This window comes from Aquamicrobium defluvii, from assembly GCF_004363725.1.
GTDB classification, from domain to species: Bacteria; Pseudomonadota; Alphaproteobacteria; order Rhizobiales; family Rhizobiaceae; genus Mesorhizobium; species Mesorhizobium defluvii.
Map to the genome: position 1 here is coordinate 1 of NZ_SNZF01000030.1, position 47,350 is coordinate 47,350.

44 protein-coding genes are annotated in these 47,350 nt (G+C 62.5%); 9 read left to right on the plus strand and 35 right to left on the minus strand.

The window, feature by feature from the left end; genetic code table 11:
- Positions 1-228 precede the first annotated feature (228 nt).
- The 6 genes from DES43_RS18140 to cofG all read right to left on the minus strand — a co-directional run bounded on the left by DES43_RS18140 (position 229) and on the right by cofG (position 6,712).
- A complete protein-coding gene (locus DES43_RS18140; RefSeq protein ID WP_035032124.1) occupies positions 229-1,236 on the minus strand; it encodes a TIGR03842 family LLM class F420-dependent oxidoreductase in 1,008 nt (335 codons plus the stop codon).
- 78 nt (positions 1,237-1,314) lie between these two features.
- Positions 1,315-1,992 carry an NADPH-dependent F420 reductase gene (gene npdG / locus DES43_RS18145; protein WP_035032127.1) on the minus strand — a complete coding sequence of 226 codons (678 nt, stop codon included), beginning with the start codon at positions 1,990-1,992 and terminating at the stop codon, positions 1,315-1,317.
- The gene (gene cofE, locus DES43_RS22765; protein WP_198027570.1) at positions 1,989-3,359 is read right to left on the minus strand and encodes a coenzyme F420-0:L-glutamate ligase; all 1,371 of its coding nucleotides are present in this window, start codon (positions 3,357-3,359) and stop codon (positions 1,989-1,991) included. Before cofE ends, npdG begins: the two co-directional genes overlap by 4 nt.
- Complete coding sequence (cofD, locus tag DES43_RS18155) at positions 3,356-4,315, minus strand: 2-phospho-L-lactate transferase (RefSeq protein WP_035032131.1); 960 nt, start codon at positions 4,313-4,315, stop codon at positions 3,356-3,358. The genes cofE and cofD overlap by 4 nt, the downstream gene beginning before the upstream one ends.
- A 3-nt stretch (positions 4,316-4,318) precedes the next feature.
- Complete coding sequence (gene cofH / locus DES43_RS18160) at positions 4,319-5,590, minus strand: 5-amino-6-(D-ribitylamino)uracil--L-tyrosine 4-hydroxyphenyl transferase CofH (RefSeq protein ID WP_051520802.1); 1,272 nt, start codon at positions 5,588-5,590, stop codon at positions 4,319-4,321.
- A 3-nt stretch (positions 5,591-5,593) separates the two neighbouring features.
- Positions 5,594-6,712, minus strand: coding sequence for a 7,8-didemethyl-8-hydroxy-5-deazariboflavin synthase CofG (gene cofG, locus DES43_RS18165; protein ID WP_035032134.1), 1,119 nt, complete (start codon positions 6,710-6,712; stop codon positions 5,594-5,596).
- A 384-nt stretch (positions 6,713-7,096) separates the two neighbouring features.
- On the opposite strand from cofG, the gene DES43_RS22485 reads away from it, so the two are divergent.
- From DES43_RS22485 to hydA, 3 genes are all read left to right on the plus strand, one after another.
- Positions 7,097-7,246: a hypothetical protein gene (locus tag DES43_RS22485; RefSeq protein ID WP_156953535.1), complete on the plus strand. Its 150-nt coding sequence runs from the start codon at positions 7,097-7,099 to the stop codon at positions 7,244-7,246.
- A 78-nt stretch (positions 7,247-7,324) separates the two neighbouring features.
- Positions 7,325-8,755 carry an NCS1 family nucleobase:cation symporter-1 gene (locus DES43_RS18170; RefSeq protein ID WP_035032137.1) on the plus strand — a complete coding sequence of 477 codons (1,431 nt, stop codon included), beginning with the start codon at positions 7,325-7,327 and terminating at the stop codon, positions 8,753-8,755.
- A 131-nt stretch (positions 8,756-8,886) separates the two neighbouring features.
- Positions 8,887-10,341, plus strand: a complete 1,455-nt coding sequence (gene hydA / locus DES43_RS18175) for a dihydropyrimidinase (protein WP_035032140.1) — start codon at positions 8,887-8,889, stop codon at positions 10,339-10,341.
- A gap of 63 nt (positions 10,342-10,404) precedes the next feature.
- Here hydA and DES43_RS18180 read toward each other — a convergent pair whose 3' ends face one another.
- Complete coding sequence (locus DES43_RS18180) at positions 10,405-11,037, minus strand: TetR family transcriptional regulator C-terminal domain-containing protein (RefSeq protein WP_035032142.1); 633 nt, start codon at positions 11,035-11,037, stop codon at positions 10,405-10,407.
- Between the two features lie 52 nt (positions 11,038-11,089).
- Between DES43_RS18180 and DES43_RS18185 the strand changes: the two genes are divergently transcribed.
- Positions 11,090-11,473 carry a hypothetical protein gene (locus tag DES43_RS18185; protein WP_133675902.1) on the plus strand — a complete coding sequence of 128 codons (384 nt, stop codon included), beginning with the start codon at positions 11,090-11,092 and terminating at the stop codon, positions 11,471-11,473.
- A gap of 33 nt (positions 11,474-11,506) precedes the next feature.
- Here the strand turns inward: DES43_RS18185 and DES43_RS18190 are convergent, their stop codons facing one another.
- The 20 genes from DES43_RS18190 to DES43_RS18285 all read right to left on the minus strand — a co-directional run bounded on the left by DES43_RS18190 (position 11,507) and on the right by DES43_RS18285 (position 31,385).
- The gene (locus DES43_RS18190) at positions 11,507-12,484 is read right to left on the minus strand and encodes a sigma-54 interaction domain-containing protein (RefSeq protein ID WP_035032145.1); all 978 of its coding nucleotides are present in this window, start codon (positions 12,482-12,484) and stop codon (positions 11,507-11,509) included.
- A gap of 13 nt (positions 12,485-12,497) precedes the next feature.
- Positions 12,498-13,532, minus strand: a complete 1,035-nt coding sequence (locus tag DES43_RS18195; RefSeq protein WP_035032149.1) for a C45 family autoproteolytic acyltransferase/hydrolase — start codon at positions 13,530-13,532, stop codon at positions 12,498-12,500.
- Positions 13,529-14,521 (minus strand): ABC transporter ATP-binding protein, encoded by a 993-nt coding sequence (locus DES43_RS18200; protein ID WP_035032153.1) that lies wholly within the window; start codon positions 14,519-14,521, stop codon positions 13,529-13,531. The genes DES43_RS18195 and DES43_RS18200 overlap by 4 nt, the downstream gene beginning before the upstream one ends.
- Positions 14,518-15,615: an ABC transporter ATP-binding protein gene (locus tag DES43_RS18205; RefSeq protein WP_342585405.1), complete on the minus strand. Its 1,098-nt coding sequence runs from the start codon at positions 15,613-15,615 to the stop codon at positions 14,518-14,520. Before DES43_RS18205 ends, DES43_RS18200 begins: the two co-directional genes overlap by 4 nt.
- Positions 15,510-16,367, minus strand: a complete 858-nt coding sequence (locus DES43_RS18210) for an ABC transporter permease (protein ID WP_245514599.1) — start codon at positions 16,365-16,367, stop codon at positions 15,510-15,512. The genes DES43_RS18205 and DES43_RS18210 overlap by 106 nt, the downstream gene beginning before the upstream one ends.
- Positions 16,368-16,402: 35 nt before the next feature.
- Complete coding sequence (locus tag DES43_RS18215) at positions 16,403-17,410, minus strand: ABC transporter permease (protein ID WP_035032158.1); 1,008 nt, start codon at positions 17,408-17,410, stop codon at positions 16,403-16,405.
- A gap of 98 nt (positions 17,411-17,508) precedes the next feature.
- A complete protein-coding gene (locus tag DES43_RS18220) occupies positions 17,509-19,044 on the minus strand; it encodes an ABC transporter substrate-binding protein (protein WP_035032161.1) in 1,536 nt (511 codons plus the stop codon).
- Positions 19,045-19,263: 219 nt separating this feature from the next.
- Positions 19,264-20,547 (minus strand): RNA polymerase factor sigma-54, encoded by a 1,284-nt coding sequence (locus DES43_RS18225; RefSeq protein WP_051520804.1) that lies wholly within the window; start codon positions 20,545-20,547, stop codon positions 19,264-19,266.
- Positions 20,548-20,679: 132 nt separating this feature from the next.
- Entirely contained in the window at positions 20,680-21,021 is a 342-nt protein-coding gene (locus tag DES43_RS18230; RefSeq protein ID WP_035032164.1) for a DUF4387 domain-containing protein, read from the minus strand.
- Between the two features lie 9 nt (positions 21,022-21,030).
- The gene (locus tag DES43_RS18235) at positions 21,031-22,389 is read right to left on the minus strand and encodes an acyclic terpene utilization AtuA family protein (RefSeq protein WP_035032166.1); all 1,359 of its coding nucleotides are present in this window, start codon (positions 22,387-22,389) and stop codon (positions 21,031-21,033) included.
- A gap of 269 nt (positions 22,390-22,658) precedes the next feature.
- Complete coding sequence (locus DES43_RS18240; RefSeq protein ID WP_035032168.1) at positions 22,659-23,450, minus strand: HpcH/HpaI aldolase/citrate lyase family protein; 792 nt, start codon at positions 23,448-23,450, stop codon at positions 22,659-22,661.
- Complete coding sequence (locus tag DES43_RS18245; RefSeq protein ID WP_035032170.1) at positions 23,444-24,286, minus strand: HTD2 family dehydratase; 843 nt, start codon at positions 24,284-24,286, stop codon at positions 23,444-23,446. The genes DES43_RS18240 and DES43_RS18245 overlap by 7 nt, the downstream gene beginning before the upstream one ends.
- 20 nt (positions 24,287-24,306) lie before the next feature.
- Positions 24,307-25,470 (minus strand): acyl-CoA dehydrogenase family protein, encoded by a 1,164-nt coding sequence (locus tag DES43_RS18250; protein WP_035032172.1) that lies wholly within the window; start codon positions 25,468-25,470, stop codon positions 24,307-24,309.
- 33 nt (positions 25,471-25,503) lie between these two features.
- Positions 25,504-26,142, minus strand: coding sequence for a glutathione S-transferase N-terminal domain-containing protein (locus tag DES43_RS18255; RefSeq protein ID WP_035032176.1), 639 nt, complete (start codon positions 26,140-26,142; stop codon positions 25,504-25,506).
- Between the two features lie 12 nt (positions 26,143-26,154).
- Positions 26,155-27,405: an acetyl-CoA hydrolase/transferase family protein gene (locus tag DES43_RS18260; RefSeq protein ID WP_245264790.1), complete on the minus strand. Its 1,251-nt coding sequence runs from the start codon at positions 27,403-27,405 to the stop codon at positions 26,155-26,157.
- Complete coding sequence (locus DES43_RS18265) at positions 27,402-28,604, minus strand: acetyl-CoA C-acetyltransferase (RefSeq protein WP_035032190.1); 1,203 nt, start codon at positions 28,602-28,604, stop codon at positions 27,402-27,404. Before DES43_RS18265 ends, DES43_RS18260 begins: the two co-directional genes overlap by 4 nt.
- A complete protein-coding gene (locus DES43_RS18270) occupies positions 28,601-29,515 on the minus strand; it encodes an MBL fold metallo-hydrolase (protein WP_035032193.1) in 915 nt (304 codons plus the stop codon). The genes DES43_RS18265 and DES43_RS18270 overlap by 4 nt, the downstream gene beginning before the upstream one ends.
- 10 nt (positions 29,516-29,525) lie before the next feature.
- Positions 29,526-30,008, minus strand: a complete 483-nt coding sequence (locus DES43_RS18275) for a nuclear transport factor 2 family protein (RefSeq protein WP_051520805.1) — start codon at positions 30,006-30,008, stop codon at positions 29,526-29,528.
- 20 nt (positions 30,009-30,028) lie between these two features.
- Positions 30,029-30,688: a 3-oxoacid CoA-transferase subunit B gene (locus tag DES43_RS18280; protein ID WP_035032196.1), complete on the minus strand. Its 660-nt coding sequence runs from the start codon at positions 30,686-30,688 to the stop codon at positions 30,029-30,031.
- Positions 30,689-30,707: 19 nt separating this feature from the next.
- Positions 30,708-31,385 carry a 3-oxoacid CoA-transferase subunit A gene (locus DES43_RS18285; protein WP_198027573.1) on the minus strand — a complete coding sequence of 226 codons (678 nt, stop codon included), beginning with the start codon at positions 31,383-31,385 and terminating at the stop codon, positions 30,708-30,710.
- 210 nt (positions 31,386-31,595) lie between these two features.
- On the opposite strand from DES43_RS18285, the gene DES43_RS18290 reads away from it, so the two are divergent.
- From DES43_RS18290 to DES43_RS18310, 5 genes are all read left to right on the plus strand, one after another.
- Entirely contained in the window at positions 31,596-32,411 is an 816-nt protein-coding gene (locus DES43_RS18290; protein WP_035032199.1) for an IclR family transcriptional regulator domain-containing protein, read from the plus strand.
- A 233-nt stretch (positions 32,412-32,644) separates the two neighbouring features.
- The gene (locus DES43_RS18295; RefSeq protein ID WP_035032202.1) at positions 32,645-33,802 is read left to right on the plus strand and encodes an ABC transporter substrate-binding protein; all 1,158 of its coding nucleotides are present in this window, start codon (positions 32,645-32,647) and stop codon (positions 33,800-33,802) included.
- Positions 33,803-33,862: 60 nt separating this feature from the next.
- On the plus strand, positions 33,863-34,729 hold the full coding sequence (locus DES43_RS18300; RefSeq protein WP_035032204.1) for a branched-chain amino acid ABC transporter permease: 867 nt from the start codon (positions 33,863-33,865) through the stop codon (positions 34,727-34,729).
- A gap of 11 nt (positions 34,730-34,740) precedes the next feature.
- Positions 34,741-36,444, plus strand: a complete 1,704-nt coding sequence (locus DES43_RS18305; RefSeq protein WP_133675906.1) for a branched-chain amino acid ABC transporter ATP-binding protein/permease — start codon at positions 34,741-34,743, stop codon at positions 36,442-36,444.
- Positions 36,441-37,151, plus strand: coding sequence for an ABC transporter ATP-binding protein (locus tag DES43_RS18310; RefSeq protein ID WP_051520806.1), 711 nt, complete (start codon positions 36,441-36,443; stop codon positions 37,149-37,151). The genes DES43_RS18305 and DES43_RS18310 overlap by 4 nt, the downstream gene beginning before the upstream one ends.
- A gap of 295 nt (positions 37,152-37,446) precedes the next feature.
- Here the strand turns inward: DES43_RS18310 and DES43_RS18315 are convergent, their stop codons facing one another.
- From DES43_RS18315 to DES43_RS18350, 8 genes are all read right to left on the minus strand, one after another.
- On the minus strand, positions 37,447-38,382 hold the full coding sequence (locus DES43_RS18315; RefSeq protein WP_035032209.1) for an FAD:protein FMN transferase: 936 nt from the start codon (positions 38,380-38,382) through the stop codon (positions 37,447-37,449).
- Between the two features lie 3 nt (positions 38,383-38,385).
- Entirely contained in the window at positions 38,386-38,967 is a 582-nt protein-coding gene (locus DES43_RS18320; RefSeq protein WP_035032212.1) for a nitrous oxide reductase accessory protein NosL, read from the minus strand.
- The gene (locus DES43_RS18325; protein ID WP_035032215.1) at positions 38,964-39,785 is read right to left on the minus strand and encodes an ABC transporter permease; all 822 of its coding nucleotides are present in this window, start codon (positions 39,783-39,785) and stop codon (positions 38,964-38,966) included. Before DES43_RS18325 ends, DES43_RS18320 begins: the two co-directional genes overlap by 4 nt.
- Positions 39,782-40,681, minus strand: coding sequence for an ABC transporter ATP-binding protein (locus DES43_RS18330; RefSeq protein WP_035032218.1), 900 nt, complete (start codon positions 40,679-40,681; stop codon positions 39,782-39,784). Before DES43_RS18330 ends, DES43_RS18325 begins: the two co-directional genes overlap by 4 nt.
- Positions 40,647-41,975, minus strand: coding sequence for a nitrous oxide reductase family maturation protein NosD (locus DES43_RS18335; RefSeq protein ID WP_084496634.1), 1,329 nt, complete (start codon positions 41,973-41,975; stop codon positions 40,647-40,649). Before DES43_RS18335 ends, DES43_RS18330 begins: the two co-directional genes overlap by 35 nt.
- A 2-nt stretch (positions 41,976-41,977) precedes the next feature.
- The gene (gene nosZ, locus DES43_RS18340) at positions 41,978-43,936 is read right to left on the minus strand and encodes a TAT-dependent nitrous-oxide reductase (protein WP_035032221.1); all 1,959 of its coding nucleotides are present in this window, start codon (positions 43,934-43,936) and stop codon (positions 41,978-41,980) included.
- A gap of 16 nt (positions 43,937-43,952) precedes the next feature.
- A complete protein-coding gene (locus DES43_RS18345) occupies positions 43,953-46,157 on the minus strand; it encodes a 4Fe-4S binding protein (protein WP_425352134.1) in 2,205 nt (734 codons plus the stop codon).
- Positions 46,158-46,541: 384 nt separating this feature from the next.
- Entirely contained in the window at positions 46,542-46,982 is a 441-nt protein-coding gene (locus tag DES43_RS18350; RefSeq protein ID WP_035032224.1) for a pseudoazurin, read from the minus strand.
- Positions 46,983-47,350: the final 368 nt, after the last annotated feature.

The window sequence follows — 47,350 nt, forward strand, 5'->3', positions numbered from 1 at the left end:
GTTGTTGCCTCCCGCAACGCCGGGTCCAACACGCGCCATCTCCATCAGCGAACCCCACAAACGGTCCGGATCAATGCGAAGATTCTCGCCGGAGGTGGACATGACATGTTCCTTTCGATGCATTTCGTAAACAGGCGCCTGTGGACTTGTCGCCGGGCTTCTGGTCGGGACGATGCAGGCGACCGGTTTCGGTCGCCTGCACCGGATCACGGCTCGTTTCCGGCCGGATCAGTTTTTGGCAAAAGCGGGAATGACCTCGCGGCCGTAGCGCGCGATGATCTCTTCTTCCTCGCCGCTGTCCAGATAGATGTTGAACTGCGTCACGCCGGCAGCCTCCAGCTCCTTGATCTTGGCAATGTGCTGCTCCGGCTCGCCGAGCACGCAGAAGCTCTCGACAATGTCAGGCGTGATGAAGTCCAGATACGGATTGTCGCTCTGGCCGTGCTTGGAATAATCGTAGCCGCGGCGCTTCTCGATGTAGCTGGTCAGGCTTTTCGGCACGATACCGGAATCGGAGCCGTACTTCTCCACGATATCAGCAACGTGGTTGCCGACCATGGCCGGGAACCATTTGGTCGCCTCGATGGCTTTGTCCATCGGTCCGAAATAGGCGGGAGCGGCAGCCATCGAGCGGAATCTGGACATGTCGCGCCCGGCCGCGTTGCCGGCTTCGATGCACTGGTCGGTGAACCACTTGCACAGGCTGGGCTCGGCGATCTGCAACACCACGCCGTCAGCGGCTTCACCGGCCGCCTTGAGCGCCAGCGGGCCATATGCGCCGATCCAGGCAGGCATTTCGTGACCCACCGCCCAGGGGAGTTTCACCGGTTCCGGACATTCCGGATAGGTGACCTCCTCGCCGCGCACCATGGCTTTCATCTTCTGCACGAACTCGGTGACGCGCGACAGCGGCGCAGGCTTCTTGCCCATCACCCGGCGCGAGGAGTCGCCGCGCCCGACCGCGATTTCGAAACGGCCGTTGCTCTGCTTGTTGAGCGAGGCGAACAGCGAGCCGGCCACCGACCAGTCGCGTACATCCGGGTTGGTCACCAGCGGACCGAAATGCATGTCGCGCGTGTGCTCCATGCACATGGCGATGGCCGGATAGCACTCGCGCCACAGGATGTGCGAGTCGTAGAACCAGCAATGGCTGAAGCCGGCATATTCGGCCGCACGAACCAGATAGCGGGCACGGTCCGGTTCGACGAAGCCCTTGAACGTAATTCCGAATTCCATTCTTTCCTCCATTTTATAACGACGCGGACTTGACCGGGCGCCGCGCTGCAAACCCCTTGGTGTTGGGTGGCGCGCCCGTCAGTGTCCGGGCGCCCAGATGCGGATGCCCGCATGGGAGAAGGGGACCTTCTTCGAGATGTTGAGGCGGATCAGCAAAGGCGTGATGGCCTCGACGCAGCGCGCGCTTTTGGCGGGACCGGCATCGTATGTCTGCACGCCGATGCTCTCGATCAGCGCCTGCACTTCCTCCTTGGCGGCGAGATCGTCGCCGCAGACGAAAACGTCACAGTTGATCGGCGTCGGCAGATCGTTCAGCGAGTGCGCGGAAACGTTGTGCAGAGCGCCTACCACCTTCACACCATCGCCCAGCAGCGTCTGGGCTGCCTCGGTCGCCGAGCCTTCCGGGGGCGGGCCATAGCCGCGCGGATTGCCCTGCTCCAGCGGCACCACGACATCGACGAGGATCTTGCCGTCTAGGGCTGCGCGCACTTCCTCGAGCGTGGCGTCATGCGCGGCGAAGGGCACGGCCAGCATCACCATGCGTGCGGCAGACTGCGCGGCGTTCACATTGTCCGCTCCGGTAATGGGCGTGAACTTTTCCCCTGCTTCGGTCAGTTTCGCGTTGAGTTCTTCGGCGATGGCGCGCGCGCGTTCGGCATCGCGCGAACCCAGCGCCACGGCCACGCCGCTGCGCGCAAACCTGAGCGCCAGACCCTGCCCCTGCGGGCCGGTTCCTCCGAGAATTGCAATGGTCATAGAAAAAGCTCCTGTGAAAGCGGTCGAAGAAAGTCGCCGGCGCTGGCCAAGGGCGTGTCGCTCCACGGCAGTCCGCGCACGATCACCACGGGAAGACCGGCATCCTTCTGCATGAGCAGGCCGGAGGCGGCTGCGAGTTCGTCGGCGAAGGCCGGCAGGGTCGCCTTGAGGCCACGCCCGTAGGCGTCGGCGCGCACGGTCCAGTCGACGACTGCGGGCACGCCGGCCACCCCGATGGCGACATTGACCAAACCGTGACGCCATGGCCTGCCGAACGTATCGGTGATGACGACGCCGACCGGCCCGCCATAGCGCTCTTCCAGCCCCGCCCTGATGCGGGCGGCGCTGGCATCGGGATCCTCGGGGAGAAGCAGCAGCATGTCGTCCCTGCCCTCGCCCAGATTGGACTGGTCGATGCCGGCATTGGCGCAGATCCACCCCTGACGGTGGCGGGTGATCAGAAGCCCGTCCGGCTCCTGCCGCCTGGTGCGGATGATGTCGGAGGATTCCGACAGGATCGCCTCGACCTTGCGTGCGTCCTTGCCGATCTCTGCCGCGATCTCGATGGCGCGCTGCGAAGGCACGAAGGCGTCGAGCGGAAACATGCGCGCTTCGCTCTTGGAGACGATCTTCTGCGCAACGATCACGATGTCGCGCGGCATCAGCTCGCCGCCCATGTCCGACAGCGCCTGCGCGATCGCCGCTGACAGGTCGTCGCCAGCCCCGATCTCCGGAATGCCGGCCACGGCGAACAGGCTCACCCCCTGCCTGCGAAAGCTGCCTGAGGTGGAGGCCGAGAGGAGATCGCGCGGCGTGTCGATGTCGCGGCACAGATTTGGAAGGGTGAGCCGCGTGCAGTCCCTGCCCGCACCCCTTGCCGCTGTTTCGTGGGCATCCGCCGAGCGCGGTCCGAAGCTGAACGGGATCGCATCGGGCGGCGAGAGCAGGATGGCATTGGTGCCGCCATCATGGGATTCGGCAATGACGACCGCCGCGTCATTTCCGGCCTCGATGAGGCTGGCAATCTCCGCTGCCTCAAGCGTCGGAATATCGGCATGGATGACGAGAAGCCTTTCGGCACCGATGGAGCCGGCCCATTCGGCGGCACGCGCCGCTGCCCCGTTGATACCGGCCTTTCCATTCTGGCCGAGCGCAGTTGCATCATGAGCGTGCGCGATCTCGGCCACGCGCTCCGACGGCGTGATCACTGCCAGCGGATTGTCGCCATAGAAGCGGCAAAAGAAGCCCAGCGTGTTTTCGAATAGCAGCAGCGCCAGCGTTTCACGCGCATCGTTGCCAAGCGTGGGTTTGAGACGCGTCTTCGCCTCGGCCGGGTCCTTCATCAGTATGGCGATGGCGACCGTCATGCCCGCGTTCCGAGCGTTGGAGCGAAACCGACAAGCTCCCGGGCGAGCCGTTCCGCGCCAGGCGGATCGCGCATCAATATGTCTGTGGCATGGACCTTGATTCCCCCGGCCTCGATCGCAACGATGTCGTTGAAGTCGCCGCTGTCGACCAGAAAACCGTCGATCAGGCCCTTGTAACGGGCGGCAACGCCGGCAGCGCCGCCGGGCTGGCCGAGATCGGCAAGCAGCTTGTCGAGCGGGCCTTTCACCGCCTTGCCGCCGATCAGCGGCGATACGCCTATGCGGGGCGCATGGCTTGCAGCGACCGCCTCGCGCAGCGCCTTCACCGACAGGAGCGGCTCCAGCGACAGCAGCGGATTGGACGGGGCGAAGACAATGAGGTCCGCATCGCTGATGGCGGCAAGGGCCTGCGGGCTGGCGGAAGCCTCTTCCGCGCCGGCGTAGCGGATTTCGCGCACGGCCGGCTGGCAGCGCTCGCCGACGAACCAGTTCTGGAAATCGAGCAGGCCCTTCTCCGTCATCAGCCTGGTGCGAACGGGATCGTCCGTCGCCGGCAGGATCCGGGCCGTGATGCCGAAACGGCTGGCGCATTCTTCCGTCACCTCGCTCAGCGACGCACCCTGCGACATGCGCCAGTTGCGCCAGATGTGCAGGCCGAAATCCGCGTCTCCGAGCTTCATCCATACCGGCGCGCCAAGATCGCGCAGGACATTGAGGCCGTTCACCGTATCGTTGGCGACGCCCCACCCCTGCCCCCGGTCGATACGGTCGGAGAGCGTATAGAGAATGGTGTCGATGTCCGGACAGACCAGCAGGCCATAGAAGGTGTCGTCGTCGCCGACATTGACGATCACGGTGAGCGCCCGGTCCGGCAAGGCGCGCATCAACCCTTCCGCCATGCGTGCGCCACCGACGCCACCGGCCAGCAGGACCACTTTTTTAAGCGCAGGCTCCATGTGCTAGCTCCTCGCCGCCTGCTGAAGCTCGGTCTGCGTGAGGAACGCGACCGGACTTGCGCCGCAGGCACGCTCGACCAATGGCTCGATCTCGGGAGGATCGTGATCGGTGAAATCTTCCAGCGTCTGGTAGAGCGTGTTGCGCTGCACGGGAATGCGGCCGGCGGCGCGGATGATGCGCACCATCTCCAGCGGCGTGATTTCCTGCCCGTGCTTTGCGCCGGCCGCTCGCGAGATGCTCTCGTTCATGAGCGTGCCGCCAAGATCGTTGACGCCGCAGGCCAGCATGGTCTGCGCCATTTCCGGCCCGAGCTTCACCCACGATGCCTGGATGTTGTCGATGTAGCCCTGAAGCATGATGCGCGCCACGGCGTGCATCTTCAGGTTCTCGGTCATGGACGGGCCCGGCCGCACGCCCGGCACATTGCGGTAAAGGCGGGTGTTTTCGTGGATGAACCCAAGCGGAACCAGCTCGGTGAACCCGCCGGTATCCTTCTGGATCGAGCGCAGGCGGTCGATATGGGCGGCCCAGTGCGACGGCCCGTCGATATGGCCGTACATGATGGTCGAGGTGGTCGGGATTTTCTGCCGGTGCGCGGCGCGGATGATCTTTTCCCACTCGTCGGCGGAGAGCTTGTTGCGGGTAAGCTGCAGGCGGATTTCGGTGTCGAGAATCTCGGCTGCGGTGCCCGGCATGGACCCCAGCCCCTCGTCGCGCAGCATGGCGAGGAAATCGTCGAGCGGCATGCGGCTCTTGCGCACCCCGTACCAGATCTCGAACGGCGAGAAGGCATGGACGTGCATCTTCGGCACGCGCTTTTTCACCGCACGCAGCAACTGCACATAGTAGTCGCCCGGAATGTCGGGATGCAGGCCGCCCTGGATGCAGACTTCAGTGCCGCCCCGGTTCCAGGCTTCCTCGGCGCGCGTCGCCACCTGTTCGGGCGTCAGCAACTCGGCGCTGCCGGCCTCCTTGCGCACGCCGAAATTGCAGAACTGGCAGGCCATGTAGCAGACATTGGTGAAGTTGATGTTGCGCACGGTAACGAAGGTCACCCTGTCGCCCACCCGCTCGCGACGCACCGTATCGGCTGCCTTCAGCACGGCGGAAAGGTCCGCACCCTCGGTATTGAACAGGACTTCACCTGCCTCGCGGGAGATTTCGCCGCCTGCCAGTGCCCGTTCCAGAATGGCGCGGACCGTTGAAGAGGCCCGCGTCAGAACTTCATCGGGGCGATTTTCCAACTGCTTCATGACTTCGAGGTCGATGCTCATGGCTCAGCTCGTGAATTGTTCGCGCGCCAGACCGTCGGCGCGGGCAAGACGGGACAGCGGACCGACCAGCGCTTCCCGGCACCCGGCCAGATAGCGGGGATAGACGGTCAGCCTTTCGGCTAGGCGATAGCCCTTGGCGGCGGTGCGGCGCGAAAGCTCGCCCAGCGCCGGCCATGCCCGCTCGGGATTGATGTGGTCCTTCGTCAGGGGCGAGATGCCACCCCAGTCGTTGATGCCGGATTCGATGTAGTCCTCGAATTCCCCGTCGAGATTGGGCGGGGCCTGGAGGCTGATCGACGGATCGAGCACGATGCGGGCCGCAGCCAGCGTCTTCAGCATTTCGTGGCGGGATGGTTCCATCCATTCTGCCATGGCCGTGCCGGGCTTGGCGCGGAAGTTCTGGACGATCACCTCCTGCACATTGCCGTGACGCAGATGGATGTCGTTGATGGCGATGAGGCTGTCGATGCGCTCGGCCCATGTCTCGCCGATGCCGATCAGGATACCGGTTGTGAAGGGAACGCCAAGACGTCCTGCCGCTTCGATGGTGCGCAGGCGCAATACCGGCGCCTTGTCTGGGCAGGCATGATGCGGCATGCCGGGTTTCGACAGGCGCTTGCTGACATTTTCCAGCATCATGCCCATCGAGGCCGAGACCCCGCCGAGCCGCTCCACCTCGGCCTCTGTCAGCGTGCCCGCATTGACATGCGGGATCAGCGAAGTGTGCTCCAGAACCAGACGGCAGGCATCGACGAGGTAGTCGACGGTGGTGGCGTAGCCGAGCTCCTTCAGAATGGCCACGGCCTCAGGGTAGCGACGCTCGGGGCGCTCGCCCAGCGAAAACAGCGCTTCCTTGCAGCCGAGGCGTTCGCCGCGGCGGGCAATGTCGAGCACCTCGTCAGGCGTCAGGTAGTTCGCCGCCGGGTCGCCCGGATGCTTGACGAAGACACAGTAGCCGCAGGTGTTGCGGCACATGTTGGTGAGGGGGATGAACACCTTGCGGGAGTAGGTGATCTCCCGTCCCCAGTGCCGGTCGCGGATCTCGCAAGCCCGCTGGCGCAACAGCGCAAGCCCGGCACCGCTTACGCGATCCGCCGCGTAGACGTCGTCGACCGTCATCATGGCGCCGGCCGTCAGAAGGTCGCGGAAAGAAAATCGTGCAGAAAAATGCCCTGTTCGAAGGCAGCGCGGACATCGGTCCCGCCCCTCCTCCCTGGCAAGCCTGCACCTGCGGCGAGTGCCTGCTTCATGGGTTCCTCCTCCCATTTTTTATCGTCTGATCAAAATTTGACTGTATGATAAAAAAATGTCAAGTGGGTGATTGCGAAACGTCAGCCGGGACATGCCGGGCCAAGGCAACCTTTTGAAGTTTCGTCATTTTTTTGATGCCATGGTTGAGTCCGTCGCAAATCTCGACTTCGGCATCAGGCATTGGAGACCCGCTCAACCGGACATCAGAATCCGGCCCGGAATCCCCGATGGCAGACATATGGGAGAATATTCGACATGACGTGTCGGCGTGCAGTTCCCGATGTGACCGGCAAGGCGCTCACCGCGCAGTCATCTGCATTTCTCATCGACCGCGCCCCATACCCCACGACACACGGACTGACCCGTCTCGGCATCGCAAGGGAGCCTGTCGTCACCGATAGCTGAACATCGGAGCGCCCTGCGCGGCGTTGGAGGTGCCGGGGCAGGACGCGACATCAACACAACCATTCTGGGAGGAGCTTAATGCATAAGCATGCAAATGAATCGTCTCGACTCTTCAACGTCGAGCTGTCGCCGGAAACGGCGACCGGCACATGGAAGACATGGAACCTGTTCGCCTGGTGGATGTCGGGCTGGCACAGCCTTGGAGGCTACACCATGGCGGTCGGCCTCTTCGCACTGGGCCTGAGCGGATTTCAGATGATCGCCGCATTCACGGCTGGCATCATCATCCTATACTTCACCAACAACATGAGCGGCGTGGCCGGACAGCGCGTCAAGGTGCCGTTCCCGGTCTTCGCGCGCGCCAGCTTCGGCGTCTACGGCGCCAATATTCCCGCAATCCTGCGCGCCATCGTGGCCGTGGCATGGTACGGCATCCAGACCTATCTCGCCTCGGCCGCAATGATGCTGCTGGTCATCAAGGTCTTCCCCTCGACCGAATCCTTGACGCAGGATTCGATTCTTGGTCTGTCGAGCCTGGGCTGGATCTGCTTCCTTATCCTTTCGTTCGCACAGCTCATCGTCCTGTCGCGCGGCATGGAAGCGGTGCGCCGCCTCTCCGACTTCGCGGGTCCCGCCATCTGGATCGCGATGATTGCGCTCGCCATATGGGTGCTCGCCCGTGCCGGCTGGTCGGTCGATTTCAGCTATCGCACCGTGGAGCATAACAGCGGCTTTTTCGGCATGGCTTCCGCCATGTTCATCGTGGTCGCCTATCTCGCCGGCCCGACCCTGAACTTCGCCGACTTCACCCGCAACGCACCCGACGAAGCCTCGGTGCGACGCGGCAATGCCTGGGGCCTGCTGCTGAACGCCACAGCCTTCGGCGCCATCTCCATCGTCATCGCGCTGGCTTCGGTGAAGGTCTATGGCGAGGCGATCCACGATCCGATCGCGCTCATGAAGGACATCGACAGCATCGCCATACTGCTGGTCGCCATCATCGCCATCGGCACCGCCACGGCCGGCATCAACATCATCATGAACTTCGTCGCGCCGGTCTACGACATCATCAATGTGTGGCCGCGTCACTTCACCTTCCGCAAGGCGGGCGTCGTCGTGGCCATCCTCTCGGTGATCGTGACGCCGTGGAACCTGTTCTCCAGCCCGGTCATCGTCAATCACTTCATCGGCAGCGTCGGCGCCCTGATGGGACCGCTCTACGGCATCGTGATGGCGGACTACTACATCATCAAGCGCCAGCAGATCGATTCCGACGCCCTGTTCGACGACACGCCTGGCGGCAAGTACTACTACAATGGCGGCTACAACACGAACGCCATCATTGCGCTCGTCATCTCAGGCGTCATAGCCATCGGCATGTCGGTCATCCCGGCCATCAGCGAATGGACGCCGTTCTCCTGGCCTGTCGGCGTCGCGCTGTCGGCGATCATCTATTGCCAGCTTAGCACCGGCAAGAGCCGCGCGCTCGGTACCGTGACCACGGACTGACAGGCAGCGCCGGGCGGCTCCCCCAATCCGGGCCGCCCTGCGCGACACACCGGCCAGACGCTCTCATGTCCCGTTGGACCCGGCTCAAATACCGTGCTCCGTCACACGCATCGAAATGAAAGGTTCAAGCAATGTCGAAGGTAATCAGGGGCGGCACTGTCGTCGCCGCCGATCGCAGCTACGAGGCAGATGTGCTGATCGAAGGCGAGACCATCGCCGCAATCGGACCGGACCTGCGGGGCGATCAGGTGATCGATGCCGAAGGCGCACTGATCATTCCAGGCGGTATCGATCCGCACACCCACTTCGAGATGCCGTTCATGGGCACCACCACGGCCGAGACCTGGGAAAGCGGAACTTACGCTGCCGTCTCCGGCGGAACGACCATGGTGGTGGATTTCGTCATCCCCGGCGAAGACGGGCTGCTTGTCGCGCTCGACCAGTGGGAGGAGCGCGCGGCGCGTCAGGCTTGCAGCGACTATTCCTTCCACGTCTCGATCACCGGCTGGTCGAAGACGATCTTCGACGAGATGGAAACCGTCGTCGGGCGCGGCGTGAACACGTTCAAGCACTTCATGGCCTACAAGGGCGCGCTCATGGTCAACGACGACGAGATGTTCGCCTCGTTCCAGCGCTGCGCGGCGCTCGGCGCAATCCCCTTCGTCCATGCCGAGAACGGCGACCTTGTTGCAGCCATGCAGCAAAAGCTGATGAGCTCCGGCCTCAGCGGCCCCGAAGCGCATGCCTATTCGCGGCCGCCGGATGTCGAGGGCGAGGCGGTCAACCGCGCCATAACCATCGCCGACGCTGCCGGCGTTCCGGTCTACATCGTGCATGTTTCCTGCGAGCAGGCGCATGAAGCCATCCGCCGCGCCCAGCACAAGGGCATCCGCGTCTATGGCGAACCGCTGATCCAGCACCTGACGCTGGATGAATGCGAATATGCCAACCCGGACTGGGCCCATGCGGCGCAGCGCGTCATGTCCCCGCCCTTCCGCGACGCCCGCCATCAGGCGTCGCTGTGGGCGGGCCTCCAGTCGGGCTCGCTGCATACCGTCGCCACCGACCACGCCGCCTTCACCATGGAACAGAAGCGCCTTGGCCTCAACGACTTCACCAGGATTCCCAACGGCACGGGCGGGGTCGAAGATCGCCTGTCCGTGCTGTGGACCAGAGGCGTCGAAACAGGCCGGCTGACGCCGAACGAGTTCGTGGCCGTAACTTCCACGAACATCGCGAAAATCCTCAACATCTATCCACGCAAGGGCGCCATCGTACCCGGCGCCGACGCCGACCTCGTGGTGTGGGACCCGAAAGCGGGCAAGACAATCTCGGCCGCGACCCAGAAGTCGATCATCGACTACAATGTCTTCGAGGGCATGCAGGTATCCGGACTGCCGCGTTACACGCTTTCGCGCGGCGAGATCGTCTGGGGCGATGGCGTGGCCACGCCGCGGCCCGGTCGCGGCAAGTTCGTCAGGCGCGAGCCGTTCCAGGCCGTCAACAGGGCTCTGTCGACATGGAAGGAACTGACCGCACCGCGCGCCGTCAACCGCTCGCCCGAGCATATGCCGATCGGCGTCTGAACTGCACGGAACGGCGAAACCGGCCGCGCAGGGAGCCACCTGCGCGGCCGGCTAATTTCTGGTCTACCGCGGAGCCAGCCCGTTGAGATAGAGCTGCTCGAGAAAACGCGCCGCATCCTCGAAGCGTCCGTCTCCATCGCGCTCTGGCCCAAGCACGGCCCGCACCTGCACGTCGAAATCCGCATAGTGCTGGGTGGTCGCCCACAGCGAGAAGATCAGATGATAGGGGTCGGTGCGCACGATATGGCCGGCTCTCATCCAGCTTTCGATCACCTGCACCTTTTCATCGACAAGCGGCTTCAGCACATCCTGCAACATGCCCAGCGTATGCGGCGCACCCTGCAGGATCTCGTTCGTGAACAGGCGGCCTTCACGGGGAAAGTCGCGCGACATCTCGATCTTGCGCCTTATATAGGCCCGCAACTCCGCCAGCGGATCGCCGGCGGGGTCGAGATCGCGCAACGGTTGCAGCCAGTCGTCCAGCAGCCGCTGGATCAGCTCCTGATGGATGGCTTCCTTGCTGCGGAAATAGTAAAGAAGATTTGGCTTCGACATGTCCGCCGCCTCGGCGATCTGGTCGATGGTCGCCCCGCGAAAGCCATGCGTCGAAAAGACGTCGAGCGCCGCTTCAAGTATCCTGGCGCGCCTCTTGGCCTGTATGCGCGTTCGCGGATGAGACGTCTTCGCCGCGCTCAAGCCCCGCCTTCTCCCGGATTCTCATCGCTCACGCGCAAGTCGGATCCTTCATATGCCGCGCGTGCCGTCTTCGGCATCAGGCGGACAGTTCCCCTTGCATTGGTTAAGCCAGCCCGGCGGGGCGTTGTCAACTTGGCTTGTCGTGCGACCGCCCATGCAGCAATGCTCCTGTATCGTGGATATTGGGCAAGGCAGAAAACTGGTGAAAGTCCAGACGCCTCCGAAACGTCGAACGAAGGTCAGTTCGATTCTTGATAACCCGTTCGGGAATCTCCGCAACGTCAACGATCTGGAGAATATCTCAAGCCCGGCCAGGCTGCATGTCGGATGCGCAATGGGAGGCGGATTGCGACACGCTGCGACCGACGCGCATATTCTTCTCAAGCATATGCATCTCCGCTGCCGTCATCTTCCGGCTCTGGTCAACGAGTTCTGAACCTCGGACCAGGGAGGAGGCGACAGGCCAGCTCTACCGGGGAAAGCCCAGCTTCGACATCTGGTGGCGCAAGGCATGGCGTGACAGGCGCAGCAGTGAAGCACAGTTTTGAAGGTTGCCGCCGGTTTGCAGCAACGCCGCTTCGATCAGTCGCTTCTGGTATGCGGCTGTCAGATCGTGGAACCCGCCGTCGATCTGGAAAGCCGAAACAGCCTCGCCCTGGTATTTATCGCCTCTGACTTTGCGATGAATCCGGTCCGGCAGGTGTTCCGGCAGGATTTCCTCATCGTCTTCCAGAATGAGAATACGCTCGATCAGATTTTCCAGCTCGCGCACATTGCCGGGCCAGTCATAAGCCAGGAATATGTTGCGCACCGCCGGCGACATGCCGGTGACCTTGCGACCATGGATGCGGCTGAACTTGTCGATGAAATGCTGGGCAAGGCTCAATATGTCCGGCCCTCTTTCACGCAATGCGGGGATGTTCAGCGCCACGACCTGCAGCCGGTAATACAGGTCTTCGCGAAAGGTGCCGTTGTTGACTTCCGTCAACAGGATTTTGTTTGTCGTCGCGATGAAGCGCACATCAACGGTGGTCGGCTTGACCGCGCCGACCCGGCGAAAACTCTGCGTATCCAGAAGCGTCAGCAGCTTGGTCTGGAGCGTCAGATCCATCTCGCGAATTTCGTCCAGAAAGACGGTACCGCGATTGGCCGCTTCGATCAGTCCAACCTTGCGCTCGACAGCGCCGGTAAAAGCCCCCTTCTCATGGCCGAAAAGCTCCGATTCCAGCAGGCTGGCGGGAATGGCCGCGCAGTTGATGTCCATGAACTGCTCTGCGGCTCGCGCGGAGTGGCGATGGATCATGCGGGCAACCAGCCCCTTGCCCGTTCCGGTCTCGCCATAGATCAGCACCGTGCGCACCGCACTTGCCGCGACACGCTCTATCAGCCGGCGCAAATTGCCGAGGCCCGGATGATTGCCGATCAGATCCTCGCTGTAGACTGCCAAGCTCCGGTCATCCTCACAATTGCAGCTTCTGCCAGGGCGTGCAGCAGGGCGAACCGTCTGTCCACTCCAGCGTCAGTTCCCTTACCGAATAGACGGCGCAAGACAAGGTCACCGATGATCTGTGCTGGCACAAGCCCTCCTCGCCCGGGCCACCATGCGAAGACATCGTTGCACGCGCGCTCTTTATGTCCGGAGCGAGGGCGCCGTTATGCGTCATGCGCACAAGCTGATTGATGCGCCCGCGGCTGTTGAGGAGAGCTTCAGGCTTGGAAAAGCTGATGGATTGCTCCGCGGTTTCAGGCCGCAGATAGTGGTTGCTGCGCGCATGTGACAGACGTCCGGTTTCGATGACCGGCCCGGTCGACGCAAGCTCGATCGCCGCCGCCGCACCGGTTTTGTCAATGATTTCGAGCGTGCCCCCGCCACAATGGGGATGGTTGCGGATTTCAGCCAGCGTCTGCGCCAGATCGCTGCAACTGTCCAACAGATGTCCCATCAGCAGATAACGCAGCCAGCCGACACGATGATGGCGAACCGGCACATGGGTATCTGCCAGAGCCAGCCCTGCCCGGTTCATCCCGCTTGAATAGGCGGATGGCGCGATCAGACTGCCCAGCACCACCATCCCGCCGGTAGCGCCGTCGGCATGAATTTGCGCAATCTGAACCAGTTCCACAGGTCCGCCCAGATCCCGGTTCTTGATAACATAGGGACCATCGGCCGGGCTGTTGGCGGCAAGAGCGCTGCAACCGTCGTCGAGCGTGGCGTTGTTCTGCAAATCGGTCAGCGTGCCTGCATGCAGATGCAGCCAGATATCGTCCAGATCAAGCGCGAACCCGTCGGCAATTCCGTCCAGTTCCAGCATCTGAAGTGGCGCAATTGTCCGGTGAAACTCCATCTGGCTGCGCAGAAACGCCGTGGTATGGGCGTTTTCCAGGCCCAGCCCTCTGAGACGGGCAATGCGGGCAAGGAAGGATTCCCGCGCAAAAGCGGCACGGGGATGGCGGGACTGCAGCCGTCCCCTTTCAAAAAACCGATCCGGTGTCATAGCGTCAAAGCCTTATCAGAATGGTGGCAACGCACGGCGTGACCCTCCCCCAGATCCTGGCGTTCGGGAAGATGCGTCCTGCAAATATCGGTGGCCAAGGGGCAACGTGTGTGGAAAGCGCACCCCGAAGGCGGATTGAGGGGCGACGGCAGATCGCCCGAAAGCCTGATGCGCTTTTGACGCGCGGATCGGGCGACATGCGGCACCGCCGACATCAGAATGCGGGTGTAGGGATGCGCCGCGCAGCCGAGGATGCGTTCGGCGGGGCCCTCCTCCACAATCCTGCCGAGGTACATTACCGCGATCCGGTCGGCGAGATATCCGACGACCGAAATATCGTGGGAAATGAACAGATAAGTCAGCCCGAGATCCCGTTTCAGCTCTGTGAGCAGGGAAATGATCTGCGCCTGAATGGACACATCGAGCGCCGAAACAGGCTCATCGCAGACGATGAAATCCGGCCGTGCGATCAACGCGCGCGCAATGCCGATGCGCTGGCGCTGGCCACCGGAAAACTGATGCGGATACCGATCGAGCTGATTGCGCTTCAGGCCGGAACGCTCTGCAATTTCCTCCACCGCCTGCCGGGCGGCGTCATGGGAAGAAGCCAGCCCCTGCAGCACCAGCGGCAGGCCGATGATCTGCGCGACGGTCTTGCGCGGGTTCAGGCTGGCATAGGGGTCCTGAAAGATGATCTGCATGCGCGCGCGCATCTTCTTCAGCGCAGCGGGCGCAAGGGAAGTCACATCGACCCCGTCGAAATGAACCTTGCCGGACGTGGGTTCATGCAGGCGCAGCACCGCGCGGCCAAGCGTGGACTTGCCACAGCCGGATTCCCCGATGAGCCCGAGAACCTCACCGCGCTCAATCTTCATATCGACGCCATTGACGGCATGGACACCACCGAACCGTCGACGGCTCAGCCTTGCCAGCAGCCCCTGCGGCAGACTGAAAGTCTTGGTCAGGTTTTCAACCGTCAACAGGCTCATGCCAGCTCTCCATCACGGATGCAGCGTGTTTTGCGACCGGGAGCGATTTCCCGCATCATGACCGGCCGGGAGCAGGCGGGCACCGCATAGGCGCAACGCGAGCGGAACCGGCATTCATTGGTCACGTCACGCAGGTCCGGAACATTGCCCGGAATCGGGTTCAGGGACTGTCCGCGCAGTTCAGGCCGCGGGATCGAAGCCAGCAGCGCGCGTGTATAAGGATGGCGGCATTGTTCGATGATTTCAGAGGTCTCGCCTTCTTCCACCACCTGCCCGGCATACATCACCATCACCCGGTCGCAGTGCTCGGCAACAATGCCCAGATCGTGGGTGATGAACACGACGCTCATGCCAAGTTCACGCCGCAGGTCACTTATGAGGTCCAGAACCTGCGCCTGAATCGTTACGTCCAGCGCCGTCGTCGGCTCATCCGCGATCAGCAGTTTCGGCCGGCAAGCCAGCGCAATGGCAATCATGATGCGCTGCCGCATCCCCCCGGAGAACTCATGGGGATATTGCTGCAGGCGCGCCTCTGGCGAGGGAATGCCGACAAGGCGCAGCATCTCGACCGAGCGGTCCCTGATCGCCCGTTTGCGGGCGGGCCCAAACACCGGAAGGTCGTCCAGATGGGCTTCCATCATCTCGGCCAGTTGCTCGTCGATCCGCAAGGAAGGGTTCAGGGCTGTCAGCGCGTCCTGCATGGTCATTGCAATTTCACGGCCACGGACGAGACGCAGCTCCTCCGCCGACATTGCCCGCAGATCCCGGCCCATGAACCGGATTTCACCTTCCTCAATCCGGCCGTTGGCGCGAACCAGCCCCATTACCGAAGCGAAGGTAACGCTTTTACCGGAGCCGCTTTCGCCGACAACGCCCAGACATTCGCCTTCGTTCAGAGTGAGGCTCACACCGTCGACGGCGGTGACCGGCCCCGCACGCGTGCTGAACGTCGTCTTCAGGGCGTTTACCTCAAGAAGCACCCGCTTTTTCATTCGGCAAACCTCGGATCGAAAGCGTCGCGCAGCCCCTGGCTTGCCACATTGATCGCAAGCACCAGCGCCAGGATGGCGAGACCGGGGAAGGTCGACACCCACCAGGCCTCCATGATAAATTCACGCCCGCCCGCAACCATTTCACCCCAGCTTGCCGTGGGCGGCTGCACACCGAGGCCAAGGAATGACAGCGAAGCTTCCATGATGATCACATTGGCCATGCGCACGGTGGAGATCACGGTGACAGCAGACAGGATGTTGGGAAGAATTTCGCGCAACATGATGTGGCCGGACGAAGCGCCGACAGCACGCGCCGCCTCGACATATTCCTGCTCGCGCGCGGCCAGCGTCTCGCCCCGTACCACGCGACAGGGAATGACCCATTCCTTGTAGACAAGCGCCAGAACGATGTTGACCAGTCCCGGCCCCATCATCGCCATCAGGCCGATGGCGAAGATAAGATAGGGGAACCCGAGCAGAATATCGACGATGCGGGAGATGACGACATCGACCCAGCCGCGCAGATAGCCTGCGGCGAGGCCGGCAAGTATGCCGATGACCGTCGCGAACAGAACAACCGCAGCGCCAATGAAGATGGAAATGCGCGAACCATAGATCAGCCGAGAGAGAATATCGCGTCCGAGCGCGTCGCAACCCAGAATATAGGCCCAGTCGCCGCCTTCCTTCCACACCGGCGGCTGCAACCGCCGGAACAGATCCGTATCATTGGGGTCGTGCGGTGCGATGATCGGTGCGATGATCGCCATCGCCACGAACAGCACCACAACGGCACTCGCAAACAGTGCCGATTTATTGGCGCAGAAGACCCGGAGGTTCTGGCGCCAGATCGGCAACCCTGGGGCCCCTGCCGTCGAAGAAGCAATCACGGTCATAGCTTCACCCGCGGATTGAGCAGCGTGTAGAGAATGTCCGCGATGAAGTTCAGAAGCACATAGGTAACCGCGTAAAGCAGCACCGCGGCCTGAACGAGCGGATAGTTCCGCACGAAAATACTTTCGACCACCAGCCGGCCAAGACCGGGCCAGCCAAAGATCGTCTCCACGATCATGTTTCCGCCTAGCAACGAACCGGTCTCGATGGCCGCGACCGAGACTGTCGGAATCAGCGCATTCTTGAGCGCATGGCGGAAGAAGATGCGACGTGGCTTCAAGCCCTTTGCATTTGCGAATGTCACATAATCCTGCTGCAGCACCTCCAGCATTGAGGTGCGCGTAACCCGCATAAGTATCGCAGCCATCGGCAGCCCAAGGGTCACGGCCGGCAAGGCGATGTAGCGCAGGGTTTCCCCGAAGGCCGCGAAGTTCCGGTGCAGCAGCGTGTCGATCAGCATGAAGCCGGTAATGGGGTCCACTTCATGAGAGAACCCGATGCGGCCCGCGACCGGGAAAAGCTGCAGGTTCACCGCAAAGATCATGATCAGCAGAATTCCCAGCCAGAAACCCGGCATGGAAACACCAACCAGCGAAAACAGCGTCGCAATGCGATCGAATATCGTGTTTTTCCTGATCGCCGCCAGAACGCCCAGAGGTATCGACGTGACCAGCGCGACGATCAGCGCCACGAGGCTGAGCTCGATTGTGGCCGGCAGCCGTTCCCCAATGACTTCCGCAACGGGGCGGCGGTGATAGAAACTCGTCCCGAAATTTCCGGTCACGGCATCGGCAAGGAAGCTAGCGAAGCGCTGCAGAAGCGGCTGGTTGAGGCCCAGATCGCGGCGCAGCGTTTCAATCTGTTCCGGTGTAGCGGCGTGCTCTCCGATGATGAGAGCGACGGGATCTCCGGGGGTCATCGCCAGCATCATGAAGGCAATGAAGCTGACCCCGAGGAGCACAGGCGCCAGTTGAAGCAGGCGCTGGAAAAACTTGGCAGGATTCATCCTGGGCTTTCGGCTGCAAATCGAACGGATCGGAAGGGTGAATGGCAGATCCGGTCGCCCCGCTCCGCGTCAGGAACGGCACGACCGGGCCATGCTGTCTACTTCAGGCAGACATCATGCAGCAGGATGCGGCTGTCGGCGGAAGGATGGAAACCCTCCACGCGCTTCGACACGCCGTAGATGTCACGCGGAACCCACAGATAGACATAGGGTTGGTCTGCAACGATCGTCATTTCCGCCCGATGATACATCTCGGCACGCTTGCCGGCGTCCATTTCGATGGCTGCCGCGGCCAGCAGCTTGTCCAGCTCCGGATTGGAGTATCCAGCCGAATTGCCGCGGTCGTTGGTCGCATGCGTCGGGGCGAAGATGTCGAACGGATCGAGCGAGCCGTTGCCCCAGCTCGAAAGCCACATGTCGCCGGACTTGGGGCCACCAGCCGTGCGCCACTTCTGGGTCAGCATGGTTGTTTCGCTGATCGCCACGGATGTGCGGAACCCCGCGCGGGTGAGCATCGAGGCTATAGCTTCCGCCATGTCGCGATAGGCGCCTTCGGCATCCAGGGTGATATCGATGCCGTCCGGATAGCCGGCTTCCGCCAGCAACGCCCTGGCCTTTTCGACATCGTACCCGACCTGCGGCAGTTCACTGGCGCCGAACGCGTCGGGCGAGAGGATGCCTTCGATGCGTGCAGCCGAACCGCCGAGGATCTTGTCGATCAGAAGGTCCTTGTTGACGGCATGCGCCGCAGCCTGGCGCACCCTTATGTCGTCGAAGATTTCGCCCTGCATGTTCATGGCAAGGAAGAAGCTGCGCGTGCCGTTCACCTCCACCACATCGGCCACGCCGGAGGCCTGGATCTGACGGATCGAGGAATTGGGAAGCTCGTTGATGATATGAACGTCACCGGAAAGCAGGGCCGCAACGCGGGACGCGGTTTCGGGGATAGTGCGGAAAATGGCGCGGTCCACGCAAGCGCGCCCCACCGGCGGCACTTCAGGGGAACCGCCGAAATAGTCATCGAAACGATTCAGGATCAGCGCCTCGCCCCGGCGCCATTCGCCCAGACTGAACGGCCCGGATCCCATTGCCTGCGTTGCCATGCCCGCAGTGCCGTTCTTCTCTACAAATGCCTTGGAGACGATTTGCTGATTGGGCAACATCGCCGGCAGGATTGGCCAGGGTTCCGAAAGATTGAAACGAACCGTATTGGCATCGACCAGTTCCACGCCCGTCACCGGGCCCAACAATCCTTGTCGGGGCGATGTCTGACCATCACCCATCGCGCCTTCCTTCAAAATCCGCTCGAAGGTGAAGCGTACGTCCTCTGCCGTCAGATCGCTGCCGTCGTGAAACCTGATTCCCTTGCGTATCCTGAAGTCGTAAATGGTAGGAGAAACCTGCTCATAGCTTTCCGCGATTTCGGGCACCAGCTTCATGCTGGCATCGCGCGTGAGAAGGCCTTCATAGACATTGCGCAAAAGCGTTTCGGTTTCGCGGTTCCGGTGATTGGCCGGATCAAGCGTTTCGCCTTCCTTCGAAAAGCCGATAATAAGGTCCTGTGCAAATGTCGGCGAAATTGCGCTCCCAAGCGCGATCATCGATGCCAGCATCAGATGTTTAAAGGTTCCCATGGGCCACTCCCTCCGCAGCGTTTCCTGAATTTGAATTTTTTTCGGCTGTTATTGGTCTCTGCCCAGATTGATAAGCCGGTTCCATGCCACATCCGAAAATGCCGCCCGAGAGCGCCAAACTGCGTTGAAGCGGCCGTTTTTGGGAGCGATCAAAGCTGTGCGTGCGTGAAATTTTCCCGCATGCATGGTAAAACTTCACGCATACAGTGATACATGCTTTCAGCCGTTTTGTCTCACGGAGACGCTCTCGATACCCAGCGCCGCACGATATTTGGCAACGGTGCGCCGGGCCAGCACAATGCCATCCTGGCGCAGCCGGGCAGCGAGGTCGCGATCACTGAGCGGATTTTCCGAATCCTCGTGAGAAATAAGGTTCTTGAGGCGAGCCATTACAGCTTGCGGAGCGTGGCCGGCCTCCGGGGTGCCCGAAACCCCCTGAAGCGGCGGGCCGAAAAGGGCATCGAAGCTGTACATTGCCATGGGTGTCTGGATCAGGCGATGGCGCAACGCACGCCCCACTGTCGTCTCGTGCAAATCCAGTTCCTGCGCCAGCGCACGGCGCGTCATCGGCCTGAGTGCAACAAGCCCGCCTTCCAGAAGCGCCGACTGGTTGGCGCAGAACCATTCGGCAATCCGCAGAAGCGTGCTTTCACGGAACGCAACAACACCCCGCAGGGCAGACATCTCGGCTTCGGCCGATTTGTCGATGCTGCGCCATTCGCAACGCAAACGGGGATTGAGCGCCGCGCGCCACGCGCCATTCACCTTGCGCAGAATCACATCGGGCTCCGGCAGCGGCGCCTCATCGCCAAAGCGCAGGCCGGGCTTCGGGTCGAAACCGCGTATCTGCCTGAACCGCCGCATCACCTCTTCCGCGGAAGTTCCTGCAATGGCGGCTATGCGATCCACCCTTCCTGAGGCAAGCAACGGCAGATTCTCCAGAACGGCTTCCATGACCGGGTCCAGCAATTCCTGGTCGCGCGCCTGCAAGATCAGACATTCACTGAGATTGCGCGCGAACAGCCCGGCCGGCTCCATTTCCTGCAAGCGCGCCAGCACGCGGTCGTAATGGTCATTCGTCTTCCATGGCAGAAGCGCGCGCAAAGTTGCATCGTCGGTTTCAAGCCATCCGGTCGGGGCCAGATGACCTGCCAGATCCAGCGCAAGCGACCTGTCGTCACGAGAAGAAAACAACAGGCCGATCTGCTCGAAGACATGGCCCTGCAAGCCATTGTTGCGGGCGACGGCCATTTCGCCGGCCAGCCCGTTACCTGCCGGCACCTCGCCCGGCCGCAGGGCTTTGCGGGCGGGAAACAGCCGCTCGATGCAATAGGCTTGCGACGGTCTCATCTCGACATCCGGGCGCGCGTCGAAAATCTGCATCAGGTGCGCTTCGAGGGCGAAGGCATCCAGCGTGACCAGTTCGATCTGGCCGCGCATTGCCGGCGTCATCGCCAGCCTGCGTTTCTGAACCTGCGCGAGGCCTGACTGAAGTGATGCCATATCGTCAAATCCACAGCTCATTTCATCGAAGCAGGTTAGGCCGTCCTGTCAACACGGAAACCGGCATGGCAAAGGCCCGCACCCCTTACCGGGACATGCGGGCCAGCGCGTCATGCGGGCTGATATGTCAGGTCAGGCCGTAAGGTCGACCTCGACATCGAGGAACGGCGCATATTGCTGCGAGCCGAAGATATCGGGATCGCCTGCACATCCTGAGGGACGCGGCCTGAGGATCGTGAACTTGATCGCATAGGCCGGATCATACTCGACGAAATCCGTTATGCGGCCCTCATCGATGCTCAGGATATCCGCCACAGTCTTGCGTGTGAGCACCTGCGCGCGCTTAACCAGTTCGTAAGTTTCACTCTCGCGGAAGATGATGTCAAAAGTGATCTTGTCCGTGCCGGCATTTTTGGACCGGATCGTCTTGGCAAGCTCGGTCAGCTTTTTGACGGTATTGCTCTTGGTATTCATCTTGATGCCTCAGCCGATGATCGCGGAATGCGTCGGGAAAAGTTCCAGCGGGTCATCAACCGCCATGGTGTGGTTGAGTGTCCACCGATAGGCAGGCGTTGCCTGCAAAACCTCGTCGAGCGGGAAGGAAACGCCACCGGCAGAGCCTTTGACCTCGGGCAGACGGGCGTAGAACAGCTGGCGCGTTCCAGCCACAGTCACCTCTTCCGCCATCTCCCTGGTAGGGGCGACGCCCTGCACCATGATCGCAAGTTCATGCGCCGGCTTGTCCCGGTTGGGTTCCATGGGTCCCATCACGCCGTCCCGGCCATAGACCGTGTAGTGCAGTTCCCAGCCATCCTTGCCGAAACGCGCTTCAGTCTGGCCGCGCGCCCATTCAATCACCTTGTCGATGTTGGCGATGGTGTAGGGATCGCGAATGCCTGCTATGCCCACATAACGCTCACCCACCTTGCCCGAGCCCTCCAGCTTGACGCGGAATTCTTCGGCTGGAACGAACTTCATCCCCGAGACGCTGGTGGTGCGATCGTCAGCCTGCTCATAGCGACAGTCCGTCATATCCAGAAGGCCACCGGCCACATATTCGTGGAAGGGATTGGAGCGTTCATACATGGCATGTCCGGCGACCGACGCCACCGTGCAGCGCTGATAGGGAGCCATGGCGGTGACGAGCACCTTGTCACCCTCGATTGTGCCTTCGACGGTTTCCTTCGCACCATAAGGTTCGGCGCAGAAAGACGCGCATTCGAGCACCTTGCCAAGATAGTAGGCCTGCGCCTCACCATGCCCCTTGAACAGAGCCGCCGAAGCAAAGATCGCACTGTCGGAACAACGCCCGCCGATGATGACGTCGCACCCCTCTTCCAACAGCTTCAGGAAGGGATGAACGCCGGCCATGGCAACAATGCGGTCCGTCGCGTCAAGTTCGGATTCGGTCAGGTCGGAACGGGCATCCAGCCCCTTCACGGCGGAGCCGGAGCGAATCTTCCCGCGAACATATTCCTTGCTGACTTCGGAATAGAACCAGCCGAGCCTGAAGGGCGGCAGGTCGTGCTTTCCGGCCAGTCCGCGAATGATCTCGACATACATGTCGACCCGGGAGTTGGTACCCGTGTCTCCCGCGGATCCGATCAGCATCGGCACGCCAAGCTTGCGCGCAGCAAGCAGCATGTGTTCAAGGTCGTGCTCCTGCCATGCGCGCGGCGACGCGCAAACGTCGTGGCCGAGCGGAACGGGACCGATATCGTCGGACCCAGAGTCGGCAGCAATGAAGTCGGGTTTGCCGGCAACCCCAAGCTCGAAGCTTCCCGTCATCATCGGCGCAAAGCCGAGATGACCGTTTGGACAGATAATGCGGATACTGGACATGCAGGCCTCAATCAGTTGGTCTGCAAACCATAAAGCTAGTTCTGTGCCATTCCGATTTGGCCGCCAATGCACGGTTCATGCAAGCTAAGCCGGCCACGGCCGACGACATTCACGCAAGAGCGTGCAATTTTCACGCAGCCACACCTTCACGGCTGCCACGAAGCCAGAGCGGCTGCGATGGACGAACCTGCCCAAAAAAAACCGCCAGCATGAACTTCCGGAAGTTCACGCTGGCGGGAACGGAAGGATGCGGAAAGACAGATGAAGCCTCAGCAAGAAGCGGCTGCGAGGATGGCGCGGGCGCGGCTGCGCACCGGTTCGTCGACCATCATACCATCTACCGCGGCAGCACCGTCGCCGGAGGCGAGCACGCGGCGCGCCCATTCGGTCTCTTCCGGGGTCGGAAGGAAAGCTTCGCGGACCGGGCCGGTCTGCCGCGGGTGAATGCACAGCTTTCCCGACATGCCAAGCTTGCGCGCATGGCGGGCATCATCGCGGGCCTGCTCCGGACTGTCTATGCGCAGCGTCACCCCGTCAAGCGGCGGCGCGATCCCGGCAAGGCGGGAAGCCAGAACCAGCTCGCAGCGCGCAGGAAGCAACGCCTCCGCTTCGTGGGCACAGCCAATGTCGGCGCAGAAATCCACGGAACCTAATGCCAGCCGCGCCACCCCGCAGGCGGCGACAGCGCGCGCTCCGGCCAGCCCCCGCGCCGTTTCCACCAGCGCGATCAGCGGTGTCGCGCCAAGCTCCGCCGCGATCTCCGCAACCGTGCCGGCATCCTCGGCCTTGGGCAGGATCACACCTGCAAAGCCATGGCCGCGCACGGCTGAAAGATCGGCGTCGAACCACTGCGTGTTGACCGGATTGATGCGCACGAGAACCGGCATATGCGTGAAATGCGGGTTGATAAGGCTGCGCGCCGCATCCTTGTCCGCCAGCGCCACCGCATCTTCCAGGTCGAGGATGATGGCATCGGCGCCACTGCCGGCTGCCCTGGAATAGCGTTCAGGCCGGCTGGCCGGAACGAACAGCGGCGCGCAGATGGCGCCGACCGTCACCATTGGACACGGGCTTCCATCGCCACCGGACCTGCGGGGGTACAGGTCCACAGCAGCATTTCATCACCCTCCCATCGGGCGTTCAGCATCATGTCGCCGGTGCTGTAGAGGGACGACAAGGCCCGCACCCCGATCCGCGCCGGCCGCTTTCCGGCCAGTTCCTGCGCAAACCGCGCAAGCAGGGTTGCCTGTAGCGGACCATGAACGACGAGCCCCGGATAGCCTTCGACACCCGTCGCATAAGGCAGATCGTAATGGATGCGATGACCGTTGAAGGTGAGAGCCGAATAGCGGAAGAGCAGGGGCGGCGTGGGCGTAACGGTTCGCACATGCTCCCCTTTCTCCGCAGCCATCGCCTGCGCCTGCGCCTGCGGGGAAGGTGCCGCAGCATTGTCCCTGTAAACGATTGTCTGCCGCTCGTTCAGCACCGGAATACCGCCGCTGACATAGGCGTGGTCGAGCGTGACGAAGCATAATATGCCGGACCGGCCCTGCTTGACCTCGACATCGGTCACGCGCGAGCGGCGCTCCACCATATCGCCGATGCGGATATCGCCGGTGAACTCCAGCGTGCTTGCGGCCCACATGCGGCGCGGCAGCGGAACCGGCGGCATGAACCCGCCCCGTGGCGGGTGCCCATCCTCTCCAAGAGCGGAACTGAGCGCAGCCAGCTGCCCCAGGCAATAGTGGATCATGACAGGGGCGGCTGCACCGGTTGCGCTGTCACCCTGACCATCGAGCGTGGCCTCGAACCGTTCAGCCAGACCTGAGGTCAGGATCTCGCCTGCGACTTCCTCACTGCCGATCCAGCCCTTGAGATGATCGATGTCGAGTTGCATATGTCGCCTCCTTCGGCTGCTCAGAAGCTTCTGGGCAGGCCCAGAACGTGTTCCGCCACATAGCTGAGGATGAGATTGGTGGAGATGGGCGCGACCTGATAAAGCCGCGTCTCGCGGAATTTGCGCTCCACATCATATTCGCAGGCGAAGCCGAAGCCGCCGTGGAACTGCAGGCAGGCATTTGCCGCTTCCCAGCTTGCCTTGGCGGCCAGATATTTCGCCATGTTGGCCTGCGCGCCGCAATCCTGATTGCTGTCGTAGAGCCGGCACGCCTCGAACCGCATCAGGTTTGCCGCCTCGACCTCGATGAAAGCCTCCGCAATGGGGAACTGGACGCCCTGGTTCTGGCCGATGGCCCTCCCGAAAACGCGGCGCTCGCTGACATAGCCGGTCACCCTGTCGGTGAACCAGTAGCCGTCGCCGATGCACTCGGCGGCTATCAGCGTGCGCTCTGCATTGAGGCCCGTGAGAATATAGCGGAACCCTTTTCCCTCCTCGCCGATCAGGTTTTCCTCGGGAAGCTCCAGCTCGTCGAAGAAGATCTCGTTGGTTTCATGATTGACCATGTTGGCAATGGGGCGCACCTCCATGCCTTTCTTCATGGCTTCCCTGATGTCGACGACGAAGATCGACATGCCGTCCGACTTCTTCTTCACGTCGGCAAGGGGCGTCGTGCGGGCAAGAAGGATCATGAGATCGGAATGCTGGACGCGGCTTATCCAGACCTTCTGACCGTTGACGACCCATCTGCCGTCCTTCCTGACGGCAGTGGTTTTAAGCTGCGTGGTATCGGTTCCGGTGGTGGGTTCGGTCACCGCCATGGACTGGAGACGCAGCTCTCCCGTCGCGATCTTCGGAAGATAACGCTGACGCTGTTCCTCCGAGCCATGGCGAACAAGCGTATTCATATTGTACATCTGGCCATGGCAGGCACCGGAGTTGCCACCGGAGCGGTTGATCTCCTCCATGATGACGCTCGCCTCGGTCAGGCCGAGACCCGAGCCGCCATACTCTTCCGGGATGAGAGCGGCCAGCCAGCCAGCCTTAGTCAGCGCATCCACGAACGCTTCCGGGTAGGCGCGTTCCTCATCGACCCTGCGGTGATATTCATCGGGAAACTCCGCACACAGCGAGCGCACGGCGTCACGGATATCCTGGTACTGATCAGACTGGCTGGTGGGCATGGATTTCGCTTCGCTTGAGAACAACGGGGCGGTTTATGCAGCCGGCCGGGGGTCGTCCCGGAACCCGGTGGCAATGACGGAAGGCCGCTGGCAAAAACCTTCGTGCCATGCCGCAAGACGCGGTCGGGAGGCCGGCCAGTTGTCGTCCGCAAAACGGAAGTTCAGGTAGCAAAGCGCCACTCCGATGCTCAGATGGCCGACATCGAACGGACGCCCGGCAATCGCATCGACATTCGCTTCCAGCCAGTCCAGCGCGCTGAAAAGCTTGCGCCGGTTGGCGGCAATCAGCTGTTCGCTCTGCTGTTGCGCCGGGCGCATCCGCGTTTCGATCAGCAGTGTCAGGGCAATGTCGAGGATGCCGGAACCGGTCGCTTCGTCGCGCAGGGCGATCAGGCGCGCCTGCGGATCGGCAGGAAACAGCACAGGGCCGCTGGTGCCGGTCATGTCTGCCCACTCGCATATGACGCGCGAATCCCAGATAGGCTCAGCATCGTCGCGCTCGAGCGTCGGGATCTTGGACAGCGGGTTGATCTCCATCAGCCCCTCGTGTGGAACCATGGGATCGGCGGCCGTGCGAACCGTCTGCACGGCGCCGTCCAGCCCCTTTTCATGCAGTGCAACCATGGCCTTGCGCACATATGGAGATCTTGGCGACCAGTGAAGCGTGGGCATGATGTTCCTCCTTCAGGGATTGGCCGCATCCAATGCGGCGCGGTGTTCGGGAGCCGCGATGTCGATCATCCGCCGCCGCCGCTCGCGGAGCGTGCAGCCGCGCAGATCCGCAATGCCATGTTCGGTCACGATGATGCCGGCGTCGCTGCGCGCGGTCGAAACCGGGCCGGAAAGCTGCGCCACGATGCGCGACTGCCCGGTTTTCGAGACGATCGACGGCAGCGCGATAACGGGCAGGCCGCCTCTGGAAAGGGCAGCCGCGCGCATGAAATCGCCCGCCGCACCGACGGCGCCAAGGTAGGTGGCGTCGGCAACCTCGGCATTGATCTGGCCGGTCAGATCGACCTCGATCGCAGAATTGATCGCGGTGAAGCGCTCCTGCGCCGCCAACCTTGCCGGGTCATGGGTGTAGGAAGTCGGCGCAAGACACAGCGTGCGGTTGCCCTGCGCCCAGCGCCAGCTTTCCGGCCCGCCCATGACGGCGCCGGTGACCGTCACCCCAATATCCATGCTCTTGCGCGCATTGGTGATGACGCCCGCTTCAGCCAGCCTCGCCACGCCATCGCCAACCGTTCCGGAGTGGACGCCAAGATCGCGATGCGCGCCAAGGGCGTCCATAATCGAGTCGGGAAGATTGCCGATGCCCATCTGCAAGGTCGCGCCATCCTCGACCAGCCCGGCAATGCGTTGCGCGATCTTCGCGGTAACGCAATCCGGGGGGCTGACCGGCATGGCAGGCAGGGGGCGCGAACTCCTGACGATATAGTCGATCTGTCCGGGATGAACGGTGCAGGAGCCGAAGGTAGCCGGCATGAGGCTGTTCACCTGCGCCACCACGACGCGCGCACGCCCGACAAGATCGGCGATATATTCCGCACAAAGGCCGACCGGGTAGGTGCCGTCAGATCCGGCGGGAGGAAGGTGCAGCAGCAGCAGATCGACCGGGCTCAGGGCATCGGCGAACTGGCGGTAGGTCAGCGGCAGGATGTCGAGCTTTCCCGCCTGCGCAAGCTTCCGGTTTCGCGCGCCGCCCGTATAGGAAATGAACGAAACGCAATCGGCATGTTCCGGCGCGACACTGTCAGACAGCACGAGGCCGACGCCCGCGCGGAACCCACCAACCTCGTGCCGGGCGGCCATCAGCGCTTCTGTCAGCGTCAGCGGCTCGGCGGCGGCCTGTCCCCACACCACCATGCCGCCCCGCGGCAGCAGTGCAGGCCAGTCGATATCGCCGGCTTCGAGTATTTGCGGGCCAGCCTTCACGCGCCGGCCCGTTCAAAAATCGCGGCGATGCCCTGACCGCCGCCGATGCACATGGTTTCGAGGCCGAAGCGGCCTGCGCGCCGGTTCAGCTCGTGGATGAGCGTCGTGGCGATGCGCATTCCGGTCGCACCCACCGGATGCCCCAGAGAAATGCCGGAGCCGTGCGGATTGAGGCGGTCCGGATCGTTCCATCCCCAGCCCTTCAGCACGGCCAGAACCTGAGCGGCGAAGGCCTCGTTCACTTCCACCACGCTCATGTCGTCGAACGACAGGCCGGTGCGGGCAAACAGCTTCTGCACCGCGGGCACGGGGCCGATGCCCATCGTCGCCGGTTCGCAGCCGGCCACCGCCCAGCCATGCAGCCATGCCATCGGTTCAAGCCCAAGTTCGGAAAGCTTGTCCCCGGCAACGACGAGGCAGGCGGAAGCAGCGTCATTTTGCTGTGCGGCGTTGCCCGCCGTCACGGTTCCGCCCGGCACGATCGTGCGCAAACCCGCCAGCGTTTCGGCTGTGGTCCCGGGCCTGACGCCTTCGTCCCGGCTTAGAACCTGCGGATTCCCCTTGCGCTGCGGCACGGACACCGGAACGACTTCCGCATCGAACACGCCATTTTCCCACGACGACGCCGCACGCTGCTGGCTGCGCGCGGCATAGGCGTCGGCTTCCTCGCGCGTGATGGAATAGTCACGCGCCAGATTTTCGGCCGTCTCGATCATTCCGGAAATCTTTCCGAAACGCCATTCGGGCTGGGAGCGTTCGCGACCTCTGTCGAGCCGGTCGTAGAGGCGCGTGCTGCCCGCACGGCTGCCCCAGCGCATGTCGGTGGTGTAGTATTCGATGTTGGACATGGATTCGACACCGCCGGCCATCACCACGTCGGCAGCGCCGGTCTGAACCATCATCGCCGCGGTGAGCAGCGCCTGCAGGCCACCGCCGCAGCGCCGGTCGAGCTGCATGCCCGAAACGGAAATCGGAAAATCCGCCTCCAGAGCAATCCACCGCCCGATGCACGGTGCCTCGGAGTTCGCATAGGACTGGGCAAACACCACATCGTCGATGCGGCCGGGGTCGATGCCGGCGCGCTCCACGACCGCCTTTGCAATCAGCGCACCCAGCTTCTCTGCCGGAAGCGGCCGCAGAGCGCCCCCGAATGCACCGACGGGAGTGCGTAGCGGCATGACAATGGCGGCGCGCCTCATGCCCGCGGCTCCGGCAGTTCAAATGCCGGCCAATCGGCATTCCGGAACCTGTAGCCCCCCGTGCTGCGCACAATATAGCCACAGCAGGGCTCACCGAAATGCATGGGCATGATGAGCGTTCCCTTGTCCGCCGCATCGGCAAGAACGCGCGCGCGGGTCTGCCGCGCCAGTTCGGGAAGAGCGCAATAGGCCGTGTTCAGCTCGGGATAGACGATCTGCAACGGGGAATGGAACACATCCGCGCAAAACAGCCCCTCTTCGCCATCCGCCATCAGGCGATAGCTGAGCATGCCCGCCGTGTGGCCGGGGACTGGCTCGACATTGAGGCAGTCAAGAATGAAGCCGGCATCGTCAGGCACCATATCGGCAAGTCCGGCATCGACGACAGGCATCACGCTGTCGGCCCAGCTGTCGTCCATCACCGCATCCGGCGCCTTCCGGAGCGCCTGCTCGAAATGCCTGAAATCGGTCTGCGGGATCAGATAGCGCGCATTGAGGAAGGTCGGCACCCATTTGCCGCCATCAAGAATCGTGTTCCAGCCGGTATGGTCCATATGCATATGGGTCTGAAGGACGTGGGTTACCCGGGACCGCTCGGCACCGGCGGCGGTCAGCCACTCCAGAACCCTGTTGTTCAGGCGGTTCATGCGCGCGGTGGCGCGGGGCTTGTCGTTGCCCACGCCCGTGTCGATCAGGATGATCTTGTCATCGATTTCAACAACCCAGATCTGAATGGTTACGATCAGGCGGTTCATCGACGGGATATAGTGGTGAGGCGCCAGCCATTTGGCTTCGCCATCGAGCTTTTCCCGCGGCAGATCCGGAAACAGAGATGCCGGATCATGAGTAGGGGCCGCATATTCCAGAATGCGTGAAACGCGCGCCCTGCCGATTTTTCGGGACTGGATCATGCGCTTCTCCTCACGCCTGCGCGGCCAACGGCTTGCCCTCAGGCGTGATGTATTGCGGCTTGCCGACGAAGCCTTCCGAAAGGGGGGCGAAATAGTAGAAGGTGATCTTGCGTTTCCGGAATTTCCACAGCCCGTTTTCGCGCCGCAGCTCATCGTCGTAATGGCCGGCCGAAACGTAGGAGACGCCCTTCTTCACCGACAGGTACTGCATGGATATACGGCCGGTTGCCGTGTCATCCTGCAAATCAACCGTCGCATTGGTGCAGAAGTGCCAGAAATTCTCGGCAAGGCTCTCCACGGTGGTGCTGAAGAAGCGATGCACGGCCTCACGGCCTGTCACATGGGCGAGGCCCTGAAATTCACCGTCATCGGTGAACAGGTCCGCCAGCGCATCCCAGTCGCGCGCATCCAGCACATGGCAATAGCGTCCGCGCAGTTCGGAAATCGCCTGCCGGTCCTCGACCGCGCGCAGCCTTGCTTCAAAATCGCTCATTCGATCCTCCCATCACCGGCTCAGGCTTCAGGCATATGCAGCGTTGCGCCGGTCATTGCCTGCAACTGCTCCAATGTCATTCCTGCGATCATTTCAGCAACCACAAAGCCGCGCGCGGTCACGTCTATCACGGCCAGGTCCGTGTAGATGCGGTCTACAGACGCCTGTGCTGTCAGCGGATATGTGCAGTCGCGCACCAGCCGCGGCTCGCCTTCCCTGGTCAGATGGTTCATGGCCACCCACACGCGGCGCGTTCCCACAGACAGGTCCATCGCGCCGCCCACGGCCGGGGCCGTGTCGTTCTCGGAAGTCGCCCAGTTGGCGATGTCGCCATTTTCCGCCACCTGATATGCGCCCAGAACGCACAGGTCGAGGTGCCCGCCCCGGATCATGGCGAAGCTGTCTGCATGATGGAAGTAGGACCCGCCCGGGCGCAGCGTGACATATTGCTTGCCCGCATTGATGAGCCATGGATCGATGTCGGCATCGGCCGGGGCAGGCCCGATGCCGAGCAGGCCGTTCTCGGCGTGAAAGACGACTTCGCGTCCTTCGGGAACCTCGTCTGCAACCAGAGTCGGCACGCCGATGCCAAGGTTGACATACCAGCCATTGGGAATGTCGCTGGCGATGCGGGCTGCGATCTCACGACGCGAAAGTGGGGTCCAGATTCTTGTATCCATGATGGGATGTCGCTTTCCGTCAGAGCCGGGGGGAGCCGTATTCGATATGAACCACCCGGTCGACGAAGATGCCCGGGGTCACGATCGTCTCGGGGTCGAGGGTGCCGAGCGGCTCCAGATGCTGGGTCTGGGCAATGGTCATGCGCGCGGCCATTGCGCAAACCGGATTGAAGTTCCGCCCGGCAGCGCGATAGGTCAGATTTCCCCAGCGGTCCGCCTTCCATGCTTCGATAAGCGCAACGTCGCCGGACAGGGCTTCTTCCAGAACGCAGTCGCGGCCATCGAAATGGCGCACTTCCTTGCCCGCAGCGAGCCGGGTGCCAGCGCCAGTCGGGGTATAAAAGGCCGGCACACCGGCGCCGGCAGCGCGCATCCGTTCCGCGAGCGTGCCTTGCGGAACAAGCTCAAGCTCAATGCGCCCGGCCCGGTAAAGCTCCTCGAAGACCGTGGAGCCGACGATGCGCGGATAGCTGCAGATCAGCTTGCGGATACGGCCTTCCTTCAGCAGACGGGCAAGGCCCACCTGGCCATAGCCGGCATTGTTGGCGACGACCGTCAGATCCCTGATGCCGGTTTCCAGAACGCCTTCGATGAGGTGCGTGGCCTGACCGACCGCGCCGAAGCCGCCCAGCAGAAAGGTCGCGCCATCTGCGACGCCGGAGAGCGCCTCAGCAACAGTCTCAACAGTCTTGTCGATCACCTCGACGCCTCCCTGCAACGCCTGAAACGGACAATAGTTCGTATAGCGAACTTATGTCCGTAATACGAAGGCTATTTGCCGCTGTCAAGCAGACGAATGTCCGTGGAGCGGACTTGCTGTCGCCAAATCGCAAGGTTTCGCGTATCACGGGCGCATGAGATGCGGCGCCCCTGGATAAACAGGCGAAAGATACAGAAGAGGGTTGAGATGACCGAGAAGCAACCGGACGGCGGCAGGACGGCGGGCGCGGAGAGGACGACGGACTTTGTGGAGGCCCTCGCCCGGGGTGTGCGCGTGCTTGAGTGCTTCACCTTCGATCAGGCCGAGAGCCAGCGCGGCCGCATGACGCTGACCGAAGTCGGCAAGCTGACCAACCTGACGCGCGGGACCGCCCGACGGCTTCTGCTGACGCTGAAGGAGATGCACTATGTCGATTCGGACGGCAAGTTTTTCTGGCTGACACCGCGCGTGCTGCGGCTGGCCGAGGGCTTCCGCATGCCAATCGGGCTTGGGGACCGGACGCTGGCCCTGTTGCAGGGGCTCACCAGAACAATCAACGAATCCGCCTCCATCGCCATTCTGGAAGGGGACTCCGTCGTCTATATCGAGCGTGTCGAAGTCCGGCGGATCTATTCGTCCAGAATCGTCAACGGCACCCGGCTTCCCGCCGCATGCAGTTCGATCGGCCGCGTGCTTCTGGCAAGCCTGCCTCCCGAGCAGCTGGACAACTGGCTGGAGAGCTATCCTCTCGAACAGATGACCACGAAAACCATCGTCGACCCGGCAAAGTTCCGGGAAGAACTGGCCCGCATCCGCGCGCAGGGCTACGCCATCATCGACGAGGAACTGGAACTGGGCATCCGCTCCATCGCCGTGCCCATCGGCACGTCTTTTGGCCGCGTTGTCGCGGCGATGAACGCTTCAACCTCGATTGCGCGGCATTCGGTCGAGGACCTGCAAAAGATCTTCCTGCCCGAACTTCTCAGGACAGCCGAAGAACTGTCGCGCAGCATGGACTGGTAGCAGCACCCGCCCCCCGCTGTTTCCGCACCCCATTTCCAGAACGCGGCGCCTTCAACTTGCCCGCAGGTGCCGCGGCTTTCCGGCCGCAAGCATGGCATCGGCAGCTTTCGGCCCGCCGTGACCCTGCGCCTTCGGCTATCTCCGCAGCACCGTTTGCCATGTTGCTCACATCAATTCAGTCTGCTATACGGACGTATGTCCGCTATACGGACTTTCTATCTGGGGAGGATACAATGCGTAAGTTTCTGACCGCGGCCATTGCGGCTGCAGCGATATTCATGGCGGGTCCGGCCACGGCACAGGAGCCACCGAAAGACCCCGAGGTGTTCCGCTTCGGCGCAATCCTTGCGATGAGCGGCAAGGGCGACTGGTATGGAAAGGTGATGAGCCGCGCAGTGCTGCTGGCGGTCGATGAGATCAATGCCAGGGGCGGCGTGGATGGCATCCCGCTGGAAGCGGTGATCGAGGATCACAAGAGCGGGGTTGCCAAGGAAGGCGTCTCGGCAATGACGCGCCTCATCAACATCAGCGGGGTGCAGGCGGTTCTCACTTCATTCTCGCCGCCGACGCAGGCCATCGCCCCCATTGCCGATCAGCAGGGAATTCTGGTTCTCAATGGCGGCGGAACCAGCATGGCGCTGCTGGGCCTGACGGATATGATGTTCCACAACCGCACGCTGGCTTCCGATCTGGCCATCGCCGCCGCCATGCGCGCGGAGGAGCTTGGCCTCGGCAACATGGCGCAGCTCGCCTGGAAGAACGATGCCGGCGAAAGCATGATCGCGGCGGCGGACCCCTTCTGGGAAAAGGCTGGCAAATCCATCGTCGCGACCGAATATATGGAAATCGGTGCCGCGAACATCGATACGCAGGTCGCCAAGATCCGTGTTTCGAACCCCGACTGGGTGGCGCTGTGGACCTTCTCGCCGGAGACCGGGCTCGCCCTGAAGAAACTGCGCGAATTCGGCGTCAAGGTTCCGCTTATCGGCGTCGAATATACAGGCGACGTGAAGGAACTCGCCGGCGCATCCGCCGAAGGCTATGAATATGCCACGGACTTCTTCGCGCCATCTGCTGAAAATCCGTGGTCGGAACAGTTTGCGAAAGCCTATCGGGAACGTTACGGCGAAGAGCCGGAGTTCTACGCGGCCAACTACTATGAGAACGTCTACGTTCTGGCGGAAGCGATCCGCCGCGCGCGCGCGGAAGGCGGCGCCTACTGGAACGGCCGCAAGCTGGCGGAGGTCATTCGCAAGTCGCCGACGTTCCCGAGCGTCTATGCAAAGGAAATGACCTATCAGGACAACAATGTCGCCCTGAAACAGGTCGGTGTTTTCCGTATCGAAAACGGCGAGCCCACGTTCCAGAAATTCATCGACCTGAACCGCTGAACCTTTCGGCCGCCTCTCCCGGGACGGGCCAGCCTCGTCCCGCTTCAATGGTAGGGACCCATGGACCTCTTCCTGCAACTTCTCGTCAACGGCTTCATCAACGGAAGTAACTACGCCTTGCTGGGGATCGGTTTCGGCCTGATCTTCTCGACCACCGGCATCGTGCATTTCGCCTATGGCTCGGTCTATACGTTCGCGGCCTATGTGGCATGGTTTCTCGCCACGAGCTTCGGACTGGCGCTTCTGCCGAGCATGGCCGGCGCCATCGTTGCAGCCGTTTTACTTGGGGTTGCCTGCTACACGTTGCTGTACCGTCCGCTGGAACTGCGGCGCGCGCCTCCGCTGATACCGCTGATCGCCTCGCTTGGCCTCAACATCATGCTGGAAAACCTCAACGCGATCATCTTCGGATCGGGCGTCAGGAGCGCAAATTTCGCCTCCGAGGTCTATTTCGCGGGGCCCGTGTTCTTCACCTCGGTCCATATCTGGCAGGTTGTGTCCTGCATCGCGGTGGTTGCCGCGCTGGTGGTGTTCCTGCGCAAGACACGCTACGGCCGCGCCATTCTGGCCATGACCGATGACCCCAACATGGCAAGGGTGGTGGGCATCGACACGAAGAAGGTTTCCTACATCGTCTTTGCGCTGGGCTCGGCCATCTCGGCTGTGGCGGCCACGCTGACCCTGATGAAGGACGGCGCCTCCACGCATATGGGCTTCATCGCCGTGTTCATGGGGTTCGTTGCGGTCATCGTGGGCGGCGTCGGCTCGCTCAGGGGCGTCATTGCCGGCGGGTTTCTGCTCGGCATCGTTGAAAGCCTCGGCCTGTGGAAGATTTCCACCGAATGGCAGAGCTCGATCGCCTTCATCGTCCTGTTCATCATGATCATGCTGCGGCCGCAGGGCCTGTTCAGCATCGCGCGTCGCTGAGGTTAGCGAGCATGGAATATATCTATCACATCGCGGTGCTGTTCTGCCTCTATGGCATCCTCACCATCTCGTTCAACCTGCTGGTCGGTTTCACCGGCATGTTTGCCCTCTCCCACGCCGCGCTCTATGCAATCGGCGCCTACACCACCGCCATTCTGGCCACCGATTTCGGCATCCCGTTTCCACTGGACATGATTGCGTCGGTTCTCGTTGCCGCCGTGATTTCGGCGGTCATCGCCCTGCCGGCGCTGAGGGTGACGGGCCACTACCTGGTCATCGTCTCGCTCGCCCTGCAGATCATCGTTCTTCAGGTGATCCTCAACTGGAAATCGCTGACGCGCGGCAGTGACGGGATTTCGGGCGTGCCCAGCTACAATGCCTTCGGCTTTGCAATCACTTCGCCGGACCGCTTCCTGATCGTGGCGCTGATCGCGCTGGCAGCCTGCTACTGGTTCACCCACCGGCTGGTGCGCTCGCCTTTCGGGCGCGGGCTGCGCGCCATGCGCGAAAACGAGTCGGCCGCGCAGGCAGTCGGTCTCAACATCCTTTACATGAAGCTGTCGACCTTCGCCATTTCGGCGGCTCTGGCTGCCGTGGCGGGCTCGCTCTTCGCGCGCTATTTCCGCTATGTCGGCGTCGACAGCTTCACCATCAACGAAACCATCTATGTGCTGGCCATGGTCATTCTTGGCGGCATGGGCAATCTGCGCGGCTCGCTGGTCGGCGCGGCCATTCTTGTCGCTCTTCCCGAACTGCTGAAATTCGTGCCCCTGCCCGTCGATATCGCGGACAAGATCCGCCTGATCCTCTATGGCCTCGTGCTGATGCTGATCTTGCTGGTGCGCCCGCAAGGGCTGCTTCCCGAACCTCGGGGACGCAAGGCCATGCTGGTTTCCGTCGAGGATGAAAGCGGACCTTCCGACGCTGGAAAGCTTCTCGACGGCGAAGGCGGGCGCCAGGGCGGGGTGGTGCTTCAGGGCAGCAACCTGCGCAAGCAGTTCTCCGGCGTGACGGCGATCAAGGATTTCTCGATTGCGCTCAAACGCGGCCAGATCACGGGCCTTCTCGGCCCGAACGGTGCAGGCAAGACGACGGCATTCAACCTGCTGACCGGATTCCTGAAACCGACGGATGGCGTGATCACGCTGAACGGCAGGAGCATCGCGGACCGCAAACCGCATGAGCTGGTGTCGGCGGGCGTGGCGCGGTCCTTCCAGGATCTGCGGCTGTTCACCAACATGACGGTCATCGAAAACGTCATTGTCGCGCTTCCCGACCAGAGCGGCCGGCGCTGGCCCAACCTCTTCCTGCATCCGGCACGCATACGCGCCGAAGAACGCGCCAACGCCGCAAGGGCAATGGAAATCCTTCGCTTCGTCGAACTGGAAAACAAGGCCCACGAAACCGCCGCCGACCTCTCCTACGCGGAGGAAAAGCTGCTGGTCGTCGCCCGTCTCCTGGCCACCGGCGCGGAGGTCCTGCTCTTCGACGAACCGATGTCGGGCCTCGACCAGACCACGCTTGCGGATATTTTCCCGGTGCTGCGCCGTCTGGCGGAACACGGGAAGGTCGTTTGCATCATCGAACACAATCTCGATGTCATCAAGGAACTCTGCGACGAGGTTTATTTCCTCGACGAGGGACGAACCATGGCTGTCGGCACGCCCGACGCGCTGATGAATGACCCCGAACTCGCGGAAAGGTACTTCAAATGAGCGGGCCAATTCTCGAAGTGAAGGGGCTGGTTGCCGGCTACGGCAAGAAGCGCGCCGTGCACGGTGTGGACCTGACGCTGAACAAGGGCGAAACGCTGCTGGTGCTGGGCCACAACGGCGCCGGCAAGACGACCCTGATGCAGTCGGTTTTCGGGCTGAACCCGCCGATGGCGGGGCAGGTTTTCTATGAAGGCCGCGATGTGACGGCGCGCAACCCTGCCCTCAACGTTGCCGATGGACTCGCCTTCGTGCCGCAGGGCCACGCTATATTCTCCAGCCTGACGGTGCGCGACAATCTTGAACTCGGCGCATTCGTGGAAACCGACCGGGCGCGCATCCAGAAGCATCTGGACGATGTGTTTTCCATGTTCCCGATCCTGAAGGAGCGCGAGAAACAGATCGCCGGCACCTTTTCAGGTGGTCAGAAGCAGATGCTCGCCATCGGCATGGCGCTGATGCACGGGCCGCGCGTGCTCATCCTCGACGAACCGTCGATCGGCCTTGCCCCCAATCTGGTCGACCGGGTGATGAAGTCGGTGGAGGAAATCAAGCGACGGTTCGACGCCTCGATCATCATCGTGGAGCAGAATGTGAAATATTCGCTCCCGGTCGCCGACAGGGTGGTGGTTCTGAAAACCGGTGGCGTCATCTATGAAGGCGCCCCTGAACCGCTCATGGACCACCAGAAGCTGATCGAACTCTTCTAGGGCAGCTTCAGCAGCGGCGACAAAACATGGCGTCAGAGCGTTTCCGCGATCAGGACTGAAGCGGAAATGCTCTCATCCCTGTTGTCGGCCATGACAGGGAACAGAATTACGCCTGTGTCGCGCACTGGCCAGCACGGCAGCCGGGCTGGCTGTCACATCAGCGGCGATCTCGCCCGCTCGATCTGCACCCGGACCTGCAACCGGACCTGTCTGGCTCACGAGCGCCGCCGGGAATGAGGATGGCCAGAGTGCGGCAGGCGCAGCCATCGACCGGCGCGCCTGACATCCTCGCATGTCAGGCGCGCCGGGCCTTGTCGAGCGCCGCCGCCGCTTCACAGCGGGCATCGGAGAACCGGCTTATGACGGCATCGATCGATGCCTGATCGGGCATCAGGCAGGCAGCGGTGGAGAGTGCGTCGGCGATTGCCGCCGACGGGGCGGACACCGATACCGAGCGCCAGGCGGTCCGCACCGGCCCGCCCGTCAGCGGATCGAGAATATGCCCGTCATGGCCGGCCTGATCGAAGGTCGTTCCCAATGGCGCGGACGTGGCCAGCGCCCGCTGGCGCAGACTCACCCGCCCGCCCGCTTCAAGCCGCACAGGCCAGCCGCCGCCTTCCGGATTGCCGCCCAGCGCGCGCAATTCCCCCGCATCCACAAGAATGTCGTTCAGTCCTTCGGCTTCCAGCAGGACCACGACCCGGTCGGCGATATATCCCTGCCCGATGCCGTTCAGGGTCAGCGCCATGCCCGGCTCCATCACCACCGCGTCCGGGCTGAGGCGAATCTTCTCCCAGCCGGTTTTGCGCAGTGTCCGTTCGATTTCAGCCTGTGCGGGCCGCATGCCGGATGCAGCAGCTTCCGCCCACAGCGCCCACAGCGGCTGCACGGTCGGGTCGAAGCGGCCACCGCTGGCTTTATGAACCGTGCCGGCAATCGAAAGGCATTCCAGCAACTCGAAGGGCGGGCTCTCCAGACGGCCCTCGCGGTTCAGACGGCTGAGCGCGCTGTCGGCCCGATAAAGGCTCAGAATATTCTCCAGCCGCCCGATCTCCGCGAACACGCGGGCAGCTACAGCCTCGGCCTGCGGATGGTCCAGCCTGATGGACACGCGCGCGCCAAGGGCCTGCCCGGTCCACAGGCGGGAGGCCGGTTTTGCCCAGGCGGCAGGCACCCATGACGATGCCGCCATGGCGGCTGAAATTGCGATCATACGGCGGCGCGTCAGCATGGTTCAGCCTCCAATTGCATTTGGCAAGGCCCTCAGCCGGCCTTCGAAATCTTTGTCATCGCCGTCGCCCCCTTCCCGATCCTGCTCCACCGGCGCCAGCACCATGTCGTCGGTGATCGCGGCCAGTTCGAGAACCGTTCCTCCTTCGGCTCTGGCAAAGGCTTCGGCGTCGGCACGGCGGGCAAAGGGCACGGTTTCCGGCGCGCCCATGCCGCCTTCGCGGGCAGAGCCGACAACGAAGAACGCCTTGCTCGCATCGATCCAGTTGCCGTCGCCCGGCTCTTCCCATGTTGCCCCTGGAGCCCCCATGTCGTTGACATAGATCACGAGGATCGGCGCGAACTGTTCCGGCGCGCGCGCATAGGCGATTGCATCGCGCACCTGGCTGAAGAACAGCGGCGCGGGAATGCCCTTCATGTGAACCTGCGCCTTGGGCCCGGGATGTTCGAGCAGGTTCATCTGGCAGTAATGGCCAAGCGTTTCCGCCGTCATGTCCTGCGGGGTGGTGTTCTGCACAACCTCCTCCGAACAGGCGCCGGCGGACAGCAGGGCGGCCAGCAGCATCAGGCGCAGGAGGGTCTTCATGGCGTCACCTTTCTGAACGCGGCCCATGCCAGCGATAGAGCGGCGGCGGGCCACAGAAGGATCGAGGCCGCGGATTGCCAGAGCGGTATCGCGGCGGCGGCGCCACCGATGCCGCCGGCAGCGGCAACGGCCTCCGCTGCCGACAGGTTGAAGATACGGAAGGCGTCGGCGGGGTTGGACAGCAACGCCACCGGCAGAACGCGTGTCGTCAGCGGCCCGCCGGCATCCGAAACGATGAGGGCGAGAAGCGCGAGGTCGTAGAGAACGACCACCACCAGCCACAGGCCGATGGCCAGCCCGGCTGCGCTGGAAGTGCGCCGCGCCAGCGCCGAAAGCGCATAGCCCGTGCCGAGGAATGTCGCGCCAAGCAGCACCGACGACCACACAAGCCGCCACAGCGAAGGCAGCCCGGCAAGCGCGCCCCGATCAGCCAGTATTGCGGCAAGGGCAGCCAGCCCGTAACCCAGACCCGTCGCAAGGCCGAGAATGGCGATATGGGCAAGCAGCTTGCCAAGCAGGATCTGAAACCGCGAAACCGGATAGGTCAGGAGCAGCGGCAGGGTGCCGCGCTCCACCTCGCCCGCCACGGCATCGAAGCTCATCAGCAGCGCCAGAAGCGGCACCAGATAGACTGACAGCGAGGTGAGCGAGGCAACGACCACCGAAAGCCGGTCGACGCCGATGTCGCCCGTGGGGGCAGCGCCTGCCGCTGCCAGCACCAGAGCAAACAGCGCCATCATCGCGGTGGCGATAACCACCCACCGGTTTCTGAACGCGACCCGGAATTCACACAGGGCAGTGGCGAGAACGCGATTCATTGCCCGTCCCTCCGGCTGAAATGGGAATAGATGTCTTCAAGGCTTGGCGGGATCACGTCGAGGTCGGCAACCTGCGCGCCAAGCGCCGCAATCTGCGAGAGAAGCGGCAGCTTGCGGGCCTGCTCGCAGGACAGCCGCAACCGGCCATCTCCCGTGCACACCGCTTCGGGGAAAGCCTGCGCGATCGCCGCCTCCTCGCCCGCTGCCGGGGTGATGAGCACCACCACCGGCAAGGCCGCCTGCCCCCGCAGCGCAGCCAGCGTGCCTTCCGCCACCAGCCGCCCTCCGGAAAGGATCACGATGCGGTCTGTGCGGGCCTCCACCTCGGTCAGCACATGCGAGGACAGCAGGATCGCAGTGCCTGCGGCCGCCAGCCCGTCCAGAAGATCGTAGAAATCGCGCCGGGAAACCGGATCGAGGCCGGATGTCGGCTCGTCCAGCACCAGAAGGCGCGGCCTGCCGATCAGCGTTTGCGCCAGCCCGACGCGCTGGCGCATGCCCTTGGAATAGCCGCCGATCCGGCGGCGCGCCGCATGGGCAAGCCCTACCTTTTCAAGAAGGCCCATCGCCAGCTTCGGGTCTTGGCCGCGCAAGGCGAGATAGTAGCGGATCTGCTCCTCGCCGGTCAGGGCCGGGTGAAACGATGCGTTCTCCGGCAGATAGGCAACCTGCGCGCGAGCTTCGGCAGAGCCGGGCGCGGCCCCGCACACGCTGACTGAACCGCTATCGAAAGGGATGAGGCCGAGGACGATCTTCATCATCGTCGACTTGCCCGCGCCATTATGGCCAAGCAGCGCAACGCGCTTGCCCTGCTCGAGCGCCAGCGAAACGTCGCCCAGTGCTTCGACAGTGTCGAAACGCTTAGTGAGCCGTGAAATCTGCAGCGTCGAGGTCATCGTTATTTCCTTGGGCCCAGCGTCCTTGGACTTCGGCCTCAAAACTTTTCGCCTCGTCCGTGACGGCAATCGTCAGGGGGCGCATCAGGGGGAATGAATCGCGCACGCCGCCCGGCAGCGTGGCGGGGAAACTCTGCTGGCTCCAGCGCACAAGCTGCACGGCGGGCGAACCCGTCAGAAGCGCTGCGGCGGGCTGCGACCACAGGATCTGGTCCATCAGGTCGTTCGGGCGATAGAAGCTGTCGGCAATGCCGTCGCCGTTCAGGTCGTAGGCCGGGTGGTCGGACCAGAAATTGCCGCGTCCCTCATGGCTCCACTCCATGTGGCGCGTGCCGACATATTTCACCTGCTCACGGTTGCCCATGAAGGTGTTGGCGGTCAGCACATTGCGCTCGGACCCGGCGGTGAAGTGGATGCCGATGCCGCAGCCTTCGAACCGGTTTTCCCAGATCAGGTTCTTGTGGGCGTTGTAGATGAAGAGGCATTTTTTCGTGCCGCCGCGCACCAGATTTCCGGTCACGTCCGCATTGTTGGCGTAGTTCAGCATCAGCCCGTGTTCGCGGTCGCCAAGGCTCTGATTGTGCAGGATCTTCGTCCTGTCGGAAAACATGATGGCAAAGCCCAGATGGTTGCCGACCGAGATGTTCTGCGACACCTCCGTGTTGCGGGTATACATGAAGTGCACGGCAAAGCGCAGGTCGCGCATCAGGTTGCCGCGATAGATGCTGTTGGAGCTGGCGTTGGAGAAGATGCCGTCGCGTCCATAGCGGATGGAATTGCCCTCTATCAGTGTGCCGGGGCTGTTCCAGATATAGATGCCGTTGCCGCGTTCGTTCATATGCGGGTGCTGCGTGCCGACGATTTCGTTGCCGACAACGCGCGCATCGCGGCCGCCATGCACATCGATGCCATGCATGTTGCCGGTGACGAGCAACCCTTCCACAAGGGCACGGTCCGCCCCCTTCTCGATCTTCACGCCGGAGTCGAGATCCTGGTTCACGTGGCCGGAGCCGGTGACGGTGAAGCCCGAGAGTGTGATGTCCGGCGCGATCAGGGTGATGACGCTGCCTTCATTGCCCCCGTCGATGACGGCGCCGCGTGGGCCGGAAATGGTCAGCGGACGGTCGATGGTGACGGGGCCATGATAGACCCCGTCGACCAGTTTGAGCACGTCGCCGGGCTCAGCCCCGGCGACGGCCTGCGCGAGGCTGCCCGTTCCCGGCGCGACCTCCCGCTCCGCCGTGGCCAGAGGCGCGGCGAAGACGAGGCCGATAAGAAGGACAGCCGCACGCATGATCAGGCCTCCTTCGGCTCGACGAACATGCGCCCGCGCATTTCCATGTGCAGCGCATGGCAGAACCACTGGCAATAGTACCAGTACACGCCGGGCGTCGCGGCCACGAACGTTACCGACGAGGTCTGCTGCGGCCCCACTTCCATCGCCACGCCATGGTTGCCCATGGTGAAGCCGTGCGTGAGATCGTCGATCTCGTCGAGATTGGTGACGATGATCGTCACCTCGTCGCCTTCCTTGACGGTGAAGCTCTCGACACTGAAGGCCGGCGCAACCGAGGTCATGTAGACGCGGACCTTGTTGCCATCGCGAACCACCTCGTCGGTCCATTCATCGATATTGACGCCATCCTTTTCCGCCTGCGCGCGCGTTTCGGCCCACATCGGGTCGTTGCGGTCCCACACGGACTTGATGTTCGACATGATCGAGGGATGAACGGCGATCGCATCATGCGGCTCGGCGAAGGTCGGGCCATCGTGCACCAGCACCATCTTGTCGCCGGAAATGTCGATGAGCTGGTCGTTTTCCGGCTTCAGCGGCCCCACATTGAGGAAGCGGTCCTTGGAAAACTTGCACAGGCACACCAGCCAGTCGCTGGTGGCGTCCAGCGTCTCGCCCATCACCGTCTTCAGGTGGCCGGGCTGATAGTGAACGTCGATCTTGTCCTTGATCGGATCCACCTTTTCGCCGGCATGGGCGCGGATGGCCTCGTCGATGTTCCACTTAACCACCTGGCTGTCGAGGAAGAGCGAGGTATAGGCGTTGCCGCGTCCGTCGAAGGCAGTGTGAAGCGGACCAAGGCCAAGCTGCGGTTCGGCCACAACGGCGCTGCGCGGTTCGGCGTTCTCGTAGAACAGAGCGTCGAACCTGGTCACATCCAGAACGGTTACCGTCGGCGAAAGCTTGCCGTTGATGACCAGATGCTTCTTGTCCGGCGCCATGTTGCAGCCGTGCGGGTTGTTGGCGATGGGGATGTAGCGGGTGAAGAGGGACTTGGCCTCCTTGCGCCCGTCCAGCACCTTGACGCCGTTGATCTCTTCATACTGCCCGGCGGCGATGGCCTTCTCGATCTCGGCGATGTTGAAGACCACCACATGGTCCATTTCGGACTTGGTCATCTCTTCCAGCGTCATACCCATTTCGGAGTTGTAGCTGGTCGAGAACGCCCACTTGCCTTCATAGTCGGCGTCGCAGTTGTCGAGATTGCCGGAAACCTGAACCTGCCAGGCCACTTCCCACTTGTCGGCATCGACCGCGGTGAAGATGTTCACATAGGTCGACACGTCCGTCATGGTCGAGCCGTCATTGTTCAGCGGCGCTTCGTCTTCGCCGTTGCAGAACACGTAGTTGGAGCGCGGCCACTTCTGCGGGCGCAGGCCGTGGATGCCCTTGGCGTTGGGAATCTCAAGGATCGCGTCGGTTTTCATGACGTCGCAGCGCACGCGGGCAACGCGCGTGTTGGCCTTGTCGTTCATGAACAGATAGCGGCCGTCATACTTGCCTTCGGTGAAGGACATGTGGACGTGGTGAAGATCGCCATTGTCATGAATCTTCTTGCCGTTGGCGGCGAGCTGTTTCTTCGTCTTCTCCGTCATGGTGCGCTGGTGGATGCGGATCGACTCGTTGGTCTGGCCCCAGCCTGTTGCCGAGCAGCGGTTGAACACCGGCACGCGCATCAGTTCGCGCATGGAGGGAATGCCCAGAATGCGCATTTCGCCGGTCTGTCCCGAGGACCAGAAGCCGTAATAGTCGTCAAGCTGGCTGGGCGCTACGGAGCCATCGGCCCCCGCCGCCCGCGCGCTGCCGCCACTCATGGCCGTGGCTGCGCCGGTCACGCCAAGCCCCAGCGCGGCCGGGCCCATCACAAGGCTGCCGCCAAACGCGCTTGCCGCTACCGCGCCGCCGGCGCTGGCACCAAGCAGGGTGCGGCGGCTAAGCCCCTTTTTCACCGTGGATTCCATATTCCAACTCCTTTGGTTAAACTTCAGAAACGCCAGCCCGGACCACCGTGGGCTGCCCGACAGACGGGCCACGCGGCCCGGAAGGCGTGCTTTCCGCCAACTTCTCCCGACGCTTCATCTTCTTGATCACGACGGGACAAGTCGTCTTGGACTGGTAGAGCACCTGGCAGTGCAGGCAGTTGATGCACTCGTTGGGGTTGATCTCGCCCGTGGGGTGGATCGACTGCACCGGACACTGGTTTGCGCAGGTCTGGCAGGGGTTGCCGCACTCATGGTAGCGCTTGAGCCAGTCGAACATCCGCAGCCGCGCAGGGATCGCCAGCGCCGCCCCAAGAGGGCAGAGGTAGCGGCAATAGAAGCGCTCCACGAACAGGCCGGCCATCAAAAGCGCAGCGGCATAGGCAACGAAGGGCCAGGCACGCATGAATTTCAGGATGATCGCCGTCTTGAAAGGCTCAACCTCAGCCAGATGCTCCGCCTGCTCGATGGAGACCAGGGAGACGCCGAACAGCCCAAGGAAGATCATGTATTTGACTGGCCAGAGCCGCTCGTGCAGCCCCCATGGCAGGGTCCATTGCGGGATGCGCAGCTTGCGGGCGATCTGGTTGGTCAGTTCCTGCAAAGCGCCGAACGGGCACAGCCAGCCGCAATAGGCCCCACGCCCCCAGAACAGAAGGGCAGCCGCCACCGCAAACCACAGGATGAAGGTCAGCGGGTCGAGCAGGAAAGCCTGCCAGCTGAAGCCGTTCACCAGGCTTCCGAACAGGGCCATGAGATTGACGACGGAAAGCTGCGCATTGGCATACCAGCCAAGGAACACCAGCGTGACCGTGAGGAAGCAGATGCGGAAGACATAGAACCAGCGCTCGTTCCTGACTGCGAAAGTCTGGAAAAAGAACACACCCGTCAGCACCGTCAGCATGGCGCCGAGCACGGCGATCTTCAGCTTGGAATCCATCCATATCCGCTTCCACAGCTCTGCCTGTGCGGCGCCCTCACCACGGTCGGCGACAGCCGCGGCCTCCGGTTGTGGCGCAGGCTGCGCAATGGCGCGCAGATATTTCTGCGGAAGCTGGTAGCCGAGATCGAATGTGTGGAACACCTTCTCGATCGGCCCGACCTCGCGCTGTACCAGAAGCTGGATGCGGAACGGCTTTGTCGGGTCGAAGCCGACATCGGCAGGAATGCGAAACAGATCCTTTTCCACGAAATCAGGCGCACCATCGGCAGCGATGGTCGAAAGACGCCGGTGGTCGCGGTCGCGGAAGCGCACCGATACATCGTCCTGGATCAGCACGACCCGGTCGAAGATGCCGCCGCGCACATAGCCCGACCCCTTGAAGGAATAGAGCCCGCGCCCCATCAGCGCGATGGCGTTTTCGCCGTCTTTGAGCCAGCTTTTCAGATTGGCCGCCTCGGCGCTGCCCAGCAGCCCTTCGGCCACCGGCGGCACGGAAACCAGCGCGGCCTGCAATTCGATGAACAGCGTCTCCGGCGCGTCGGTCAGCGCCCGCTCGCGCGCTCTCGTATCGGCATGCGCTGCAAAGGCGTCGTTGACCTGCCCGACATCGAGCGTAAGCCTGCGCACCGTACCGTCGCCTTCGGCCTCGAACCAGTCCGCAGGCGCGGCCGCATCCGGATCGATTTCAAAGCTGGGCCCGGCATCGGCCTGTTCGGGCGTCAGGCCACCGAGGCCAAGCGCACGGGCAACCTTGAGGCCGGAACGGATGATCGAGTCGTCGATCACCATCACCGTCACCGTCGCCCCGGAAATGATGTCGACATCATGCGCGGTGCCGCCGGCCTTCGCTTCGGCCAGCAGATCAAGTCCGGCATAGCCTTCAACGAAGGCTTTCACCTTGGCTTCGGGGATACCGATCAGGACGATCGGCTCGGAATGCTTCACCAGTTGCACGCCGAGAATGCGGGCATCCTTGCCGACGGCAACGAGCGAATGGATGGGCTTGCCCGAATATCCAGTCGTGCCGACAAAGTCGGATGTGATGAACGCCCAGGCGACCGTTTCACCATCCTTCAGGACGGGAGCGACGGGGAGGTCGCTGCGGATCGGCCCGAAGCCATCGGCATCCGGCACCAGTTTGGAAGCAACCGCCGAAGGCAGATACTCCTGCAATACGGAAGCTGCGGAGGCACCGCCCGCCCAACTCACTATCGCGCTCAGGAGAAGTAAAAAACGCAGGAGACTCATCGCGCCATTCATCCGGTATGTCATGACCGGATTGCTAGACGGGGTTGGGGCGGGGCTCTTTGCGCCATATCAATCAGGAACGGATTGGCCTGCGACATAATGGGCTGACGCAAGGCAGCACCCGCAAATTCCTGCCGACAGGTTCAGGCGGCAATCGCATCATGACGACAAGCGTCATCGGGCGAATGGCGGGGGATCTGGCGCGGGTGCAGCAAATGGCTTTGCCGCCCCGATGAAAAGACCGGGGCGACAGCATTCGGAAGTGACGAAAAATGTTGCCTGCTCGCAGGCTCATGCGGAAAGCCGCCAGAGGAAGAAGGCGGCCGCTGCGGATAACCGGGAATAAAACAGCAAGGGCGGGCGGCCATCCGTCTGGCCTGCCCGCCCTGCAAGCAGTCAGTTGGCCGGCAGTTCGCTGAACAGCCGTTCGAACACCTTCTTGGCCTTGCCGGGGTGCTTGATGGCTTTGACCTCTTCCAGATTACCCGGCGTACCGACGACGATCATCGCGACCATGCCCATGCCGTAATGGGGCGTGCATTTCACGCCATAAATGCCCTCCTTCTCGACGGTGACGGTCACCTCCTCATTGATCTTGCCTTTGAAGGGCTCGGCCCCCTCCGGGATCATGCCCTTGATGCTTTCGGCATCGTGGGACTTGTCGGTCGGCACGAAGGTGACGGTGTCGCCGGGCTCCGCAATGATGAGATCGGGCTGGAACACCATTGTGCCCTTCTCGCCCTTGTTCAGCATCTGCACCTGATGGTCGGCCGCCTGAACGGCTCCGGCCAGCAGAACGGCGACTATCGCAACCGGAAATGCGAGTTTGTATCTCATGGTACGGTTTTCCCTCTTGTGGGGGTTCAGTTTTTCGATGCCTCTATAGGCTTGACCGCCACCGCCAACTTTGATGCAACGCAAACAATCCGCTCCCGAAGCGGGAGTGTGGGCGTGAAGTGACGTGCATGTGGGATTTGCATGTTTCTGCGCGCACGGCCGCACGCAGGAAAGCCAACTCCATTTCTGCAACTTCCGATGCCGAACACGACAACGGGCCGGCCGTGTCATCATCGGCCTTGAGGATGAGGGGCTGGTGCCCACCTTCATGCCAGCAACTGTGTCTAGGCGGCTTTGCCTGTCTGCCATGGCGTAGCGGTTTTGAGGACGGCGTTTGCGGTTACGACCAGCCTGCGTGCGCCTGCAAT

Excerpts from the sequence above, each read along its gene's own strand:
- DES43_RS18140 (WP_035032124.1), bottom strand. The coding sequence starts at position 1,236 with ATGGAATTCGGAATTACGTTCAAGGGCTTCGTCGAACCGGACCGTGCC.
- npdG (WP_035032127.1), bottom strand. The coding sequence starts at position 1,992 with ATGACCATTGCAATTCTCGGAGGAACCGGCCCGCAGGGGCAGGGTCTG.
- cofE (WP_198027570.1), bottom strand. The coding sequence starts at position 3,359 with ATGACGGTCGCCATCGCCATACTGATGAAGGACCCGGCCGAGGCGAAG.
- cofD (WP_035032131.1), bottom strand. The coding sequence starts at position 4,315 with ATGGAGCCTGCGCTTAAAAAAGTGGTCCTGCTGGCCGGTGGCGTCGGT.
- cofH (WP_051520802.1), bottom strand. The coding sequence starts at position 5,590 with ATGAGCATCGACCTCGAAGTCATGAAGCAGTTGGAAAATCGCCCCGAT.
- cofG (WP_035032134.1), bottom strand. The coding sequence starts at position 6,712 with ATGATGACGGTCGACGACGTCTACGCGGCGGATCGCGTAAGCGGTGCC.
- DES43_RS22485 (WP_156953535.1), top strand. The coding sequence starts at position 7,097 with ATGACGTGTCGGCGTGCAGTTCCCGATGTGACCGGCAAGGCGCTCACC.
- DES43_RS18170 (WP_035032137.1), top strand. The coding sequence starts at position 7,325 with ATGCATAAGCATGCAAATGAATCGTCTCGACTCTTCAACGTCGAGCTG.
- hydA (WP_035032140.1), top strand. The coding sequence starts at position 8,887 with ATGTCGAAGGTAATCAGGGGCGGCACTGTCGTCGCCGCCGATCGCAGC.
- DES43_RS18185 (WP_133675902.1), top strand. The coding sequence starts at position 11,090 with ATGCCGCGCGTGCCGTCTTCGGCATCAGGCGGACAGTTCCCCTTGCAT.
- DES43_RS18195 (WP_035032149.1), bottom strand. The coding sequence starts at position 13,532 with ATGACACCGGATCGGTTTTTTGAAAGGGGACGGCTGCAGTCCCGCCAT.
- DES43_RS18200 (WP_035032153.1), bottom strand. The coding sequence starts at position 14,521 with ATGAGCCTGTTGACGGTTGAAAACCTGACCAAGACTTTCAGTCTGCCG.
- DES43_RS18215 (WP_035032158.1), bottom strand. The coding sequence starts at position 17,410 with ATGAATCCTGCCAAGTTTTTCCAGCGCCTGCTTCAACTGGCGCCTGTG.
- DES43_RS18220 (WP_035032161.1), bottom strand. The coding sequence starts at position 19,044 with ATGGGAACCTTTAAACATCTGATGCTGGCATCGATGATCGCGCTTGGG.
- DES43_RS18225 (WP_051520804.1), bottom strand. The coding sequence starts at position 20,547 with ATGGCATCACTTCAGTCAGGCCTCGCGCAGGTTCAGAAACGCAGGCTG.
- DES43_RS18230 (WP_035032164.1), bottom strand. The coding sequence starts at position 21,021 with ATGAATACCAAGAGCAATACCGTCAAAAAGCTGACCGAGCTTGCCAAG.
- DES43_RS18235 (WP_035032166.1), bottom strand. The coding sequence starts at position 22,389 with ATGTCCAGTATCCGCATTATCTGTCCAAACGGTCATCTCGGCTTTGCG.
- DES43_RS18240 (WP_035032168.1), bottom strand. The coding sequence starts at position 23,450 with ATGGTGACGGTCGGCGCCATCTGCGCGCCGCTGTTCGTTCCGGCCAGC.
- DES43_RS18245 (WP_035032170.1), bottom strand. The coding sequence starts at position 24,286 with ATGCAACTCGACATCGATCATCTCAAGGGCTGGATCGGCAGTGAGGAA.
- DES43_RS18250 (WP_035032172.1), bottom strand. The coding sequence starts at position 25,470 with ATGCCCACCAGCCAGTCTGATCAGTACCAGGATATCCGTGACGCCGTG.
- DES43_RS18255 (WP_035032176.1), bottom strand. The coding sequence starts at position 26,142 with ATGCCCACGCTTCACTGGTCGCCAAGATCTCCATATGTGCGCAAGGCC.
- DES43_RS18265 (WP_035032190.1), bottom strand. The coding sequence starts at position 28,604 with ATGAGGCGCGCCGCCATTGTCATGCCGCTACGCACTCCCGTCGGTGCA.
- DES43_RS18270 (WP_035032193.1), bottom strand. The coding sequence starts at position 29,515 with ATGATCCAGTCCCGAAAAATCGGCAGGGCGCGCGTTTCACGCATTCTG.
- DES43_RS18275 (WP_051520805.1), bottom strand. The coding sequence starts at position 30,008 with ATGAGCGATTTTGAAGCAAGGCTGCGCGCGGTCGAGGACCGGCAGGCG.
- DES43_RS18280 (WP_035032196.1), bottom strand. The coding sequence starts at position 30,688 with ATGGATACAAGAATCTGGACCCCACTTTCGCGTCGTGAGATCGCAGCC.
- DES43_RS18290 (WP_035032199.1), top strand. The coding sequence starts at position 31,596 with ATGACCGAGAAGCAACCGGACGGCGGCAGGACGGCGGGCGCGGAGAGG.
- DES43_RS18295 (WP_035032202.1), top strand. The coding sequence starts at position 32,645 with ATGCGTAAGTTTCTGACCGCGGCCATTGCGGCTGCAGCGATATTCATG.
- DES43_RS18300 (WP_035032204.1), top strand. The coding sequence starts at position 33,863 with ATGGACCTCTTCCTGCAACTTCTCGTCAACGGCTTCATCAACGGAAGT.
- DES43_RS18305 (WP_133675906.1), top strand. The coding sequence starts at position 34,741 with ATGGAATATATCTATCACATCGCGGTGCTGTTCTGCCTCTATGGCATC.
- DES43_RS18310 (WP_051520806.1), top strand. The coding sequence starts at position 36,441 with ATGAGCGGGCCAATTCTCGAAGTGAAGGGGCTGGTTGCCGGCTACGGC.
- DES43_RS18315 (WP_035032209.1), bottom strand. The coding sequence starts at position 38,382 with ATGCTGACGCGCCGCCGTATGATCGCAATTTCAGCCGCCATGGCGGCA.
- DES43_RS18320 (WP_035032212.1), bottom strand. The coding sequence starts at position 38,967 with ATGAAGACCCTCCTGCGCCTGATGCTGCTGGCCGCCCTGCTGTCCGCC.
- DES43_RS18325 (WP_035032215.1), bottom strand. The coding sequence starts at position 39,785 with ATGAATCGCGTTCTCGCCACTGCCCTGTGTGAATTCCGGGTCGCGTTC.
- DES43_RS18330 (WP_035032218.1), bottom strand. The coding sequence starts at position 40,681 with ATGACCTCGACGCTGCAGATTTCACGGCTCACTAAGCGTTTCGACACT.
- DES43_RS18335 (WP_084496634.1), bottom strand. The coding sequence starts at position 41,975 with ATGCGTGCGGCTGTCCTTCTTATCGGCCTCGTCTTCGCCGCGCCTCTG.
- nosZ (WP_035032221.1), bottom strand. The coding sequence starts at position 43,936 with ATGGAATCCACGGTGAAAAAGGGGCTTAGCCGCCGCACCCTGCTTGGT.
- DES43_RS18345 (WP_425352134.1), bottom strand. The coding sequence starts at position 46,157 with ATGAATGGCGCGATGAGTCTCCTGCGTTTTTTACTTCTCCTGAGCGCG.
- DES43_RS18350 (WP_035032224.1), bottom strand. The coding sequence starts at position 46,982 with ATGAGATACAAACTCGCATTTCCGGTTGCGATAGTCGCCGTTCTGCTG.